Genomic DNA, 57,671 nt, shown 5'->3' with positions numbered 1-57,671 from the left:
TACAGAATTCGTGATCACCCAAATGAATGATGCAGCCTCCAAGATGATGGCAGAGCGTGCAGATGATTTTCGAAGCGTAAAGCCTGACTTCGACCCCAAAAAACTTTTGGGTCAAAACATGGACGTCTTTCATGCAGTGCCGCAAAAACAACGAACCCGATTGTCTGACCCAAGTAATCTACCAGTCAAATTGCGTATTGCAGTGGGGGAAGCATTCTTAGGACTACAGCTAGATGCTGTGAACGATAGATCTGGTAAGCACGTAGGCTATGTTCTGGAATGGAAGGACCTGACAGAACTGTTAACAATCGAGACGTTGATCAATGCAATCGACAGCCAACAGATCCGGATCTATGCACATTTGGACGGGAGGATTAAGGCCGTAAATGATCCCGCCCAAACACTGCTCGGCGCATCAGAGGCCGATTTGCTGGGAACGAACTTGAAGACACTAATTTCAGGACTGGAAAGGGACCAAGATGTCTGGGCCCAATTTTCAGCTGGCGAAAGCCTCTTCCAGAAATTCTCATTGGGCCAAGGCTTGAACAACTGCATTGTCGAGGGTAGTATTAGCCCCGTTCCGGATCACAAGGGACAGACATCTGGAATTTTACTTCTGGGAGTTGATGCAACCCAAACACACCACGACATGATGAAAGCTGAGGCGGTCCGCGCTCAATCCGAAAAAGACCAAGCAGTTGTCGTCAATGCATTGAGCGAAAGCCTAAAGCGGCTAGCTAATGGGGACTTAACCCCTGTGATTGAGACTGCGTTTTCACCAAATTATGAACAATTACGCACTGACTTTAACAACGCGATTGGTAACCTAGAAGACGCTATCACCGACGTCATCCAACATGCTGGGGAGATTAACACCGAGTGTAGCTCGATTAGCACCTCAGTTTCTGACCTTTCTAAACGAACTGAGCATCAAGCTGCGACTTTAGAAGAAACTGCAGCCGCAGTTGAGCAACTAACATCATCAGTGGATTCTGCAGCGACAGGCGCACAAGATGCAGCTCAAATCGCAAGCGCGGCCCGCGAAAACGCAGAAAGCAGCGGTGAAATCGTGCGGAATGCCGTTGCCGCGATGACTGAAATTGAAAAGTCCTCGCACGACATTTCAAGAATTATCAGTGTGATCGACGACATATCATTCCAAACGAACCTCCTTGCCCTCAACGCCGGCGTTGAAGCGGCTCGCGCGGGCGAAAAAGGCCTTGGCTTTGCAGTAGTTGCTTCCGAAGTACGTAGCCTTGCTCACCGCTCGCTAGAAGCCGCAAACGAAATCAAAGAATTGATCGATGCCTCTAGCTCTAACGTTCAACACGGTGTCAATTTGGTTGGCGACACGGGCAAAGTGCTCAACAAAATTGTTGGCTCAATTACTGAAATCTCAGACCTAGTAAGCAATATTGCCAACTCCGCAACCGAGCAGTCTGTCGGCTTGGGCGAAATCAACACCGCTATGGCTAATTTAGAAACAACGACCCAGCATAACGCTGCAATGTCCGAAGAAACAACTGCAGCGACACTTTCTTTGAGTAGTGAATCCAACGAATTGGTTGCAGTTACAACGAGATTTCAAACGGGAGCAGTGCCTATTGCCAAAAAAATCACAAAGGCAAGCGTAACACTAAACGACAATAAAAGAGCTGATCAGAATGCGACCTTTAACCTCACGCCAGACATAACCATAGGCCAAACACGGCAAGCAGACCATCCAGACTTAGTTGATTGGCAAGAGTTTTAAAAATATCCAATACATTTTCATGAGAGCATCATGTCTAAATTTCCGAAGCTAATTTCGGATCTTTTACTAATTGAATCTTGTATAATAAGGAGGCTCATTGCTAGAAAAAAGTTTGAAGAAAAGGTTAATATCGTGAATAAACGCAGGCAAGAATTTTATTGAATTGACGTTTACAGCCAAAACTACGACGCAAGTTTATCAATATCATCAAGTCAAATATCAAAAATTTCTGTGTTTTACTTAATCACAATCCATAACTCTTGACTTTAAAGAATATCACAAAACCCCTATTGCCTCACGCAGCCAAATATGGAGAGCCGCCGCATCACTCTCCCAAAAGCCAAGCGCGTGCTCACGTGCATGACAGGGGCAGAATAAATTTCACTATTTTCAGTGATCGAAACGGGCGAAAATAATGTGACTCACCGGCTTTGTTTTGCAAATCGTTTGAGCAATACTTCTCCCTAGTACAGGCGGATTTAACTCACAGGATCTGTGATAATTACGCCACGCGCAGCATAGCGATTGAACACGGTGATCCGGATGGGAATTTCCGCAGTCTGCCGATCAATGTCCAACTTCATTACCGACTGGCAGATTAATTCAAAATAGTGCGTCTTCGTTTCTACGCGGCTTCGGCGGCACTATCCGCTCCAGCGTCGCCAGATAGTATGGCAGAGATATCGTTGTGCTTTGACTACATCGTTGCGATGAAATCACTCAAGCACTTGTCGGCGTCCTAGGCCTTGCATTTTTGCCTAACGAGATCATCACATATGTATCTCGGGCAGTAATCGTATAGTGGCATTTACGGAGATCATACGCTTCGTCTGCAGAGACGGCCGGTGTCTTGATCGGAGGGGATTTGATTAAGGAGTGCGAAGCGCATTGGAGGACCACCGATATTGCTGCTGATGACTTCGGCCGAACGAATTTCCAGCGCTTCCAGGCCGGTGCCTTTGTGTATCTTATTCCAGATGCTGCGTTGATTGCCACGGCGCTTGCGTACACTCCATTAGCCTTCATCTTCCGCTGTAATTCCTGTACTATAGATGTAGAGGTTCAAGGGGCTTTGGGAACCGCGGTACGGCAACCTCGCGTTCAGTGTACGCTGATAGCGACATATAGTGCTAAAGTTTGCACTGCCCCGTTCACTTAGACCCGCCGCAATTGACTCTGGACGAACTCAATCGATTGACGTTGAGTCACGTTAAACAGTACCTTCAAAATGAGGTGGGTCTGAATGGCAGCACTACTAACTTGCTGTTGCCGACCGCGCTCCCCACTTGGCAATGGTGTTCAAATCATCTCTGGATCCAACTAGATTGATGAGGATCCGCGCCTCTTCAGGCTATAATTGTAAGGCTATCAACTCTGGGTCTTGTACTCCGTTGGCACCCAATTGCTCATACTTTTGCCTGTCACCTTGGCTTCATAGAAAGAATTCCATCTTGCGATTTGCGTAACAAAACCATCATGAGGTGAGAGCTTTACCATCCTAGGATCCGGTCAACCTCTGCTCTGACCTCATCAATTGATAAAACAAAAGCATCCCTGGCTCGAAACTGATGTGCATCACGCAGCGCGGCAACCATTCCGACCGCATTACCTCGCTGATCGAAAACAGGTCCTCCAGAAAAGCCTCTTCTAATATCTGGCATATGCGCAATGACACCATTCCCGAACGGCTCAATCACCATTGCTCCTGAAGAAACTTGTCCCGCGACTACATAACGTCGCTGAGGTTGTGCACTCTTGGCGGCAACGCCAACAGCATAAATCGAGGCCCCTCGAATTTGTCTTGCGTTTGTGTACGGCACAACGGGGAGGAAATCGTTCGGAACACGCAAAACGGCTAAGTCCATGCGTGTGCTGATGCCAACAATTTGAGCCGAACGCGAAGCTCTTTTTTGAGAGGACAGCATGAGCCAATCGCCCAGCTTGCGACCCGACACGACATGCGCGTTCGTCACGACCAAGCCGTCAGCAATCATAAATGCAGATCCTATGATCTGCCCATTGGTCAAAGTCGCGTGATACTCGACACCACGATGTGGCTCGACCGCCCATGCAGAGAACGCACAGGCCAATGATATGCAGGAAAGCAAAACAAGCTTTCGCGCAATTCTTCCCACTGTCCGCACACTTGCACGAACAAAATACCCTAAAGGCATAACCCACTCCATCAAACCGGCTTTGCAGCCAGCCCCCGCAAGAAGCATGCGGGCCGGGGGTTAAGACCTGCCTAACTGGCACGGGTCAAGCGCCTAAGGCTTTAGTTGATTTTATCGTAAGTTAAAGGGATGTCCTTCGCGACGCCGATCAAATCAAAAGCGACCGACAGCACCAAAAAACAATCGCGTTTCGCGGCGATTATCAGCGCTATCGCGCGGGGTTCCTTCGATTTGCCGTACAACCTGAGGTGTCAACGATAGCCAATCGTTGATCTCAATCTGCGCACCAAGGCCGATGGATCCAAGCGCCTCATTCTGCTGTCCGTCCCGCGCGATGGATCGATCGTACGCCTCACCGTAATCTACAAACCCAAAGACGTTTGCGGCCTGCGTCCATGTCCCGGGCACCAATGCGCGCCTCAGTTCTAACCGAACGCCATAGCCCGCGTCCCCAGAAGTGTTGCCCGGCGCGAACCCTCGCCCGATCGACGCTCCACCCAAAAAATAGCGTTCGGAATTGGGTTGTACGCCCTTTGAAATTTGCCCCCTAAACTCAGCGAACAATGACCATGGGCTCTCGGCGATTGATTGCAGTCGCGACGCGGTAAGCTGGGCAGACGTGAAATGCAGGTCCCCTGCGGCCGGTCCTGTGGCCGAAACGTTCGCACCTGCTGCCCCCAAGCCTTGCCTTACGGAAACATCTACAAAATTGATGCCGCCGCGCGTATCCGCCACATCCCATGCTGCCCCCACTTCAAACACCGTGATCCGGGCGTCTTCGGTCACGACCGCCCCCACCAAACCCGCTTGTGTCTCGTTGTCGCGAAACGTCAGCCCAGCGCGTCCGAAAAGGTTCATCGAACGCGTGCGTACAAAAGGCACCAACAATTGTGCCGAGACCTCCGTTTGGTCCGATATGCTCAGCAGGCCCGTCGTATCGCCAGCTTCGCTCAGAGCAGGCTCACCTCGGAACACGTTCGCCGCAAAGCGTAGGCGCGCTCCGTCAAAAAGCCCGCCGCCGAACGCCTGAACCGGCATCTCAACGGACACAGACCCAAACTGCAAGGACGCCCCCTGCGGCGCATAGGCGAAATTGGCATCCAGTGTTTCGTTCAAGCCCATCGCGTTAAACGCGCGCAGGCCTGCGCCGAAGTTCAGATCACCATACAATCGCGACCCGCGATTATCGGCTGAGAAGTAACCGGTCAGTGGCTGCGGCGTGACTTGCACGCTTAGGTTGGCCGCACCAAAGGTATCTGGTGAGGGTCCAAGAACCGTTTCAACCGACCCGCCGGTCACGCTTCCCACGGCATCGCGAGACAGTAAAACGCTCCGCTCCAGCGTCTCAATCGCTAAGGGGCGATCTGACTGTACGGGTTCGAAATACCGTTGCACAAGCGCCTGCTGGTTTGGCGCGCCACCAGTCAAAGAAAGATCATCAATGAACCCCTCAATGATGAGAATGCGGACAACACCACCTTGGATAGTTTGAGCAGGCAGAACCGCTTGGGAGAGTAAAAACCCCCGTTCCCGGTAGAGCGCGCTGATCTCAGCGGCAATACGATTGAGCGTGGGGATGGTGACAGTCGTGCCCAGAAGATCGCGCCATGTCTGAGACAAGGCCTCCTGATCAATCGCAGTCGCACCCTCCAGTATGATCTTGTTTAACTGAAACGATGGGCCCGCGCCGGGAGTATTTATTGGCGAAGCTGAGGGCACGGGCTCAGGAGCTTCGACCTGTCGCGACAGGTTGGACCCTGCGCCCGCAAGCGGAGGCAGGTCTGCGGGTTGCGCCGCCAGACAAAAAGGAGCGACGCAAAGGCAAATACCCGCGACGACCGAAAAAAAGCGCTTCATCATTGATCCCAGTACGTTTCAGTTATGGTTACGCCCACGCATTCCTCGTTTCGGGTGCCACCCAAATTCACGGCAACACCACAAGTGTCTCGATCCGATGTCGGCTCCTCATCTACGTCCAATCCGCCCGCCGCGGGAACGAAGCCCAAGCTCTCATCCTCAAGACCACCTGCGGCTGGAACGAACCCTTGGGTGCCGGGATCAGCGGCTGGCGCGAAGGCAAGAACTTGCCCCAGCGAATAGTTCAGCGTGAAGGGGTTGGCGTTCGCCAAGCCAATGTCGCGGATCGTCGTACGAAATGCCGCGTCACCCGGGGTCAGCGGTGCAGCACGCGAAGTGGTGGTGCGGATGGTACTCACGACGCCGTCAATCTGGCCTGCGGTCCCTGCAGTTCCAGGTGCGCCCGCCCCAATGCTGAGCGTGCCATCGACAAAGCTAATGTCGTAGTTCGGACTGCTCACTCCGGATGGCGTCACGCTGTAGGTACCCGCCGCTGAAGCCTGAGTGGCTGGTGTGCTAAACGTCAAAGCTCCACTCAAATCTGTCAAAGTCTCCCCCAAAACGAGGCCTGTGGACGTCGCTGTGAAGGTAGGGTTTGGCTGCCCTGCAGCTCGTGAAACATCATCGGCTGAGATGGTTAACGGAGCAGCCAAAACCGCGAGTGTTCCATCCTGCAACGTGACGCTATAGCCTTGGCTCGATACTTGGGGCGTCACGTTGATTACATAGGGACCACCGGACACAGACGCACTGCCCGGTGCGCCAGTGCTAGAGATCACGAGCGGCGCGTCAAATGCTGTTGCTTCACTATCGCCTGTCCGGAAGCCTGCAAATCTCACTTGCAATGTGCCGGTAAGGTCATCGCCATAAGTCTTAGCCCCAGACACGGCAGTGACTGTCAGATCAGGCTGTTCACCATAAATAATGCGATTGCCAGTAAAGCTGCGAAGCATATCCGGTGGGGCAGACGCATAAGTGCGGTTGTAGAGATCAAACGTGCCCGAGGCGGGCTCGGTCCCGGTTAGACTGTTGAACCTATCCATATATAGGAGCCAGCGGGCCGAAGTGTCGGTCGTACGAAACACATCCGTTCCGGCTGCGTTGTTAAAGCTTGGACCCGCCTCAACCACAATCGCATTGGTGCGCGCGGTACCTGTGACCGACGTACCCGCTGCCAAGTTTACCCCAGTATCCGTACGAAGTGAGACTTGCGTCGCCTCAACCCCGCCGCCCATGCTGATAACACCACCGGTGGTCGCCACATGCAAAGGCACTGTTGCGGCCTCAAAGGCGTTGGACGGCTCGGTCGTGTTGAGCGAAAAATTCGCGCCCGGATCTAGTATGAAACGTGGGCGCACGCTCGCCGTAATATCGCCAGTCAGCGTGACATCACCCGATCCACGCACAAAGCCGTCCCACGTCTGACTGGGAGAATTAATGGTTAAGTCCGCACCATTCAGACCCTGCACACTTCCCCGTGCCCCGGCATCGCCATTCTCAACGACCAAAGCATCCGTGTTGATCGAGAGGCTTCCACCAAGACCGCCAATAATGTCAGCCGTGCTTCGGCTGCCCCCATCACCTGCCAACACGGAAATCGTTGGTGCCGTCAGGGTCACATCCGAGCTATTCCGCGAACCGCCAATTTCAGAGGCTTGGGCCACGCCATCCCCCCCGGCAACACGGATTTCGGTACCCGCGACAATGTCGATATCACCCGAACGACTGTTCACTGACGTCCGAAATGGAACCGCATTTGTCCGCTCGATCAGAACACGACCCGTGGTCGCCTCCAGCATTATGTCGCCACTATTGGTCGCAATAAACTGATCCTCAACACTGCCGCCGAGGGCGATATCACCCGCCTGTGCGAGAATACTGACGTCGCCAGCACCCTTTCCACTGACACTGTCGTTGAGCCGCACATCATTGGCCGCAGTGAGGGAAATATCTCCATCCCGGACCGAGACAATCTGTCGATTAACCGTGATATCGCGGCCCGCGGTCAAGGTCACATCGCCCGCACCCGACATAGTCAGTATGCGGTCCACCACTATCGCACCCTCTGAGCGAGCTGAGATGTTACCGTCCGAGGTGGAGGCAATAGACCAGTTCAACTGAATATCGCCCTCCGCGTTCAGCGCCAGGTCACCGGCACCTTCGGTTCGCACGTCTGCGTTCACGGTAATGGTGTTATCCGCCTCCAGGCTCAGATCACCACCACCACGCCAGATCAGAGATGTGTCCAACGTGATATCGCCAGCGTCGCTACTGGTCGGCTGCGCGGTGGTGATTGTGACGTTCTCATCACGGTTTAGCGCGTCAACAATCGTACTGCCCACGATCTGGTAGTCGCCGGGTCCGGAAGGGGGCGCATTGCTGCCCGCGATAGCAGTGGCCCCGCTGCCGCTCACGATCCGTACATTGCGCGGATCAAGCAGCCAAGAGCCCCCCACGCCCGCCATCACGACCGCATTTTCACCATTGCCCAAGGCGTCTTTGGCAGAGGTTTCGATAAACCCGCCCCCCTCACGCCCGCTGGCTGTGATAGTCCCGTCAAACCATGTTGAAGCGTCGGCCCAAACGATCACCTCACCCCCAAGGGCGGCAGCACCGTCCGCTTGAACGGTCGAACCGGTGTGCAAAACGACATGCTCAGCGCGGCGCATGTCACCTGTGCCCTGCCGCTCGCCACCGACAAAAATTCGTCCACCGGACGCCGCACCGCGCGCGTCCAGAACTGCTGCGGCCTCAATACGAACACGCTCACCCGTGACCCGAATGGTGCCACCATCATCCGCGCCTGACGCCTCAAGCGTGCCAGCCACGCGCACGGTGCCGGCACCCCGTCCGATGAGGGAAATTTCACCGCCCCTGATGCTGCCGGAGGTCGCACGCACCACACCCGACGTATTGATCACATTGTCCAACAGCCCCACGGCACCGCCCGCTGTCATCAGAACTTGACCACCAGGCGCATCGATCACACCACTATGATCCACGCTGCCACCCACCGGACTGCCGGACACATCGATTTGAAAAACACCATCACCCGCGAGGTCAATCGTCGTTCGCTCACCTGACGCTAAAACCACCGTACCCAGCCGCGCCACGATCACGCCGGAGTTTGCAACATTGCGCCCAACCAAGGCCGCAAGCCCCGCATCAGCCACGGTAATTTGCCCTGCGTTGCTGACCTCCGCACCGGGCGAATTACCGCCGCCGAAACGCAGATCACCACGTTCAAAAAACACACCGGGCGCCACGATCTGGCTGGTCGCAACAAACCCGCCCACATCAATAACCGCATCACCTGTCATCATCACACCGGCCGCGTTTTGGATTACGACCGTGCCCGGCGCGGTGATGCGCCCCTCAATCACACTGGGGGAGAAAGACTGCACTCGGTTCAGGGTCGCCGCATTCTGCCCGGGCTGCACGAAATTCACGGAATGACCGGGCGCGAGGTTAAAGCTGCGCCAGTCAATAATCGCACGATCCGACCCTTGGGTAATGGTTGTGGTATTCCCAGATTGGCTAATCGCGGCGGTGCCAGCCGCGACCACCCCGGCCTGAGGGCCCTCAGCCGACACAGGCTGAATAAAGATCAAAAGTGAAAAAGCTAGAAAACTTGCAACATCAAAGGCAAGACGCCCTTGCCTTGGGTAAACTTCAAACAACTACCGATACCTCGTAACGCGCCTTAAGGCCTGTATTCGAAGTTAAATCGTATAAAAATTAACACAGAGTTGATTTTTGGGATCCGCGTATCTGCGCGGTTTGCCGCCCATCGAGCGCCAGCTAAATCATTCTATTACTATAGGAAAACAGACTAAACCGCGCGCAAACGCGCTCAGCTCGGCTTTTGATCCAGCCAATCAAGAACCGTTTCGGCCTTATGATCAAGGTGCGTTCGCAGTACGCGGGCTAGCCCTGCACCATCGCGCGCCTCTAGACACATGATCATCTGCTCATGCTCAGCAAACGCCAAGGCCCATCGTTCGTCGCTCACTGGGGCCGCGTAGCGCGCTTGGCGCACCCTGATCGCGAGCGATTGAAACTGCGCCGAGAGCGTTTCATTACGCGCACCATCCAAAATCGCCTCATGGATTTTTTGGTTGGTCTTGATGAAACCAGCCCGGTCGCGTGCAGCGTATTGCCCCTCCATTTCGGTGTGGAGCGCGCGGATCTGAGCGATGCCTGCATCGCTAAGTCGAGCACAAGCCAGCTCACCAGCCAGCCCCTCAAGCACCCCCATGACGGGATAAATATCCTCAACATCCGCTGGCGTGATGGGGGTCACCCATGCACCACGGTTCGGTTCGAGCGAAATCAACCGATCATTCGCCAACACCTTGAGGGCCTCACGCAGCGGTGTGCGTGACACACCAAACGCCTCGCACAGCTCCTTTTCGGGCACCTTAGACCCCGGCTCCAACTCTCCCCCAACGATGAGTTCTGCCACTTTCTGGGCCAATTCCTCGTGCAGGCTCATACGCTTTAAAGGGCGTGTCTGGGCATCAAAAGCGTTCAAGCTGTCGTCTCCGTTGTTCGTGGCTGCGTCAGCGCCTGGTCCAAAAGGCGTACGACGTGGATGGCCTCACGGTTGGTGCCATCCGCAATTTGGTGGCGGCAAGAGGTTCCGTCGGCGACAACAATTGTCTCAGATGCCGCGGCGCGCACTGCCGGGAAAAGTGTAAGTTCTCCCATTTTGCGTGACACCGCCTCTGTGTCAACTCCGTAGCCAAAGGCCCCTGCCATGCCGCAGCATGAGCTTTCGATCATTTCGACCTCAGTGTTTGGCAACAGATCAAGCGTGCGGCGGATCGCAGGCACCACATCGTGGGCTTTTTGGTGGCAATGGCCATGCAACATCACACGCGCCCCGACTGGATGCAGATCAAGATGAAATGTACCAGCCTCAGTCGCTTCGGCGATGTATTCCTCTAGCATTTTGGCGGCGGCCGCGATCTTGGTCGTGGTATCACCGGGGATCAGTGCGGGAATTTCGTCACGCAGCGTCAAAAGACACGACGGTTCTAGCCCGACGATCGGGCGACCAGCAGCAACATGAGGCGCAAGGGCATCGACCAATCGTTGCCCAGTGGCCCGGGCCTTATCGATCAGCCCCGTCGCGAAATACGTCCGGCCGCTATCCAGCGGCTTTGCACCGCCATCCGTGGCCACCGCCACCCGCTTGCCGCCCGCACGCAAAACACGCACCGCGGCCCTCAGGTTTTCTGGCTCGAAATAGCGGTTAAAGATGTCCGCGAAAAGGATGACATCCGGATCTGCATCCTGCGCCTCTGCATCACGAAACGGGTTCGATGACCAATGTGGCAACTGCCGTGAGGCCGCAAACCCCGTGGGCTTTTCCAGCACCTTGGCCAAACCCGGCACCTTATTGCGCATGTTCAAAAGCCACGGCACCCTAGAGGCATAGGGCGCATAGTCAGGCATGTGCGCAACCAGCTTTTCATGTAGGCTGAGCCCGTGTTTTTGCGCACACGCCGCCAGCACTTCGACCTTCATCTTGGCCATATCGACACCTGTGGGGCATTCACGTTTGCATGCCTTGCATGAGACGCAGAACTTCATCGTCTCCATCATCTCGTCCGAGGTCAGCGCGTCCTCACCCAACTGCCCCGAAATCGCGAGCCTTAGGGAATTGGCCCGGCCCCGCGTGACATCCCGCTCATTACGGGCCGCCCGGTAGGAGGGACACATCGCGCCCCCTTCCAGCTTGCGGCAGGCACCGTTGTTGTTGCACATCTCAATCGCGCCCTGAAAACCGCCGCCCGCACCCGGCCAAGCGGACCAGTCAAACGCGGTCTTGAGCGGCTTGACCGCGTAATCCGGCCCAAAGCGGAAAAGCGTGCGATCGTCCATCTTGGGCGCTTCGACGATCTTGCCGGGGTTGAAGCGTCGCTTGGGGTCAAAACGATCTTTGACCTTTAGAAAGGCATCCGTGATCTCGGACCCGAACATCTTTTCATGAAACTCTGACCGGACGATCCCATCGCCATGCTCGCCCGAGTGAGAGCCTTTGTATTCTGCGACCAGATCAAAGGCTTCCTCCGCGATTGAACGCATTTTAGCAACGTCCTCACCGGCCTTCATGTTCAGGATTGGTCGCACATGCAGACAGCCAACCGAGGCATGCGCATACCATGTCCCCGATGTATCATGACGCTCAAAAATGCCGGTCAGCCTCTCCGTATAAGCGGCAAGGTCCTTTAGCTCGACGGCGCAATCTTCCACGAAGCTGACAGGTTTCCCCTCCTGCTTCATGGACATCATGATGTTCAGACCGGATTTGCGTACCTCGGCCACTTGGCCTTGAAGCCGTTGGTCCTCTACGTCGATCACCCCGCCCCATTTGCTGCCGCTCTGCGCCCAGTCAAAGCCCAGATCAGCCATCGCCTGATGCAGATCACGCAGCTTGGCGGCATTCGCCTCGGGGCTGCCCTCATCAAACTCCACCAAAAGTACGGCCGCTGGATCCCCCTTGACCACCTTATCGATGGTCGGGCGGAACATCGGGATCTGACGTGACAGACCGATCATGGTCGCGTCGACCAGTTCAACCGACAGCGGGTTCGTTTTGACCAAGTGCTGGGTCGCATCCATTGCCTGATAAAACGTCGGAAAATGGCAAACGCCCATGACCTTTTTGCCGACCACGGGCCACAGCTTCAGCTCAATTTTGGTGAAATATGCCAGCGTTCCTTCGGAGCCGACCAACAGATGCGCCATGTTCGGCGCATGGCCGTTGCGCACCAGCGCATCAAGGTTATAGCCACCGACCCGGCGCTTTAGCTTTGGGAACCGCGCCTCAATTAGCGCCGCGTTCTCGGCACCCAAGGCCAGCATATCAGCCGCTAACAGATCGTAAGGCGTGTTGCCCTGCGCCCGGGCCAGGTCGACTTCCCCGAAGGTCGCGACTGTGCCGTCGTGCATCACCGCCTCGATAGAGATGACATTGTCCCGCATCGTCCCATAACGCAGGGATCGCCCGCCGCAGGAGTTGTTCGCAGCCATCCCCCCAATCGTCGCCCGAGATGCCGTGGACACATCCACCGGATACCATAGCCCATGGGGTTTAAGCGCACGGTTCAGCTCATCCAACACAACGCCCGGCTCAACCACCGCGCGGCGGTTTTCCACGTCGATTTCAAGGATGCCGTTAAAGTGGCGTGCGTTATCAACGATCAGCCCAGAGTTGACCGTTTGCCCACATTGGGATGTCCCGCCCCCGCGTCCTGTCACGGGCACACCAGCCGTGCGCGCGGCATACAAGGCCGCCTCGACGTCTTCGCGCGTGCGCGGCGCAACCACCCCAACAGGCATCATTTGATAGATAGATGCATCGGTCGAATACCGCCCCCGAGAGAACCGATCAAAGAGGATATCCCCCTGAAAATTCTGACGCAGCGACTGCTCTAACATCTTATGTCCTCCAGCGCCCATGTGGCGACGCGTTGTTATCCGAATGGGCGACTTCACGAAATATATTGACTCGTTCATAATCGCCCGTAATACATAATGCAAAATTAAATATGCATAGGGCACGTGACGTCAACCATTCAGGGAAACGGATTGCCCCCAAAACGATGGAGGAGACGCTTATGGCCCGAAAGGCTGGACGTCATTTTTTGCAAATCCCAGGCCCTTCGGCCGTGCCAGATCGTATCCTGCACGCCATCGCGCGGCAGACGATTGACCACCGCGGACCAGACTTCGCAGCCGTCGGCCAAACCGCGCTTGAAGGGATGAAAACCATCTTCAAGACCGAAGCAGGCCACGTCTTTATCTATCCCGCGTCCGGTACCGGTGCGTGGGAAGCGGCCTTGGTCAACACGGTCAAAGAAGGCGACCGCGTCTTGATGTATGAGACCGGTCACTTTGCTACCCTGTGGAACAAAATGGCCAGCAAGCTGGGTGTTGAGGCCGAGTTCATTGAAGGCGATTGGCGCGGTGGTGCAGACCCCGACGCTATTGAAACGCGCCTGCGGGCCGATACAAACCACGAAATCAAAGCCGTCTGCGTTGTTCACAACGAGACCTCAACCGGCTCTGTTTCGCCCATCGCGCAGGTGCGTGCGGCCATCGACGCGGCCAAGCACCCCGCCCTATTGATGGTAGACAGCATCTCGGGACTGGCCTCGGTTGATTTCCGCTTTGACGAATGGGGTGTCGATGTCTGCGTGTCCGGCTCGCAAAAGGGTCTGATGCTGCCCCCCGGTATCAGTTTTAACGCCGTCAGTGACAAAGCTATGGCCGTGGCCCGCACTGGTGGGATGCGCCGCTCCTACTGGGATTGGAATGATATGGTCGGGCCAAACGCGACCGGCTACTTCCCCTACACCCCCGGCACCAACATGCTTTACGGCCTCAACGAGGCAATCGCGATGCTGCACGAAGAGGGTTTGGACGCAGTCTTTGCCCGCCATGCCCGCCACGGTGCCGCGACCCGCGCCGCCGTGCGGGGCTGGGGCCTAGAGGTGCTGTGTGCCCAACAGGGCCAAGAAAGTGGGGTGCTAACGGCCGTCTTGATGCCCGAAGGGCACAGCGCGGACGGCTTCCGTAAAACCGTATTGGAGCAATCGGATATCTCGCTAGGCAATGGCCTGTCCAAGGTCGCTGACAAAGTGTTCCGCATCGGTCACCTTGGCGATTTCAACGATGCCATGCTGTTGGCCACACTTACGGGCGTTGAGCGCGGGCTAACCCGCGCCGGCGTTCCACACCAAAAGGGCGGTTTGGATGCTGCCATCGAGGTGCTCGACACTGTCGACGCCTCGGCACTCAAAGCGGCAGAATAAGACCGTATCATCCAGAAAACGGAGCAGCGCGCCACATGCGCGCCCTGCTCCACCAAAAAAGACGAAAAACTGGGAGGACTACCATGACCAAAAACACACTCACCCTTGCGGCGCTTGCTGCGGGCATCGCGTTCGCCGCACCTGCGGTCGCAAGCGACGATTACCCCTCACGTTCCGTTGAAGTCATCCACCACTACGGCCCCGGCGGCGGCACCGACCGCTTTGTGCGCGCCGTCGCAGAACCCTTCGCCGAGATCACAGGCCAGCAAATGGTACCGGTTTCGATCAAGGGCGGCGGCGGCATTCCCGCCATCGCACAGTGGCAGCGTCGCCCCGATGATGGCTACACACTAATGGCGATCAGCCCTGCGCAGGTCATCAGCCACGTGCAAGGCCGCATCGACATGGCCGACTTCCTGCCACTGGCCCGTGTACAATTCGACCAAGCCCTGATCTGGGTGCCGGCCGATAGCCCCTTCCAGACAGTCCAAGACATGCTGGACGCAGCCAAGGCTAACCCCGGCTCTGTATCCGTGGCCCTTTCCGGCGCGGGCGGTTTTGATGAGGTCGCGGTCAGCCTGTTCGGCCTTGAGGCTGATGTGAACTTTACCACTGTACCGTTCTCGTCGTCCGAGATGGTGTCCAACACCGTTGGCGGCCAAGTCGACGCGATGTTCGAAGAGTTCGGCCCCGCGCGCGGTCTGTGGGAATCCGGTGATCTGCGTCCGCTGGTCCTTTTCTCCGAAACCCGCCTGCCCGAACTGCCCGACGTGCCCACAGCGGTTGAGATGGGCTACGACGTCACGCTGGGCCGCTGGCGCGCGTTTGCCATGCAAGGCGGCGACGACATGGACCAAGCGAAACACCTGTACGGCGTGATCGAACAAGCGGTTGAGGCCGACAGCTACAAAGCGTTTGAAGCGCAGTCCGCCCTTCAATACCGCTCTGAGTTGATCGGTCTGGATGATTTCAAAGCGTTCATCGACACCGAGATCGAGACCTACACAAGTGTGATGAAGCAACTCGGCTACATCGACTAAGCGACCCTTTCGGCGCCGCCCCCATCCGGGCGGCGCTTTTCTCATTTCCGCTCAGTGACGGAGGACACCATGTCCAAGCACGCGCTTGATTTCGCGTTTGCCATGCTCTTGTGCGTGGCCTGCATTTTCCTTTGGTTCGTGGCGGACGGGTTCCGCGGCTCTCCGCGCTATGCCCAGATTGATACCGATTTCTGGCCCAAGATCGTGACCGGCGTTGCTGCTGTCCTGACGGGCATTATTGCCGCGCAAAACGCATACGCATGGTGGCAAGAACGCCGGCTGTCACAGGTTGGGGAAACTATCACCATGGACTGGGCTCGCATCGGCCGGATGGCCGCGATGGGTGGCTTGGTCTTGCTCTACTTCTTTACGTTCGACCGCGTCGGCTTTTTGCTGGCGACAGTGGCGTTCCTCTGGGTCGCGGCGTTTTCGCTGCACGGGGGGCGCATCATGACCAAGATCATCTTTGCGCCGGTATTCACGATCGCGCTCACGGCATTGTTCACCAAGGTTCTGGGCCTGCCCGTGCCGCGCGGTGACGGTGTGTTTTATCAATTCAGCCTGATGTTCTACTAGGGAGCCGCCGCAATGGAAGCCTATCTCGAGGCCTTTGCCTTTATCTTCGGCAGCCCAGTCAACATCGCCTTCATCGTATTCAGCGTACTGTGGGGCATCGCCTTTGGCTCAGTGCCGGGGCTGACGGGCATTGTCGGGGTCGCACTTTTGATCCCATTCACCTACGCCTTTTCGCCGGAACAAAGCCTGCTGCTTTTGGGCGGCGTCTACGTGGGTGCTACGTTTGGTGGCTCGATCTCAGCCATTTTGTTCAACACGCCCGGCTCGCCCGAAGCCGCCTGCACGGCGCTGGACGGCTATCCGATGGCGCGCAACGGTCAGGGTGGCAAAGCCCTGGGCATTGCATTGGCATCCTCCGCGATCGGCGGGATCTTTGGCACATTGGTGTTGATGCTGCTCGCCCCACCCATGGCTCAACTGGCTTTGGCATTCGGCCCGGCGGAATACTTTGCGTTGGCCATTCTGGGTATCTCGGCGATTGCGTCTATCGGCTCCGGCTCGGTCCTGAAGGGGCTTGTCGCGGGCCTGATCGGGCTTGGCGTTGCAACCGTGGGCCTCGACCCGATCACCGGGTTTGAACGCTATACCTTTGACAACCTGATGCTGTTGACAGGGATCAGCTTTGTTCCCGTCATCATCGGCACATTCGCACTCGCAGAAGTATTGAGCCGCGTGAGCGAGGGCAGCACTCCGACCAACGTTATCACCAACGTCTCGACCAAGTTGCCCACCCGTGAGGAAATGGGCGAGGTGAAGGGCACGCTGGCGCGTTCCTCCGTTATCGGTTCCATCATCGGGGCCCTGCCCGGCGTGGGCGCAACCACGGCGGCCTTCATCAGCTATTCTGAGGCCGTGCGATGGTCCAAGCGCCCTGAGAAGTTCGGCACAGGCGTGCCCGAGGGGATCGCAGCACCAGAAGCGGCCAACAACTCAGCCGTAGGGGGCTCAATGATCCCGCTGCTGGCTTTGGGCATCCCCGGCAGTGCGACCACGGCTGTGATGCTCGGCGGTCTGACGATCCACGGAATCGTACCCGGCCCACTGTTGATGGAAAACAACACGCTTTTGGTCTATACGGTGTTCATCTCAATGATGCTGGCCAATATTCTAATGTTAATCTTTGGCATCCGTGCAGCGCGGTATTTCGCCCTCATCCTTACGATCCCCTACGCCTATGTCGGCCCCGCGATCGTGGTGATGTGTATCACTGGTGTCTACGGGCTGAATGCCAACATGTTCGACATCGCTGTGATGCTCAGCTTTGGCCTAATCGGGGTCTTACTGCGGGTCATGAGCTACCCCGTGGCGTCCTTTATCATTGGCCTTGTGCTTGGTCCCATCGCCGAGACCAGCTTGCGCCAAGGCCTGATGATCACGCAGTTCGACTACAGCGAGTTCCTGATGCGCCCGATCGCCGCGACACTGCTGACGCTATCGGCAGCCTCGCTGGTGTACGGATTGTATGGGCAGTGGAAACGTAGCCGCGGATCATCTGGCGGATCATCGCCCGAGGCAGCTGAGTAAGCGGAAACTTACCAATACCTAGCATTCAAAGCGGCGCCCTCTAACAGGGGCGCCGTTTTTCTTAGCACCTATTCTGCCACGCGGCTGAGCGGCCTATGCGGATCGGTCAAAGCCTGCCAAGCATCATATTGCGCCAAGAACACCTGACCATTCAACGCACCCAACAAGTGGGATCGTTTAAGCCGGTCCATCACCGGGCCTTTTACCTCCGACAGGTGCAGCCCAACTCCCATATCCGCAAGACGCTGGTTAATTTCCTCAAGGCTCTCAAGGGCAGAGAAATCGACATCATTCACCGCAGAACACATCAGCACGACGTTCTTGATCAATGGCCCTTCCGTCACGCGCTTTTGGATCAAATCCTCAAGAAACCGAGCGTTCACGAAATAAAGGCTCTCATCCACGCGCAGGGTCACAAGGCTGGGGTCGGTGATAACGCTATGGCGGTGGATGTTGCGAAAATGCTGGGTCCCGGGGACCAGCCCGACTTCGGCCACATGGGGCCGCGAGGTTTGATAGATATGCAAAAGAGCTGACATGATGACCCCGGCGGCCACTCCAATCTCTACTCCCAAGCCCAGCGTTAACAGAATCGTGGCAGCCACAGCCGTGAAATCCGCCCTCGAATACCCCCACGTCTTTTTCAAAATCGACAGATCGACCAGACCTAGAACCGCCACGATAATCGTGGCAGCGAGCGTCGCGTTGGGCAAGAAATACACCAACGGCGTTAGGGCGACGGCGGCGATGGTCAGGCCGATCGCGGTGAATGCCCCCGCAGCCGGGGTCTCAGCCCCTGCGTCAAAGTTCACGACCGAACGCGCAAAGCCCCCCGTCACGGGATAGCCCCCGGTAAAGGCCGCGCCGATGTTGGCCGCGCCCAAGCCTATCAATTCTTGATCCGGGTCGATCCGTTGCCGTTTCTTGGCCGCAAGGGTCTGTGCGACCGACACGCTTTCCACGAAACCAATAACCGAGATCAGAATAGCCGGCATGATCAACGCCCCCACAAGGTCCGGGGCAAAGCTGGGCAGAGTGAGCGGCGGCAGGCTTTGCGGCACCGCGCCAACGATCCGCACACCCTGATCCGACAGCCCGAGGCCCCAGACCGCGCAGGTCGTCGCGACCACCGCCCCGACCGGACCAGCCTTGGTCAGAATATCGGCCAACACCCCCGGCGTTCCCATCCGCTTGAGCGTGGATTTCAGATGTTTGCGGACCCAGAATAAAAACGCGGTCGCACTGACGCCGATCAAAACCGTGGGCAGATGAATATCAGGCAGATGGGAAACCAACGCGCCCAAAATTTCCGGCAGAGTGTGACCGTGGGCCTCAATCCCCAAAATGTGCTTCAGCTGGCTCGCAGCGATCAAGATACCGGATGCCGTGATGAACCCTGATATCACTGGATGGCTGAGAAAATTCGCGAGAAAGCCCAATCGCAGCAAACCCATCGCCAACAAAATCGCCCCCGAAAGGCCCGCCAACGTCAGAGCGGCAACCGCGTATCCCGCCGTGCCCTGTTCTGCCACTTGGCCAATCGCTGAGGCTGTCAACAACGACACCACCGCCACAGGCCCGACCGCCAGCGAACGGCTGGTGCCAAACACGGCATAAAGCATAATCGGTACGATTGAGGCATAGATCCCGGCCTCAGGCGGCAAGCCCGCCAGCATCGCATAGGCCAACGACTGCGGGATCAACATGATCGTCACGATGACGGCCGCGATAAGGTCATTGGATAGGGAATGGCGGTTGTAGCTTCGCCCCCAATCAAGGATCGGAAGGTACTGGCGTAGGTGGGGCATCGTTTGTCTCATTATAATCAAGGCGGTGGCAACGAGGGGACATCGCTGCCACCGCGGAAAACCCGACGGGGAGGCGCCGGGCAAAGCCCACGGGATGCATGTTCGCGCAATGCCCCCCATGGGCGCCGTAGCGGGCCTACTCCGCTGCGACGTTCACTTTCTCTGGCTTGGCAAGCCACTCTTTGCCGCGCAGCATCGCCTTCCAGTAAATCGGCGGCAGCATCGTTTCCTTCAGAAACCACGCCGCGCGGCTGGGCTTGGTGCCATCGAGCAGAAACGACGGAAAGCTCGGCTTTAAAACGCCCCCATAGCCAAACTCCGCGAGCACAATCTTGCCACGCTCAACCGTCAGCGGGCACGATCCATAACCATCGTATTGCGCGGTCGCGGAGTGCCCCGCGATGTCAGCCATGATATTGTCCGCGACGGTTGGGGCCTGTTTTCGGGCGGCGGCGGCGGTCTTGGCGTTGGGTGCGTTCATCACATCGCCCAGCGACCAAATGTTCTCAAATTCCTTGTGGCGCAGCGTGGCCTGATCCACGTCCACCCAACCAGCTGCATCGGCCAAGGGCGACACACGGATAAAATCCGGCGCGGTTTGTGGCGGACACACATGGATCATGTCGAATTCAACCGTGACAGACGTCGCGTCCTCATTCGGTTTTGCCACATCAAACGTGGCCGTCTTGGCCGCACCATCCACTGCCTGCAGCGTATGAAAGAAATTCAAAGTCGCATCGTATTTTTCAACGTATTTTTCTAAGGCCGGAACGTAGTCCTTGACCCCAAACAACACGCCACCAGCGTTCATAAACTGGATATCGATGCCGTCCAGCACGCCGCGCCGGTGCCACGCATCACCCGACAGGTACATCGCCTTTTGCGGCGCGCCGGCGCATTTGATCGGCATCGCCGGTTGGGTAAAGATGGCCCGGCCAGAGGTCATCTGGCGGACCAATTCCCACGTGTACGGAGCCAGATCATAGCGGTAGTTTGAGGTCACGCCATTGCGCCCCAGCGTTTCTTCGAGCCCCTCAACACCCGCCCAGTCCAGTTTCAAACCGGGACACACCACAAGGCGGTCGTATTTCACCACGCGGCACCCATCGAGGATGACGGCGTTTGCCTGAGGCTCAAATGCAGCAACCGCCGATTTGATCCAATGCACGCCCTTGGGGATGAGGCTGCCCATGGTTTTCGCGGTTTGCTCAGGCGTAAAAATACCGCCCCCCACCATGGTCCAACCGGGTTGATAATAGTGCACATCCGCAGGGTCGATCACAGCGACGCTCAAATCCCGATCACGAGCCTTGAGGCTCGCCGCCACTGAAATGCCCGCAGCACCGGCCCCGACGATGACCACCTCAAAATGAGCATCGCCCGTGTCTGTGGGTGTCTTACCCCCGTTGGCGATCCGGCGCGCCACACCATTCATGTCATAGCCCGCGGCTTTGGTCGCAGCCAAGATATCGGGCATCGGGCGTTTGTCCGCCTCATGAAAGGACCACAGCGTGGCCGACCGTGTGCCCGTCCGACAATAGGCCAAAACGGGCCGCGGCAACTCTGCCAAGGCAGAGGCAAAGGCCGCCACATCGTCGTCCGTCACCATGCCCGCAGTAACAGGAACATACGCGACCCGAAGCCCGGCCGCGTTGGCCGCTGCCTCGATTTCATCGAAATTGGGCTGATCTGCGCCTTCGCCATCAGGCCGATTGCATATGATCGCGCGAAAGCCCGCCTCAGTCACCTTGGCCACGTCCGCTGCCGTAATCTGGGGGCTAACAGAGACCTGAGGCGAGAGTGTTTTGATATCCATAAATACGTCCTCCCGTTGCGCCTAGAGACCGTTGACCGGCACTTTGAGCATCGGATTGCCGTCTTTGTCGGTGGGCACTTCGCCTGCGCGCATGTTGACCTGTAGCGACGGGATAATCAGCCGCGGCATACCGAGCTGCGCGTCCCGCTCGGTGCGAAATTTCACGAAGTCTTCCTTCGTTTTGCCGCCACCCACATGGATATTATGGGCTTTTTCATCGGCTACCGTGGTCTCCCACTGGATATCGCGACCATTAGGACCGTAATCGTGGCACATGAACAACCGCATCTCATCCGGCAGCGCGAGGACCTTCATGATGCTGTCGTACAATGTCTCTGCGGAGCCGCCCGGAAAGTCGCACCGGGCAGAGCCGCCATCGGGCATAAACAACGTGTCGCCAACAAAGGCCGCATCGCCCATCACATGCACCATACAGGCGGGTGTGTGGCCGGGCGTGTACATCGCAAAACACTCCATCTCACCAATGCGGTAGCGGTCACCATCCTCAAACAAAGCATCAAATTGGCTACCGTCACGCTGGAACTCAGTCCCCTCGTTAAAGACCTTGCCAAAGACGTCTTGCACCACAGTGATCTTGGAACCGACACCGATTTTGCCACCCAAACGCTCTTGGATATAGGGCGCAGCACTCAGATGGTCGGCGTGGACATGGGTTTCAATGATCCACTCAAGGGTCAGGCCGCGGGCTTTGACCTGACGGATCAATTCGTCGGCATGCTCAAAGGTGATCCGGCCCGCCGCGTAGTCGATGTCCATGACGCTATCGACAATGGCACAGCTGTTCGAGGCTGGGTCCTTTACAATGTAACTGATCGTGTTTGTGGCCTCGTCGAAGAAAGCCTGCACATCCGGTTTCAGGGACGTGTTAACGGGGTAGTCGGTCATAATGTATCCTCCCTTGTACGATCACGCGGCCTGCGCGTTTCGTGTCGCAATGGATTGAAGAAGTCTGGCGATAACGATGCCCGCGATCAAAGCTGCAACGAAGATCAAAACCTCGCTTCGGCCTGTTCCAAGCGCCGGAAGCGCGCCGCCTGGGCAGAAGCCTGCGATGCCCCAACCCACACCAAAAACAGCCGAGCCGCCCAGCAATTTTGCATCAAGCTGTCGTGCCGTAGGCAGTGAGAATTTCGCCGCGAATAATGGGGCCTTGCGGCCCAAGGTCAGCCGATACCCTATAAACGTTGTGATCAGCGCGCCGCCCATAACGAACATCAAGGACGGATCCCAAGTGCCCGCCACATCGAAGAAGTTCAAAACTTTGGCAGGATTGGCCATGCCAGAAATCGAGATACCGATCCCGAAAACGAGACCGATGAAATAAGTGAGTACGAACCGCATGATTTATCCTCCGATCACGTGGCGCACGACGTAGACGGTGACACCCGTAGTCGCCATGAACGTCAGCGTCGCCGCAAGCGACCGAGGCGATAGCCGGGCCATCCCGCACACGCCATGACCCGACGTGCAGCCAGACCCAAACGTACCGCCAATGCCCACGATCAAGCCGCCCACGATCAACATTGTGTTGGACACAGGCACCGTGACTGTCGGCATCGCACCGGTCAGCGCAAGGATCACCAAAGGCCCCGAAACCATGCCCGCCAGCAATACGGCCCGCCACATAAAATCCGAGCGTGAAGTCGGCTGAACCAATCCCGCCAAAACGCCCGTGGCGCCGAAAATCCGCCCCTGCACCAGCATCAAAAGCGTGGCAGCAAGCCCAATCAAGATGCCGCCGCCAAGCGACATCCAAGGTGTGAATTCTGTTTCAAACATTTAGCAATCCCGGCAGGTTTTGAGGCCGATGATGCTATAGAGAGGGCAATTGCCCACCAGCGCGGTCAGCGTGAACACAGCCGCCACACCGATGCCAAGGTAGAACAAAATGCCACTGCCAAGTGCACCGGACACCAAGGCCAAGAACAGCAGGACCAACGCGACAGCGACACGTGCGCCACGGTCCAATTTTCCCATATTCGTCGTCATGTCGATCTCCTTTTCAGAATCAGATCATCATGACATTGGCACGGGCTGCCCAATTGTGACGGTGACATTTGTCACTGTGGGGTTGGATTATTGTCGGAGGCTCATTGTGCGTGGGCCTTGCGCACCATCCGCTGCAAATCGGCCATAGCAACCAACCTGACCTCACCGCGGGATTGTTCCACCCAGCCGCGCCGCTGGAATTCCGCAAGCGTGCGGGAAATGACCTCCCGCGCGGTGCCCAATTCCGTGCCCAGCGCCTGATGGGTCGCCCGGACGATACCGCGATCATCAGCCAGCTCTAGCAGCCGCGCCGCAAGCCGCACATCCATGCGTTGGAACACGATATCATCCACCAAGGCGAACAAATCCGTGATCCGCTTGGAATAGGCCTTAAAGACAAATTCCCGAAAAATCGGGGAGCGCACGAGCATATCATCAAACGTCGCGCGGGGGATTGCGACGGCGCGCATGTCAGTCTCGGCTATGCCTTCGGCGGAGTATTCCTCAAAGGCCAGCACGCAGGCCGTCGTCAGAATGCAACTGTCCCCTTCGCTGACTCGGTAAAGCGTGACGTCCCGGCCAGTTTCGGATTTTTGCGTGACGCAGATCGTGCCTTCTAGTAGCAAGAGCAAGCGGTCCGCCGCCTCACCTGGGCGAAAAATAGTGGTGCCTCGGGGCAGTGAAATCACCTCGGACCCGCCCACCAAGTCAGCTTGCAGCTCTGCCGGCAGGCTCATCAATCCGGGGAACCGGTCAATCCAACTTTCGGCCACTACGCGCATCCTTACTGCCTGCGTTTACCCTTGTGGCGCAGATAGCCCGGCGTCCATCAACGCCTTGATCTGAGCCTCTGACGTGCCCGCGACCACACGGCCCAATTCATCCTCACCGCGCAGAACAATCAGCGTTGAGCGCCGCGGAATACCGCGAAACACGGTCACGTCATCAGCCTTATAGGTGTCCCAATCCACCTTCACAAACGTCATTGCCGCGTCATAGCTGGGATCGGCCGCGCGCAGGGCGTTGATCACCCGTTCCTGCCGCTTGCAGGTGCCGCACCAAGTGGCCGAATAATCCACGAAAACGGTTTTGCCCTCGGCCAAGGCCGCCTCTATCACACCCGGTGTGTAGTCGACAAAATTTGCGGCCTGCGCGTTCATTGGGATCAAAGCCAGCGATAGGCTGGCAGCCAGAAAAAACCGACGGTGCATAGCGGTATCCTTTTACTAAATGGAAACAGAAAGATCTTGGAGCCAGATCGGCATCACATTCAAAAGCCACCCTTCGATCAGGTGATGAATCTCAAAAAACAACAGTGCCCCGATGGCGAGAAACGTGGCTCCGATTATCGGCTTGGAGCGCTCAGCCAATCCACGCAGCGCCTGCGCACGGGGGCGGATGGCCTCTTGTGCGCCAAAACCCAACCCAAGAATGAGGGTCGAAACCCCCATGGCAAAGGCCGTCATGATCAGGGTGACATAGCCAAGGCTTTCGCCCTGAGACGCCAGCGCAATCGCACCCCCAAGCGTCGGCCCAATACACGGCGACCACACCGTACCCAGCAACAAACCACCCACGAACTGGCCACGCAGTGACCCCGCATTCAGGGTATTCATGCGCGTATCCGCCCCAGCCGCGACACCTGCTGTCGCCATCTCAAACCGTTGGGCGAACATTGGCACCACAAGGATGAGACCAAAGGCCATCATCATAACCGCGCCTATTTGGGCCAGTCGGTCTTGGGTCAGCCCGACACTTGCCCCAAAGGCCGTAACCAACACGCCGAATACAACAAACGAAACGCTCATCCCCGCGGCCAACGCCAGTGGCCCCGCGCGGTGCGCATTCAACGCACTAACCAACACAATTGGCAAAACCGGCAGCACGCAGGGGTTAATCAGCGTCAAAAGACCCGCGAAATAGGCAAACACAAATTCCATGGCCGGGCTTGTTTCCTTGGGGTTTAGGGTTCGAAGACGTCAGTCGCCCTACTGGTCCCACACCAACAGGCCCGCTGTCACTTAACCGCTCGTCACATTTGCGTGTTGGCGCGCTGAGTTCCGCATTTTCTTGCTTTGATCCTAAAATACATTCATATTCACATTCAAGAATTTATCGGAGGAAGATCGTGACACTCTCACGCCGCACATTTTTGCAAGGCGCCGCCGCCCTGCCTGTTCTGGGCGCGATGCCCCGCTTGGCCACCGCGAACATGGCACTTGGGTCTGCCACATTGACCACGGTCAGTGATGGCTCCCTGATGCTGCCGGGCAGCTTTATCTTTGACCCGATGCCCAAGGATGAATTGGCCCCGATCTTGGCACAATACGGCCAAGACAGCGAACGACTGACGCCGGAATGTAACCTCGCGCTTTATCGCGATGGGACGAACACGGTGCTATTTGACGTAGGCTCCGGCCCCGATTTTATGCCCACTGCGGGCACAATCGTCGACAGCCTTGATGCCATCGGCCTCGCCCCCGAAGACATCACGCATGTGTTGTTCACCCACGCGCACCCCGATCACATCTGGGGCCTGCTGGACGACTTTGATGAGCCGCTTTTCTATGAGGCCAGCTATATGATGGGCCGTGCGGAATGGGATTATTGGTGGAACCCGGAAACCGTGAACACCATCGGCGATGCGCGTGCGGCCTTTGCCGTCGGTGCTAAGCGACGGATGGAGGCGATTGAGGACGCCGTCATGCTGTTTGACGACGGCGACGAAGTTTTGCCCGGTATCGCGGCGCTCTCAACACCCGGCCACACCCCCGGTCACATGGCCTTTGAGGTCCGTCAGGGCACCGAGGCTGCACTGATTGTGGGGGACGCAATCGGCAACCACCACGTAGCTTTTGCCAAACCGGGCTGGGAAAGCGGCTCTGATCAGGATGGCATCACGGCTGCGGCCACGCGCCAAATGCTGCTGGACCGCCTGAGCCAGGAGCAGATGGCTTTGGTTGGCTTTCACCTGCCAGACGGCGGTATGGGCCGTGCCGAAAAAGACGGAAGCGCCTACCGCTTTGTGTCCGCATGAGCCTGCGTATCCTGATCGCGGCCCTCTGCCTCGCATCCCCCGTTTGGGCCAGCGAAGACATCGCCGATCAATACCCCGGCTCGGCCCTATACTCCAAACCAGTTGAGGTGATCCCACACGTGTGGTCCGCCATCGGCGCAACCGCGCCGCCGACGTATGAAAACAGCGGCCACAACAACAACCTCAGCTTTGTCGTTACCGGCGACGGGGTTGTCGTCGTGAACGGTGGTGCGGCTTATGTTTTGGCCAAGGCCCTGCATGAGGAAATCAAGGTCATCACCGACCAACCGGTCAAATTGGTCATTGATGAGAACGCTCAAGGTCACGCGATGTTGGGCAATTCATATTGGGCTGAACAGGGCGTTCCGATCCTTGCCCACGTCGATGCCGCCCATGAAATTGCGGAAAACGGTCACCGCATTCTAGAGGGTATGAAGCGGTACAACCGTGACAAGGCCGAGGGCACATTTGTCGCCCCTCCGACCCTCACGTTCGAAGACGAATACATCGTTGAGATGGGCGATTTTCGCATCGAAGTCCTGCACCTTGGCCCCGCACACAGCCCCGGTGATACACAGGTTTGGTTGCCGAACCAAAGCCTCGTAATCGCGGGGGATATGGCGTTCCATGAACGGATGCTACCGATATTTGAGGACACGATTGTCTACGATTGGATCGAAACGTGGGACACCTATTTTGAGCCCTTAGGCGCGACTTACGTGATCCCCGGCCACGGCCACCCCACCAACATGGACCAAGTCCGCCGCTACACCCGTGACTACCTTGTGCACCTGCGCGCGGTCGTGGGCGCACACCTAGAGGACGGCGGCGATTTGGCCGGTGCCTACTACGTGGATCAAAGCGCTTATCGCAACCTCGACACATTCGAGGAACTGGCCACGAAAAACGCAGGCTTTGTGTATGAGCAGATGGAGTTCGAATAGACCCCACCCCCGCCTGAACCGCGTTTGACCTAGGTCAACGATCTGCGCTCACAGAGGCGATAGGCCATCGGAAGGATCAAAAAGGCACCGCATGGAAACCTTAATCGACACCTTCGGAGAGCCGACTTTGATGTTGGTGCTTGGCCTTGTGGTCGGGGCCGTCTTTGGACTGGCGGCCTATCGGTCCCGATTTTGCCTGCGGGCGGCCACTGCGGAATTGGCCGAGGGGCGCTTCGGAGCAAAACTGATGATCTGGCTTGCGGCCTTTACCACTGCGGTCGTCAGCGTCCAAAGTGCTGTTTGGATCGGCGCGCTAGATGTCTCAAACGCGCGCCAACTGGCCAGCGTAGGCTCCATGTCAGGCGCAATTATCGGCGGGCTGATGTTTGGGGTTGGGATGATCCTCGCGCGGGGCTGCGCCAGCCGTTTGTTGGTGTTGTCGGCCTCCGGCAACCTGCGGGCCATCATCACGGGGCTGGTGCTGACGTTAACGGCCCAAGCTTCCCTGAGTGGATTTCTTTCACCCCTGCGCGAACAAATCGCCGGGCTTTGGGTCGTCAACGGCGGTGCGGCCCGCGCGCTTTTTGCACCAGATAGCCCACTTTTGCCTGTAGCCATTACACTATGCGCCACGTGCCTTGTGGCCGTGTTGGTCTTTGGGCCGCGCCGTGGTGCACCAAAGGCGGACCTTGTGGGCGCTATGATTGTCGGCATTGCGGTATATGCAGGCTGGCAAGGCAGCTACGCCATTGCCAACGCATCCTTTGAATTGGTTGCAGTGCAATCCGTAACCTTTACCGGCCCGTCCACCGACACACTGATGACCCTTGTCACAGCGCCCAGCATGCCGGCCAGCTTTGGCGTGGGCCTCGTGCCGGGGGTATTTTTCGGTGCGATGGTCGCGGCTATTTTTATGGGCGAGGCCCGCATCCAGCGGTTTGAGCCGAACGTGCCCATGGAACGCTATCTGTTTGGCGGCATTCTGATGGGATTTGGCAGCATGTTGGCCGGGGGCTGCGCCGTTGGTGCTGGAATGTCCGGGGGCGCGATCTTTGCCATGACAGCTTGGGTCGCCGTGTTTTGTATGTGGATCGGCGCGATGACCACCCATGTGCTGCTAGGCGCAATGGGTGACCCTAAGCTGGTCTAGTCCAACTACTGTGCCGCGATCGGCTGCCGCGCCAGTTGGCACTGGGTCCAAAGCGTCTCAAGTGCTGTGACCAATTTCGCGACATCCTGCGCGGTATGAACCGGTGATGGCGTGATCCGCAGCCGTTCGGTGCCCTTGGGAACCGTTGGGTAGTTGATCGGCTGAATGTAGATCCCATGATCCCGCAACAGCGTATCAGAGATGAACTTACACTTCACCGGATCCCCGACCATCACCGGGATGATGTGGCTGGGATTTTCGATGTGAGGCAGGCCGATGGCATCCAACTGCGCCCTTACTTCGGCCACACGCGCTTGGTGCGCGGTACGCTCCTTGCAGCTGGCCTTAAGGTGCCGGACCGACGCCGCAGCACCCGCAGCCACCGCAGGCGGCAACGCGGTCGTAAAGATAAACCCACTCGCAAAGGAGCGCACAAAATCACACAGCTCAGCCGAGGCAGCGATGTAGCCGCCGACAACGCCAAACGCCTTGCCCAAAGTGCCCTCAATCACCGTCAACCGGTCCATCAGGCCCAGCTGCTCTGCCAAACCTCCGCCGCGCGGACCATATAGGCCTACGGCATGGACCTCATCGAGGTAGGTCATGGCACCGTACCGATCCGCGAGATCACAAATCGCCTCTATCGGGGCGACGTCGCCATCCATTGAATACACGCTCTCAAACGCGATCAATTTGGGCTGTTCGAGCGGAAGGGCCGCCAATTTCGCCTCAAGGTCCTCTAGGTCGTTATGTTTCCAGATGACCTTTTGCGCGCGTGAATGGCGGATACCTTCGATCATAGAGGCATGGTTCAACGCATCCGACAGAACGACACAGTCCGGGATTTCGGAGGCCAACGTGCCCAACGCGGCCCAGTTGGACACATAGCCACTGGTGAACAGGAGCGCCGCCTCTTTGCCATGCAAATCTGCCAACTCGGCTTCTAGTAGGACGTGATCATGGGTTGTGCCCGAAATATTGCGCGTCCCGCCAGCACCTGCGCCGGTGCGATCCAGCGCCTCGTGCATGGCGGCTAGCACATCGGGATGCTGCCCCATGCCGAGGTAGTCGTTTGAACACCAAATCGTCACGTCACCCTCGCCCGAGTGGCATTTCGCCCGGGGGTAAGCGCCGCGATGACGCTCTAATTCCGCAAATTCTCGGTAATTGCCCTCGTCACGCAAAGTATCGAGACGGCTGCGGAAGTAGTCTTGGTATTTCATCAGTTGCCCACGGCCTCCGCCACGATTTGTTGCATCAGGTCTTCGACGGCCTGCATCGAGCCTTCTGGATAATCCTTATGACCGACGGTGACACCATCGTCCGTTTCCATGACGAATATCCCGTAGGGACAATAGGTGATGTTCATCGGGTCGGCCTCCATCACTTGGCGCGAGACAACTGCCGAGCAGAACAAAAAGATGTCCGCTTGGGAGAAAATCATTGTATCGCTGCCCACGTCCGCGCCGGTGCGGTTCAGCATTTCGCCCACATGGCTCACGTAATCGATCACCAGCCCTTGGCCGACAATCGCACTTTCCACTGCAAACGTGGCGTCATCAAAACTGCCATCGAATGCATAGGTAAATGCTTCATCCGCGACAGCAGGGGTGCAGAGCATGGCGCCGAATGTGGCAGCCAGAATTGAATGTTTCATCAGTCTATCTCCTTCCGGTTGCCAAAGTCTTACAAGTCTATGCGCCCCGGACTTTGCGCGAAATCAATTCCGGGACGCATTTGTTTTAAATTGGGACTAGCCCATCATGTCGGTGGTGATGCCGGTGTACCAACCCTCAGACTCGAGGTAGGTCGCCTGACGCACATCCGCGCTTTCGCCGGTCTGTGAGATGAACCCATCGACCTTGGCGATTTTCTCTGGCGTGGCCTCATATGTGGCGCCCACTTTCACACCATCGCCCGTCGCGATCAGCGACCAGCAGGTGTTTGAGAACTTGGCAGGGAACACACGGCTGCCGGTCAGCGCGCCGCGGACGGCATTCGCACAGACCTTCGCCTGAGAGTTCGCGGAGAAGCCCGATTTGGGCATGTCACCTTGACTGGACGCATCGCCCAACACGTAGATGTCCGCGTCCGCCTTGGTGGACATGTCCGCTGCATTGACCGGGGCCCAGTTGCCTTCGGTCACGCCTGCCATATCCGCAATGCGGCCTGCCTTCATGGCTGGGATCACATTACAGACATCCACATTGGTCACTTCGCCGTCGATGGTCAGCGTCATCGCGCCGGGATCGACCGAGACATTGCCGCCACCGAAGTCATCGCCGATCCAATCGACCATACCCGAGTAGTGGTTGGCCCAGCCCTCTTGGAACAGCGCCATTTTTGAGAACTTGGCTTTGGGGTCCGCCACGATGATTTTGGCTGTTGGATTGTTCTGCTTGAGGAAGTGCGCGACCATCGACACCCGCTCATACGGCCCAGGGGGGCAGCGGAAGGGGTTCGGCGGGGCGACCATTGCGAAAGTTCCGCCTTGTGGCATGCTTTCGAGTTGCGCGCGCAGCAGTTCAGACTGCGAACCGGCCTTATAGGCGTGCGGCATCGCGTTTTGCGCGCTCAGGTCCCAACCTTCGACAGCGCCGTCCACAAAATCGATACCTGGCGAGAGGATCAGCTTGTCGTAGGGTAGCGAACCGCCACCCGCGAGCGATACCGTCTTGGCGTCACGGTCCACACCGACAGCCCAGTCGTGCACCACATTCACGCCACCAGCGGCCATGCCACCATAGCCATGACCCAGCTCTTCCATCTCCTTGAACCCGCCCAGATAGAGGTTCGAGAAGAAGCACGTGTAGTACCGGCGCGTCGGCTCAATCAACGTGACGTTAATGGCGCCTTTGCTGTCTTTTGCGATGTAGCGCGCAGCGGTTGCACCGCCCGCGCCGCCGCCCACAACAACGACGTTCGGCGTGCCGGCAGCCCGCACCATTGGGGCCGCAAGCGTCGCGGCTGCGACCGCGGAGGTCGTGATGAAAGTTCTTCTGTTGATCGACATGGTGTCTCCCTTCCCTGTCTATTCTTCGATATTTGCGAAGTAAGCAGCCAGTGCGGCGATCTCCTCATCACCAAGACGCCCGGCCACCATTTGCATGACAGGATGAGCGCGCTGCTTGTTCTTGTAGGCGTGCATGGCGAGCACAAAGTCCTCCTCCCGCCACAACACGATTGAGGGGATCCCGTCATCCCCACCCGTTGCCTGATGGCACGTGGTACATTCACCGCTCAGGTATTCACCATATTCCGCATCCCCCACCAACGCGAGGATCGCGGGATCGAGGTCATGGTCAGGCACTGTGGCGGTGGGATCGGCCTCGGGAATGTTGGCCGGATCGTCAGAATAAACACGTAAGAACGCGATCACGTTCGCGCGGTCTTGTGGGTCCTTGAGGCCACGAAAGCTCATCCGTGTGCCGCTGGCCAAGGCCCGTGGGTTCTCAAGGAACACATCAAGCGTATCGGCATGCCACTCAAGCCCGCTGGTCCCGGCACGGGTCAGGGCCTTGGAATAGCGGAAATCCTCGTACCCTGCCGCGGGGCGTCCGAAGATACCGTTCAAGTGCGGGCCGATGCGATGCTCGGCCCCCTGCCCCACCTGATGGCAGCGCTTGCACTGATTGTAGATTTTCTCACCGGCGGCGGCATCCCCAATGGGGTCGGCCGCCACAGTGATGGGTGACATCACCGCAGCGACCGACAGGGAGAAAAGGAAACCCCGAACCATCAATCAGTTCTCGTAGGACTTGATGTAGGCGATGACCGCATCCAGATCTTCGGCCTTTTTCAAGCCCGAGAACGCCATCTTGGTGCCGTTCATGTAGGCCTTGGGTTGGGCAAGGAATGCAGCCAATTCGGCCTCATCCCAAACGCGACCCTCTTCCTGAGCCGACTGGAACACGCGCGAATAGCCAAAGCCATCGACCGATCCCATCTCACGCCCAAACAGGCCGTTCAAATGCGGGCCGGTGCGGTTTTTGGCACCATCGCCGATTTGGTGGCAGGACTTACATTTGCGATAAACGCGCGCGCCTGCGGCGACCAACTCAGCCCCTGCATCCGCGGGTGCGGCGGCTGGTTCTGCGGCGGCAACCTCAACCGGCTTTGCGGCGGCTTGCGGGATAAACGCAGCACCACTGGCCGAGAACGAGGGCAAGCCTTCGATCGTGGCTGGGTTCATCATCGATTCCGTACCACCTTCGGCCGGGGTATCGACCAAGAATACAGAGCGCATAGTCACTTCGGCCTTAGGCTTGCAGTTGTCCATGCAGGGTTCTGTCCGCCACTGGCTATACTCCAGCTCAGCCCGGTCATCGACCACGAAACCGTCTTTGTTGTGCATCTCAAACTCAGCAAAGTTTTCGTGCGACAGTTCAAAATCATCATCCACCAGATCATTCGAATAGAGAATGTAGGCGACAATCGCATAGGTCTCATCGGCCGTGAGCGTGCCTGCTTCGCCGAACGGCATGGAGCGGTGGATATAATCCCACGCGGTCGACAGATGTGGCCAATAAGAACCCACGGTCTTTACCGGATCATCATCGTCTAGCGTGTCAAAACCACCTGCAAGAACAGGCCAGTTGTCGGCACCTTCTGCGAAATCCCCGTGACAGGATGCGCATTTTTCGGCAAACACTTCTTCACCCCAATACGCGTCACCACGCCCTTCGGGCAAACCGCGACCATCGGGCAGGACATCAACATCCCACGCTGCAATTTCTTCGGGGTGCGCCGCGCGGCCCAAACCGTACCCGCCGTCGGCCACAGGGGCCGGAGCGGTCAGATCAACGCCCATTGCAGCCGTGGCCGCAGCGGCCGCCTGAACGGCCTCAAACTCAGCCTGGAGTTCGGCGGCGCGTTGCGCCTCGGCCCGGGCTTTTTGCGTTGCCGCAGAGGCGTTGGCCTCAACCTGTGCAACGCGCCCCTCCAGCGAGGAGATCTTGTCATTGCCGTAGTCGCGGTTCGCAATCGTAATCGCAAGTGCCGCCGCAAGCGCGGTGCCCCCCGCTGCAGGCAAGAAAATTTGACTAAGAGACTTCGACATTCTCGGCGACCCCTTCTGCGTTCACGTACCAGGTCTGGATACAGTTGTTGTGATAGACGGCGTTCTCGCCACGCTGCTCACGCAGCTGATCTTTGGTCGGTTGCACGTAGCCGGTTTCATCCATGGCACGCGCCTGCAACAGCATCGGCGCACCGTCCCAGTCGACATCGAGGTAGAAACGGGTCAGCGCCTTGGTGTCGCCCTGTTTGCCCAAACGCGCGGTTTCCCACGTGATGCCGCCATTGCGAGACACATCCACACGGGTGATCTGGCCGTGGCCGGACCACGCAAGCCCCGAGATAACCAAAGGTCCTGCGCCATGTTTGATCGGCATTTGCGGGCTGGGCGAGGTGATAACGGATTTCGCGTCCATCACCCATGTCCATTTGCGTGCTGTGCCGTCCTCATAGACGTCGGTGTACTTGGAGGTTTCTTCGCGGCTTTCGACTGCGCGATCCACGACCTCAATCCGGCGGATCCATTTGACCCACATATTGCCTTCCCAACCCGGCACGACGAGGCGCACGGGATAGCCGTGCTCCATCCGCAGGGCCTCACCGTTGGCCTTGAATGCGACCAGAACGTCATCCAGCGCTTTTTCCATCGGGATGGAGCGACCATTGGACGACGCATCCGCGCCCTCCACATAGACCCATTTGTCGAGCGACATGTCCGCGCCTGCCTCAGCCAGCAGGGTCCGGAGCGGAACACCGGTGTATTCCATGTTGTGGATCATACCGTGGGTGAACTGCACACCGTTCAGCTGTGCGCCCGCCCATTCCATGCCGGTGTTGGCGGCACATTCGCAGAAATACACGTGGTTTTCGCGAGGGAAGCGTTCGATGTCTTCATAGGAAAACACCAGCGGCTTATCCACGAGCCCGTTGATCATCAGGCGGAAGTCATCCTTGGCCAGCTCAATCGCGCCAGAGTGGTGACGTTCGAACGCACAGCCCTGCGGGGTGATCGTGCCTTCTAGCGCATGGATCGGCGTGAAGTTGATCGACGAAATCGGCGAAGCCGTCAGCCATTCCACATTGCGGCGCACCACATCCTGCTCAAAGCGGATGGGCAGGCCGTAGGGCGTTTCGTCAACGCCCGCACCAAGGTAGGATTCCCAATCCTGAAGCTCTGTGATCAGCGGATCGGGGCCCGCGGCATTTGCGGCACCCGCAACCGAACCAGCGGCCACTGCGGCGCCCCCCCGAAGGAAGGCGCGGCGGGAGGGTTTGAACAAATCACTCATGGATCAAATTCTCCGGTCTACTTATACGCCGACAACGTCGACGCTGTTGTTTTCTGACACCGTGACGGTGCCAATTTTACGGATGTGGTTTTCCACCACGTCCCAAATCTGTGGGCCCTCGGTGCCTTCGTTCACACTGGCCCAACCCGCGACCACATAGGCGCGCGCAGGGTCAATCGGCTCACCCGTGCTGAGCAGGGTCATGTTTGAAATCCGCTCGCCTTGGGGCTTGGACACATCAATCCGGTAACCAAGGCCACCAGTGCGAACCATGTCGCCGCCCTGCTGGTAGAAAGGATCGGGGTTAAAGATGTTGTCCGCGACATCCTCGAGCACGACCTTGAGGAACTCACCTGTCATCTCGGAACGGTAGGCTTCACCATAGCTCATGGAGGTGACGTTAAAGATATCCTCACGGGTGATGTCCTGACCCGGGATCAACGATGGCCCCCAACGGACGCCGGGGCTGAGCGCGATCTCGGCCTCACGCTCTGACAGCAGTGCGTCGCAGATCAGATCATCCCACGTGCCGTTAAAGTTACCGCGGCGGTACAGCAGGCTGTCGGTCTGCCCGATCACTTCGGACAGTTCAGCCGCGTAAGGAGCGCGCTGCGCATCGATCAGGGACGACATTTCCGCGTCGGGTGTAATCACGTCCGAGAAGATCGGGATCAGCTTCGTGCGGTACCCCATCATACGGCCATCACGAATATCAAGATCCACGCGGCTGACGAATTTACCATTCGAGCCGGAAGCCACGATAATCGTGTCGCCGACTGTAACGGCCTCTGGCAACGCATCGTGGGTGTGACCCGACAGGATCACGTCAATGCCCGGCACGACGCTGGCCATCTTTTTGTCCACGTCAAAGCCGTTATGGCTCAGGACGACAACACATTCAGCGCCTGCGGCACGGACCTCTTCAACCATCGAGGCCATGTTTTCATCGCGGATACCGAATGAGAATTCGGGAAACATCCAGCGCGGGTTTGCGATGGGCATATAGGGGAACGCCTGCCCGATGACCGCGATCTTGGTGCCGCCACGCTCAAACATCTTATAGGGCGGGAACAGGTCGGTGGGTTCGTCCCACTCAGCGTCAAAAATGTTCTGACCGAGGGCCGCAAAGGGCAGCCCCTCAACCAGTTCTGTCACACGGTCGCTGCCGAGCGTAAATTCCCAGTGGAAGGTCATCGCATCAGGCTGCAACGCGTTCATAACGTTGACCATGTCCTGACCTTGGGTCTTGTGACACGTGTAAGAGCCGTGCCACGTATCGCCGCCATCCAGCAGGATCGCATCGGGGCGGTCCGCGCGGATTGCGTTAACCACGGTGGCCACACGGTCCATTCCGCCAACCTTGCCGTACCCCTGAGCCAGCGCCGAGAAATCGCCGGAGCTGAGCGCGTAGTGGCTCGGGCTGCCGTCCTCGATACCGTAGAGCTTGCGGAAATCTGCACCCGTGACATGGGGCACAGCGCCCTTGTTGCCGCCCACGCCGATATTCACCGAAGGTTCACGGAAATAGATCGGCTTGAGCTGGGCGTGGATGTCGGTGATGTGGATCAAAGAGACATTGCCAAAGGTGTCGAACTGCAAAAGCTGATCCTGCGTCAGCCGTTGCTGTGCCGCCAGTCGTGCCCAGTTCCCGAAACCAGAACCGCCGACCAGAGCCGAGGCAGCCATACCCACCTGAAGAAAATCGCGCCGCGAAATCATGTGTCTCTCACTCCAAATTACATATGCGCATAAGTGAATGTTATGCGGCGAGAAAAGGCCCCGGGATGAACCGGAGCCTTTTGCTTAGTTTCGTTAGTTGCGGACCGAAGGGCCCTCGACGCTGAGGCCATTGCCGCGCGAGGCGACATACAACTCAAGGGCGACGAAATCAGCCGAACCGGGCTTGAACGTTTCGGCGCGTGTGTCACGGACACAGCCCTTGAAACGTGCATGCACGGAATTGAGCTTGGTGTTTTTCAGACGGTACGTTGGGAAACCGTTGATCTGACCTTGGCTCAGGTGGTCGGCACGGATCATCATGCCATAGCTGTCTTCGTGGCAGTTGGCGCACGAAAGCTCCAGCTGACCGGTGCGGGTGTAATACAGTTCTTTGCCCTGCTCCCACATGGATTGCGCAGGACCGTCAATCGCGACGTTCACAGGCATCCCACGGGATACGGACGAAATCAGCGCGGTCATGTTGGTCATGTCCCCGCCTGTATACTTCCACTTATCGGCACCCATCTGGTTTTCACGGCAGTCGTTGATCTGCATTTCCAGAGTGCGCACTTCACCAGCGGCCTCATTCCACTTGGGGTAAACCGCACGCACACCGCGCAGCGATTCTACATCCTCGTGGCACGACGCGCAGGAGTTACCCTTGGTGCCGTCAGCCGTGTTCCAGACTTCGGCTGCCGCCTCGACGAAAATCATCGCCGGGTTTTCGAAGTCGTCCATTTGCAGGGCCTGCGTCTCATCGGCGCGGAAACGCCAGCCGGAATACACCGTGCTGAGGTTTTCGGTATGCGCCGGAGCCGCAGCTTCGGTGATCATTTCGATCTCTTCGTTGACGACCAGCTGGTCGGTGTCCGGCTCTGCGTTGGCCCCTGCGGCCACACAAGCGGCTGCAGCAAAGGCAATGGCACGGGTCAGTGTCTGGGGTCTGTTCACCTTGAGTCCTCCCTCACGCGGTGTTGGTCGTTCAGCCGATCTTGATGGACTTCGTTTCCTCGTAGACCGAACCGTCATCGTCGTACCACGTGAATTTGAATTCGCCGGCCTCGGGCACGACAGCATCAAACTGGAAGTACGGATTGGTTGAGATCGCAGGCTCAAGCGCCACGTCCACCACGTTTTCGCCGTTAAATTCGGTCGTGAAACGGTTGATGATCGAGCGCGGGATGGGGTTGCCATCGCTGTCTTTACGCTGGCCGCTTTCCATTTTGTGGCTGATCAACGTCTTGATGGTGATCGTTTCGCCAGCTGCCGCTGTTTTGGGAACTTTGACCCGGGGTTTTACACCAGATGCCATTGGTTATCTCCTTGTAATCTAATGTTAGCCGCCGCAGCCGCCGATGGTCACTTTGACGTTGGCCTTGGCCATCTGGAACGAGCCGTCTTCCATCTTGGCGACGGCGACAACGTTCTGTGTCGTGGCAAGGCGGATACGTGTGGCAGCACTGCGCGAGGCGCTGAGCGGACCAAACTTAAAGGTCGCAACGCCGGGTGTTGGGTTGCCGTCAGCAAACAGCGTGATCGCGACTGCGCCGGGGGCGTCAACAGCGACAGGCACCGTATTACCGTTTTCCGCGATTTCAGGTGCGGTGATTGTGATCGCGCCTTCGCCAGCTTCCGCGCCGCCTGTCAACGCAGCAATCGCGTCGTCGGTCAGGCTTGCGTAGGCGGATGCGCCGGTGATGCTCGCGATAGCGAACGTGCTGGCGCCGATTGCGAGCAGCTTACGCCGTGTCAGTTCCATGTTTGGCTCCATCTTGTAGAGTTAATCGTATTTGAGGGTCATCAGGTAAGCGACGACATCCTCGATCTCTTGTGCGGTCAGGAGAGGCTTAACCTCGCCCTCGGGATGTGCTTTGCCGGTGTAGGCATCGCCCAAGCGGGTAAACCCGGAGGTTTTGTAGAACGACGGCATCATGCTGCCCTCGAACATGATCTTTGCGTTGGCAACGATCCCACGCAGCTCTGCTTCGCTCCAGCGGTCGGCGACGCCATCCAGCATCGGGCCGATTTCGCCGTGGAACGGCAGGTGGTTCAGCGCGGTAACTTCATGACATGCGATGCAGTTGCCCGCACCTTTGTTCATGATGACTGCCCCGTTTTCGGCATTGCCCGGCGTGCCCGTCAGTGAGGTGGCAACAGCACCGTCCACGTAGGCCACATCCTGAGGCTTAACGATCTCTGCCGTTACTCCGGTAGCGGTCAATGCGATGGCCGCTGCGGCCAGAAATGCAATTTTCATGCGTCCTCCCTAGGTCGATTCATTGCCCTTATAGGTTGCACACTACGGGATACAATGGACGCAACGCAATATTAAATTCAATAACTTGAATTTTTCTATTTGTTTCGCTCACGCAGAAACTATCGCAACATTCTTTTCGCGATCGCAGAAAGTCATTCATTTTGCTCAGCAAATTTTCTGGCATGATACTTCTGAAAAGGCTCATCTCCGGCGTAGCCTTGCTCGACAACCCAAGTCAAAAGGTTGAGCGTTGTCCACCGTCCAAAGGCCCCTGGCATGTGAACAACCGCGGCTTGTGGTGCGGACATAGGGTCTTCAACTTTTTGGGGAAAGAAATAGAGGCTCGGCGTGAACAACGCGCCCCACCGTTTGACCATGTCTTTTTCGGGCAATGTTGTGCCGTCAAAATCCGTCACCTCGACGTCGCCGAACATGTTGATCTGCACCACAAAGAAATGCTCGTCGATATAATCGGCCACCTCGGGCACCACAAAGACCTCTTCGTGCATCTTCTTGCAATAGATGCAGCCGCGCTGCTCAATCAGGATCATTAGGCGTTTGCCCTCGGCCGTGGCCTCGGCGAGGTCTTCGTTCAGATCCTTAAACGTATCTCGCATCCAAGGGGCTTTGTGCAGGCCATCATCGCCAATGTTAGCCGCGAAAGTCGCCGTGGCGAACAGGCACGTCCAAATCAGTGTCATCAAGAATTTCATCGGGTTTCTCCCACTCAATGGTTTCACAATCCGTCAGCCGAGCGTGCCGAACCACGGGATATGGTCCAGCATCCAGTTGGCGATAATGTTGATCGAGTTCGTCGCGATCAGAACGCCGAACAGGATCAAAAAGGCCCCCATCAGCTTTTCCATCAGGCCAAGATGCCGCCGAAACCGGGCCATCCACGCCATGAACGGTCCGATAAACAGGGCGGCGGCAATGAATGGCAGGGTCATGCCCAACCCGTAGGTGAACAAAAGCCACGCCCCCTGCCCTGCGGTGTCCTGTCCCGCCGCTGTGAACAGGATCGCGGCCAGCACCGGCCCGACGCAAGGCGTCCAGCCAAAGGCAAACGCCAGCCCGATCACGTAGGCCCCAATGAGGCTGACGTTCGATGTGGTGCCTGCGTCCGCGCGGAACTGCCGGTACAGCACGCCGATGCGCACAACACCTAGGAAATGCAGCCCCATCGCGATGATGATAGCCGCCGCGACCCACCGCAAAACGTCAAAGTATTCACGGACCATCCCACCAAAAACCGTCGCAGTCGCGCCCAACCCCACAAAGACCGTGATCACCCCCAACGCAAAGCAACACGCCGCAATCACCGCGCGAATCCGCGCTGCGCGCGACACTTCTGCCTGCGCCGAAATCTGGTTCATCCCGACGCCCGCAAGATAGCTGAGGTAAAACGGGACAATCGGCAAAATACAGGGTGACAAGAAAGACAGCAGGCCTGCAATTAGCGCGCCGAAAAGGGTAACATCGAACATGCCGCAGGGGTCCTTGCCTTGTGATATTCAAACATTAGATTATGATAGGTGATAGATTTTCGTCAATAAGAGCCGCGCACCCCATGCTCAAACCATTGGCCATTTTACTTTTTACTCTGCTGCCCCAAACCGTTGTGGCGGACGTCCGGCTGTTCATGGCTGAGGAACGGGGCTGTTATTGGTGTGCGCAGTGGAATGAGGAAATCTCGCACATCTACCCCAAAACGCCCGAGGGCCGGACCGCGCCGCTGGTGCGATATGACCTTCATGGCGACACGCCGGATGTGGCATTCGTGCGCCGCGTCAGCTTTACGCCGACCTTCATTTTGGTCCAAGACGGCGTTGAGGTGGGTCGGATCGAAGGCTATCCGGGTGAAGATTTTTTCTGGGGATTGCTCGGCAAAATGTTTGATCGTGCAAATATCCCTTTTGACGAGGCGGGCTGATCGACTATGACACCCAATATGACAAGCCAAGCCGACACCTCTGCGAGCCAAGCCTCGCGCCTACCCGTCTTTGACGCCAACACCTGCCCGGACGATATGGAACGGATGATGGACAACGCCCAGCGCGCGTCCAACTTCCTGAAAGCGATCAGTCATGAGGGCCGCTTGATGATCCTGTGCCATTTGGCATCAGGGGAAAAGTCGGTAACGGAGCTAGAGGAATTGCTGTCCGCGCGCCAAGCGGCCGTGTCCCAACAGCTGTCGCGCCTGCGCCTTGAAGGGCTTGTGACCCCGCGCCGTGACGGCAAGGCGATCTACTACAGGTTGACAGATGACCGCCCCAAACAGATCATGGAAGTTGTATACGACCTATTCTGCCGGGAGGATTGAGCCAACAAGCCCCTAGCAAACAGGTTAGGGGAGGGCTCTCGTGCTAGACGTACTCGGAGAAGCGAACACTGTTGCACTCATCGGATTGATGGGTGGCATAGCGCTTGGAATGGCCGCGCGGTTTGGGCGGTTTTGCACATTGGGTGCTATCGAAGACTACCTCTATGGCGGTGACGACCTCCGCCTGCGGATGTGGGCCATCGCGATCGGCGTGGCGATCTTGGGCACGCATATCGCCCTGAGCCTTGGCTGGTTCGGCACTGACGGCGTCACCTATCTAGACCGCAAGTGGAACCCCATGGGTACAATCATCGGCGGGTTGATGTTTGGCTACGGCATGGCCCTGAGCGGCAATTGCGGCTACGGCGCGCTGGCGCGTTTGGGGGGCGGCGATCTGCGCGGGTTTGTCATCGTACTAGTGATGGGGTTGTCCGCTTATTTCGTGATGTCCGGCCCGCTCGCCTCCACACGTGTTTGGCTGTTTCCAATTGAGGACAACGCGCTTCAACCACAGGGCTTTACGCAGCTATTCGATGGTTTTGGCATTTCGCCCCTGACAACGGGGCTTTTGTTTGGCGGCGGTCTTCTGCTATTCGCCCTCTCCAAATCTGAGATGCGGCACAGTCCTTCCAAGGTCTTTTGGGGGGCTGTCGTTGGCCTTGCGATTGTGTCCGGCTGGCTCGGCACATACTGGGTCGCGACCACAGGGTTTGAGGTTGAACCTATCGAGACACATGCCTTTGCCGCCCCCTTGGGTGACACGATTTACTACAGCATGACCGCCTCGGGCAACGCGCTGTCGTTTAGCGTCGGATCAGTGCTGGGTGTGGTGATCGGCGCGGCTTTTGGCTCTTACTCCAAGGGGCACTTCCGGTGGGAGGCCTGTGATGACCCACGCGAATTGCGCCGCCAGATGACGGGTGCTGCGCTAATGGGGCCCGGGGCGATCCTTGCGGTGGGGTGCAGCGTGGGCCAAGGAATTTCGGCGTTCTCGGTCCTTGCCTATAGCGCGCCAGTCACTTTTGCCGCCATCTTTCTAGGAGCGGCCTTGGGCTTGCGCCAATTGATCACGGGCTTTGCCGCGATTGACTGAGCAGGGTTTGTCGGCTTGCGATCCCGCATAGGCTTGGGCACAGTACCGGTTCATGAGCGGCCTCGCCGCGCGACCCAAAGGCCCGTCACCCCGTGCGTTTTCTTCACACCGCTGATCTACATCTGGCCAAACCTTTTGGCCGATTTGATGAGGACACACGCGCCGCTTTGCGTCAGGCTCGGCTGACGGCTCTGCGCGCGATTGGACAGGCCGCGCGGGACCACAAGGCTGATGTCATCGTCATCGCCGGGGACACGTTTGACGCAGAAACACCACCCGCCAAAACCATCAACCGCGCGCTTCGCACCATCGCCGACGTGCCAGAGGTGACGTGGGTTTTGATGCCCGGAAACCACGACAGCCTTGCCGCGGTTGAGCTGTGGGAGCGAATTGCCCGCGACGCACCTGACAACTTGCGCCTCGCCCTCGCACCGGAGGTGATTGAGATTGGGGATGATGCTGCGGTCCTACCCTGCCCCCCTACTGTGCGTGCGCCCGGCATGGACCTGACGGCATGGACCGCGCAATGCGAAACACCGGGGCGCGTCCGCATCGGCCTTGCCCATGGGGGCGTCGTCGATTTCGGGTCTGAGGCTGCGACGCCCGCGATCATCCCCCCGAACCGAGCCGAAACGGCTGGGCTAGATTACCTCGCCCTCGGCGATTGGCACGGACAAATGCAGCTGACCCCGCGCACATGGTACGCGGGCACGCCCGAGCCAGATAGTTTCAAGGGCCACCCATCGGCCGGGGCGCTGTTGGTCGATATCGCGGCCCCCAAAGCCGAGCCGGTGGTCACACCTATCCATCTGGGCACGTTCCAGTGGCACGACTTGAACTTGCAGTGCCTTGAGGGGGTCGATCCGCTCGACGAACTGGCCCAGACGTTGCCTCAGAAAGACCGTGACACAGCGCTTGTGAAACTCACGCTCAGCGGTCGATTGGGGCTGTCGGATCATGCTGCACTCTTGTCCGCCTGTGAGGGGTTGCGCGAAGACTTTCACCACTTTGAGGTGCATGCAGATACCCTCGGCATCGCGCAATCCGTGACCGATTTGGACCTGATCGCAGAGGCTGGTGCCCTGCGCACAGCGGCAGACAACTTGATGGCCGCCACGGATCTAACAGGTCGCAGCGTTGAGGATGCGCAAGTGGCGCAAATCGCCCTGACCCACCTCTTTCACCTCGCGCAAGAGGACCGAGAGGTATGAAGCTGCGCAGCCTCAAACTGCACAATGTGCGCCGCTTTGCAGGGCAAACCGCGCAGATCGGCCCGTTTGGGGATGGCCTGACGACGATCACAGCCGAAAACGAGCAGGGCAAATCGACGTTTTTTGACGCTCTGCACGTCCTGCTGTTCTCAGCCCACAGCTCGCAGTCGCAGGAGGTGAAATCGCTACAGCCGCACTCCGGCGGGCCGGTTCAGATCGCGGCTGAGATTGAGCTGGATGGCCATAACTATCGGATCGAGAAAACCTACCTGCAACAGCGCAGCGCGCAAGTGATCGACGCGAGCACGGGCGCAATCGTGCAACAAGCGGGTGATGCGGAAGCTTGGATCGAGGCGCATATCCTGCGCGCGCACAAAGGACCGACGGGTCTGTTGTGGGTGCGCCAAGGTATGAGCCATGTGGACCCAACCGGCCGCGACAAAGATGCGGACAACCTCGCCGCGCGGCGCGATCTGATGTCGAGCGTGCAAGGCCAGATTGACACCGTAACCGGCGGGCGGCGCATGGACCGGATCGTTGGCCGCGCCCGCGCAGAACTGGATACGCTGGCCACCAAGACCCTCCGCCCCAAGGCAAACGGCCCCTGGAAAGAGGCTGAGGATACCGCTGAAGCGCTTGAGCTAAGCCGTGATCAGTTGCAGCAACAGGTGCGCAAGCTGTCTGCCGCGCTCAGCCAGAAACGCAGTGCCAAGGCACGGTTGAGTGCCCTGAATGACCCCGAACTTGCCCAGACCAGAGCCGCGAAAATCAAAGCGGCGGCTGAGGCGCTCGGGACCGCGCAAGGGCATCTTGCGAAGCTTAACGAAGCTTCCGCAACGCTGGATTTGATCACCCGAGAGGAGGCTTTGGTCGCCCAATCCCTCAGGGATATGGACGCGGTGCGTGATCGCCGGGCGACCCTTATGCGGGACCTAAAGGCCCAAGAGGACGCTCATGCAAAGGCCACGCAGGCGGAGGCGTCAGCAGCCCAAGCGCTCAGTGCGCAAAAAGAAAAGCTCGCCACGGCTCAGGCGGACCGCCACGACATTGAAGCCGCACGTCAGGCCGCACAAAAAGCGCAAGCGACCACACAGAAATGGGACCGCCTGCGCGCCCTTGCCCGCACCCGAGACGCGCTGATCACACCGCGCGCCGCGTTGCAGGACGCGCAAACCGCGCTCAGCACCACGCCCGAGGTTACCCCAGCCGATATCGAAGCATTGGACGCCTTACGGATCAGCCTGACCGTCGCGGAGGAACGCCATAACGCGGCAGCCGCCAAGGTGGTCTTGTACCCCGAAGGCCACGCCAAGGCCACGCGCGATGGCGCCCTCATTGCCCCAGAAGCCGATGTGCCGATCGACGCGGACATGACGATAGCGCTTGAGGGGTACGGCGCGGTGCGGCTTGTGCCCGGCTCGGCCGCCGACAGGGGCAAGCGCGACGCATTGCGCGCAGAGATGGCCTCACAGCTGACAGCCCTTGGCGTCGCCGACGTGCCAGCCGCTCGCGCAGCCCTGTCCGCGCGCCAAGAGGCCAAGGCAGGTGCCGCAACGGCCCGGGCACAGATCGCGGCCTTGGCGCCGGATGGCACGGACGCGCTGGAAGCAACTTGGCGCACGCTTTGCGCGGAGCTAGACCATGCACCAGATGCGCCCATGCCTGCCCCAACCCAAGAGGCACACACCACTCAAACCCTAGATGAGACAGCGCATCGGCTGGACGCAGAGATTGAGGCCGCCCGTGCGCCCCTCGACGCATTGCAACAGGCCGTAACCCAAGCGATCACCGCACGTGCAAAGGCCACCGGCGCGTTAGAGCAGCTTGCCACTGAACAACAGACGTTAGCCCCCGCCCCTGATGAAGACAGCCAACGGACCGACCTAGAGGCAAAGCGCACCTCGCTGGCCAAGCAACGCGCCAAGGCCGACGCGGAGGTCGCGACGCTGCAAGCTATCACCCCGGATGTAGCCGCCCTAGAAGCCGCGCACCAACGCCTGATCGGGGCACAAACCGCCGATGAAAAAGAACGCCGCGCGCTTGAATTGCAACTCGCGGGACTAACGGCTGAGATCGGTGTGCAAGCAGATGCCGGCGTAGAGGAAAAGCTGGCCGAGACCGAGGGGCAGTTGGTTCAGGCCCGCACACGTGCGGCCCGCTATGCCCAAGAGGCGCAGGCCTGGGCATTGTTGATCCAAGAGCTAGAGGATGCCCGACAAGCCGCGCAGGAGACCTATTTCGCCCCCATCCGGGCTGAATTGACACCACTTTTGGCGCAATTGCACGCCGGGGCCGCGTTCGATCTGGACCCTGATAAAATGCTTGTCCGTTCGATCACACGCGACGGTGTGACCGACACCCTCGATGTGCTTTCGGGTGGCGCCTATGAGCAAATTGCGATCCTGACGCGTCTGGCCTTTGCCCGTCTGTTTGCCAAACAAGGCCAACACGTGCCGATCATATTGGACGACGCGCTGGTGCACACAGACGATGCGCGGATCGAGGCGATGTTTACGATGCTAGCCCAGACCGCGCAGAACCAGCAGATCATCGTCCTAAGCTGTCGGACGCGCGCCTTCTCAGACCTGGGCGGCACCCGCGCGGCCATCCGCGTGGGCGTTGATTAGTGGCTCATCAAGACCGGAATGTTGGCCCGCGCGGCGATGTCATGAGTGACCCCGCCGATCAGCCCCTCGCGCAGGGGCGAATGTTCATACGCCCCCATCACCAACAGTCCAGCGCCCGTTTTTTCACAATGTGAAACAAGCGTGTCCGCGATGGGCCGCCGCTCCCGCGGGAGTTCGGTTAGCGTGACTTTGACGTCATGCCGATCCAACACCATGGCCACGTCGATCCCCGGCAAACTGTCCGCAAGGGGCGAGCGCCCGACAGAGACGATCTCAACCTCGGCTTCGGTTTTCAGGATTTGCATTGCATCCGCCAAGGCCCGCGCCGCCGCGCGCCCACCATCCCACGCAATCACGGCACGCCCGTTAAACACACTTCCCGTGTGGTTCGCAGGAAAGGTCATCACAGGGCGCCCGCTGTCAAAGGCCACGCGATCGGGATGAATTTCGATGTGCGCCAAGTTATGCTCATCGTTGGTCTCGTGCATGCCGAGCACGGTTAGATCGAACAGCCGCGCATACCGCGCCACCGTGCGCTGCACTGAGCCGCCGCTATCGATCCAATGCAGCTTATCTGCAGGCACGTCACGGCACGCCTCAAAGAACTTTTGCTGAATTTCGGCCGTCGGGCTATCGGCGGCCTCTAGGATGGCGGCCTGCACTGCCGCAGGCATCCAGTTTTGCTTGATCTGACGCGACAGCATCGGGTTGCCATGCGCAAACAGACCATTGAGATGCGCATCAAAGTATTTCTGCACGGTAACCGCCCCGGCAAGGGCGGCGTCTGAGCCGGGCAGGCCGTTGTAGGCCACAAGGATATTTTTGATGCTCATGCCCCGTACAACCCCGCTGTGCGGCCGCGCAATTTGGTAAGCGCGAGGACCGTATCGATGATCGGCGTGGGCGTGTCTGTCACGCGGCCAAGCTCCTGCACGGACCCCAAGAGGGCGTCAATTTCCATAGGCCGTCCCTGTTCCAAATCCTGCAACATGGATGTGCGGTGCGCGCCGACGGCGGCTCCTCCGTCGATCCGACGGTCCACGTCGATGGGGAATTTGACGCCCAGATTTTCGGCGATGGCTTGTGCCTCTAGCATCATGTTGCGCGCAACGGGGCGGGTACCTTCGTCGGTGCACAGCACGTCAAGTGTTGCGTGCGTGAGGGCCGAGATCGGGTTGAACGACAGGTTCCCCCACAGCTTCACCCATATCTCATCGCGCAGCCGTGGGCGAACGGGCGCCTTCAGGCCCGCCGCGGACAACGCCTTGGACAGCGCCATGGCACGCTCGGATTTTGATCCGTCAGGCTCCCCCAATGAGAACCTGTTACCTTCGATATGTTTGATGGTGCCGGGTTCTTGGACCTCAGCCGCTGGGTATACCACGCAGCCCAAAACACGGTCTGGACCAAAACCGTCCCATTGCGCATTGCCGGGATCAACACTGGCCAGCCGCGTGCCTTCGAGCGCGCCGCCAATTTTGTGAAAATACCACCACGGCACGCCGTTTACGCCCGACACGATGGTCGTATTTGGCCCAATCAGCGGCTGCATGTTGGGCACGACTGCGGGCACCGAATGGGCCTTGAGCGTGACAATCACATAGTCCTGAGGACCAAGATCAGCGGGATTATCGCTGGCCGTGACGCCCACGGTCTGCGGTGCGCCGTCTTCCTCAATCAGAGTTAAGCCCTTGGCTTGCATGGCGGCCAGATGCGGGCCGCGTGCCACCAGCGACACGTCCGCCCCGGCTTGCGCCAATTTCACGCCCATATAGCCGCCGATCGCGCCGGCGCCGAATACACAGATTTTCATAGGCTCAGGCTTTCTCTACCAAACCCAGCTTTTCGGCGAGGCCGATCCGCTGCATTTTACCAGTCGCGCCTTTAGGGATCTCATCCATGATGATCACCTTACGCGGCACCTTGAAGTCGGCCATGCGCTCAGCCGCGAAATCGCGGATATCGCGCTCCGTCGCGGTGCTGCCATCCTTTAGGACAACGGCGGCCGCGACTTCTTCGCCAAGCTTGGAATGCGGCAAGGCAAAGGTCACGACCTGCGCGATATCGGCATGATCCAGCAGAACACCGTCCACCTCCAGCGGGCTGATCTTTTCGCCGCCACGGTTGATGATTTCCTTCAACCGCCCTGTCAGGTGCAGGTAGCCGTCCTCATCAAAGGCGCCCTGATCACCGGTGCGGAACCACCGCGCGCCGTCCGCCTCAAAGAAGCTTTTGGCGTTAGCGTCCGGGTTGCTTTCGTAGCCGGGGGTGACGTTCGGGCCCGAGATCACGACCTCTCCGGTGCCCTCGATCAAGTGGTTCTCAAGCTCATGCGCGATGCGGACCTTGGGGCCTGCTTCTACCCCCACGGCACCGGGCTTTTGGGCGCGCGGGGGCAACGGGTTGGAGGCCATCTGGTGCGCAGCTTCGGTCATGCCGTAGCCTTCGATCACGGGCGCGCCAAAGGTTTTTTCCAGTTCCAGCATCACCTGCGCGGGCAAGGACGCCGACGAGGACCGCAAGAACCGGAGGCGCGCGGCATCAATCACGTCGCGATTGCGGCTGGCACGGGTCAGGATCGCCTGATGCATTGTGGGCACGGCGGTGTACCATGTTGGGTTCGCCTCCTCCATCATTGCGAAGAAATTCAACGCGTTGAAGCCCGGCGTGCAAAAGATCGACGCCCCCGACGCAAGTGACGCGGACACCGCGGCAATCAATCCGTGGATGTGAAACAGCGGCATGACGTTCATGCAGCAATCCTCTGGCGTGAGGTCTAGACTGTCCCGGATATGCTGAGCAGAGGCCGCAACATTAGACTGCAACAGAGGCACGATTTTGGGCCGCGATGTGGTGCCGGACGTATGCAGGATCAGGGCCACGTCGTCAGCTGCCGGTGCGCGCGATGCGCTGCCAGACAGATCGGACGAGAGCGTGAAGTACCCCGCCGCAGCCCCCTCAGGCACGCTGAGGCGGATAATCGCCATGCCCAACCGCTGAGCCGCCGCAAAGGCCGGACCGTCGTAGCCGTCTTCGACGAGCAGGGCTTTGGCGTTCAAATCCTCAAGGTAGAAGACGTATTCATCTTCGCGGTAGGCAGGGTTTAGCGGGGCAGTCGTGGCGGCCTGCGCCACAGTGGCAAAAGCTGTCGCCATTTCGGGCCCATTGGGCAGCACGATGGCCACGCGGTCGCTGGCATCAATCCCCATGCCATGCAGTGCCGTCGCGACCTCATCCCCCAAGGTCCGCAGCGCGCCATAGCTGAGCCACGTACGCCCCGGCGCCCCAATCGCAGGCGCATCCCCGGCATGATCCGCGATCAACGCTTTCAAGCTCGTTTCCATCAATCCATCCCTCGTCTTGTAAATCTTGATTGGTTTTATTCTGCAGGCGACAGGTCGCGCCGCAACAGGCGTTTTACGTGTTTCAGCATCGGCAGCACAAAGAAGAGTGCGGCAATCGCCATGAATGTGCCCGATATTGGCCGCTCAACAAAGGCCATCATATTACCCTGCTCCGCGATCAATGTCTGGCGGAAGCTACGTTCCATCAAGGGGCCCAGCACGAGCGCCAGCACCAGTGGCGCCATAGGATAATCTGCTTTGCGCAGAACGTAGCCTGCGACACCGAAGCCCACAATCAGCCAGACATCATGTAGCTTTTGGCTGGGCGCAAAGCCCCCGACCAGACACAGCACAAACACCAGTGAACACAGCACAGTGAACGGCATCCGAAGCGCCCAGACGAACAGCGGGATCAGTGCCAGATTAACCAGCACCGCAAATAGGTTGGCCGTATAAAGCGACGAAATCAGGCCCCACACAAAATCGGGCTGTTCAATGAACAACATCGGGCCGGGAACCAGCCCCCACATGACCATGCCGCCCAGCAACAACGCTGTCGTGGGTGACCCGGGAATGCCAAGTGTCAGCATAGGCAAGAGCGACCCTGTTGAAGCTGCGTTGTTCGCCGTTTCGGGGGCTGCAACGCCCTCAATCGCGCCCTTGCCGAAGGTCTCCGGCTTTTTGGAGAGCAGCTTTGCGATGCCATAGGACATCAGAGCCGCAGGCGTCGCACCCGCTGCGGGTAACATGCCCACAAAGAAGCCAAGAAAGGAGCCAAAGCTCATGGTTTTCCAAAGTTTGTTGATCTCTTTCAAGCCGTACCACAACTCGCGGAAGGTGATCTTGGCAGGTGTGACTTGCGGCGCACTTTTCTGGGTTTCGATCGTGTAGAGGATTTCACCCACGCCGTAGATCCCGATGGCGAGCACCAGAAAACTGATCCCCGAATAGAACCCTGGCTGGTCAAAGAAAATCAGACGCGGATCGCCAGAAATAAGGTCCAGCCCGACGGCCGACAGCACAAGGCCGAGACAGATCATGATGATCGTCTTAAGGACGTCATCACCGCCAAGCCCCACAAAGGTGGTGAACGCCAACAGCACAAGCGCAAATTCCTCAGCCGGACCGAACGCGAGGGCCACATCCGCAAGGGGCACGGCAAACAGCGTGAACAGCACGACCGAAATCGTACCACCGACGAAAGAGGCAGCAGCCGCAGCAATCAGGGCCAGCCCCGCCTTGCCCTGCTGCGCCATTGGTCGGCCATCAAAGGTCGTCGCGACTGCCGTTGACGCGCCGGGGATACCCAACAGGATCGAGCTGATCGCGCCCCCGTACATCGCGCCATAATAGATCGCGCAGAGCAGAATAATCGCAGACGACGGCGGCACGATAAAGGTGATGGGCAGCACAATGGCCACCCCGTTGACCGAGCCCAACCCCGGCATTGCGCCGATGAACAGGCCCGCCGTGACCCCGATCATTACGATCAGGATGTTGATGGGCATCAATGATGTGGCGAAGCCTTCGCCAAGGTATCCAAGCAGTTCCATAGCCGAGGTCCCCTAGAAGAAGCGCGCGTAAAGCGGGAAGAACCACGGCTCTGTCCAGCCTTTGGGCAGCAGGATTTTGAGCGTGACTTCGAAGAAAAAGAATAAAAAGACGGGTGTGCAGATGGTGAGTGCGCCGGTCAGAACCCAACTATGTTTGCCGTATATCTTGAGGTACCAAAGCAGGAACATCGGGATCGCAATATAGGCACCCGCGAACGGCAAGGCCGCCACAGTCGCCGTCAGTGCAAGCGTCACCACCACAACAGACCGCAGCGTATCTGGGTCGAAAAACGGTGTGTCATCCTTGGCGAAGGGTGCACTGTCCTTGAATGAACGCAGGACAATACCCCCTGCACACAAGAACATGATCCCCGAGAGCCAGAACGGAAAGGCGCCGCCCCCCGGTCCGCCTGTCATCCCATTCCACCCAATGGGGAGCGCACTGGCGTGCCACATAAAATATACCGAAAGGACCATAATCCCCGCGGCAAGAACGCGATCTGCAGTCAGCATGATAGTCTCAACTTTCCCACCCAAACAGGCGCGCAGTTTCCCCCGCGCGCCTGCAAATATTTATGTCCGGATTGGGCTCAGGAGCCTTGCTCGCTCATCTCCAACAGAGAGGCGTGCTTTTCACGTTCCACGAGGAAGTATTCCCCCAATGCATCGCCCGTCAGGAAATCTGGCGCGAGGGATTTCTCAGATGTGTAGGTCTGCCACTCTTCCGAGGCGTTCAGCTTTTCGAACATTTCGGTGTAGTAGGCGACAGCCTCTGGTGCCATGCCCGCTGGCGCCACAAAGGACCGCTGCATGTCATAGACCAGTTCATGGCCCAACTCGGTCATGGTTGGTGTGTCGGGAAAAGCCGCCAACCGTGTGGGCGTGAACGTCGCGATGGGGCGCGACTTACCAGCGGTGAAAAAGCCCAACTGCTCGGACGGGTTGTTAACAGTGCTATCGATGTGGCCGCCTACAAGGTTCTTAGCCACGTCACCGCCCCCTTTGAAGGGCACATACGTAATCTCAAGACCGAACTCGTTTTCCAGCATGGATGTAACCAAGCTGTCTTCTTGCCCAGTGCCGGTGCCACCCATCTTCCACTGGCCGCCCGAGGCACGGACCGCAGCAACATAATCGTCGAGCGTGTAGATATCGCTGTCGGCATTTACCCACAAAACGAACGTATCCAGAGCCATTCGCGCAATTGGGGTAAACTCTTCGATGTTCACGCCGATGTCTGTGCGCAGCGGCGTGGTGTAAAGGCTGTTGAGCGTTGCCATAATCACATGATTGTCGCCCTCTTTGTCCTTGAGGTACCGCAGCGCCTCAGCGCCCGAACCACCGCCCTTGTTCACCGGCAGGATCGGCATTGAGGCGAGGTTTTCTTTTTGGATGATGGACTGGAACAGCCGCGCCAAGCGATCAGCCCCGCCGCCCTGGCCCGCCATGATCACCATCTCAACAGGTTTCGACGGCTTCCAATCAGAAGCAAATGCAGGGGCAGTGGCGACCAGTGCTGCGGATGCTGCAAGTGCCAACGACAAGCGTCTTGTAAGTTTCAAAGTCATACGGAGGACCTCCCAATCCATGTGATTTCTGCTGCACGCTGAACGTGCCGTGTAGGGTGCAGGATGATCCAAGAAATATCTTCGTGAAAGAATGTTCCAAAATTAATCGTGTTTTGTTGTTAATTATTTCGACAACAAATTTATTATCTGTTATGTTGTAAATATGGTTAAGACACTTATCGGCCCCCAAATACGGCATATTCGCAAGATAAATACGGACACTCAGGCAGAGATGGCCCGCAAATTGGGCGTGTCTGCTGCCTACATCAACCTTTTGGAAAATAATCAACGGAGTGTGTCTGTTAACGTGTTAATGGCGCTTAGCGAAGCCTATGGCATCGACGCCCATCACCTGGTCAAAGACAGCTCCGCCACGCAACTTGCAGATCTACGCGCCTGCCTTCGGGACCCGATGTTCGCAAACCAAGCTCCCGACATCTCTGAGTTGCGTGCCGCATTGGACCATGCCCCCACGGTGGTGAAGCTTTTCTTGCAATTGCACGCAAATCACGAGGCGCTCCAGCACTCGATGCGCAAACTGACCCAAGATGACGCCTCTGGCAGCGTCCAAGCCGTCCGGGCAGAGACCGCAATTTACACCTTTTTCCGCAGTCACGGGAATCACTTCCCCCCGCTTGAGGCCGCAGCAGAGGCTGCGCGTGACGCCATCGGGGGCGCGAACGATGACCTCTATGCCAACCTCAAGCGCCACCTGAAACAGGCCTATGGGCTACAAGTCACCCTCGCCCCAGTGGAAGAGATGGAACAAGCCTTGCGCGTGTTTGATATTGCCGAAAGCCGGGTCCTGATTTCAGAGGCGCTGGACCCGGTGAACCGCACCTTCCAGCTTGCGCATGTCCTTGCCCTCGTGAGCGTAAGCGCGCTGTTGGAGACACTGATTACTGACGCGAACATACCGACCGAAACCGGACAAGAGCGGTGCCGCGTGGAACTGGCCAACTACTTTGCCGCGGCCCTTTTGATGCCCTACGACGCGATCTATCGCACCGCCGAGGACACCCGTTACGACCTCGATCGGATCGCGACCCGGTTCGCTGTCTCATTCGAGCAAGTCGCCCAGCGCCTGACAACATTGCAACGCAAAGGCGCGGAAGGCGTGCCGTTCTTTTTCCTGCGCATCGACCCTGCGGGCAATGTAACCAAGCGGTTTAACGCAACACCCTTTACCCTTGCGGATCAAGGCGGCGCTTGCCCGGTGTGGAACCTGCACAGCGCGTTTGCCGCCCCTGATACGATCCTGCCCCAACGGGTTGAACTGCCCGATACGGGGCAGTTTTTCACCATTTCGCGCACAACGCCACGCCCCGTGACCCAGCATCAGGACACGCCAAGACGACTGGTCGTCACGCTTGGATGCGAGCAGACCCATGCCCACCGCATTCGCTACGCCGACCCGCATGATCGTGCCGAGGCCCCCATCGCCCAAATCGGGATCAACTGCCACATCTGCCCGCGTCTTGATTGTGCCCAACGCGCGTATGAACCGTTGCATGTGGCCTTACCACTTGACGTAAACCGGCGCGGCACCACACGATATCAAAGTTAGCGGAGGACACGTTCTGGGCAGGTTTTCGACACTCGCAGCCCTTTTGGGCCTGCTGTTAGGGGCGACCCCCGGCTCGGCCCAAGAAGGGTTGCCTCGCCTACCCCTGACATACGCACCTGCCTTTGACGCCATTGGCAGATTGGGACCTGACCCCAAGTTTCAGACATCACAAGGATGCACCGCGACGTTAATTGCCCCTGATTTATTGTTAACAGCAGCGCATTGCCTTGCCGCCGGTCCGAGCAACGCGGCTTTCGCACCCGGCTGGCGGGTCGGACGCCGCAACCCCTCCATCGCGATTGCACGCACTGTGCGACACCCTGACTACGGGGGCATCGGGTCTTTGCCGTTTGAAAATGATATCGCTCTCGCCGTTTTGTCGGTACCGGTGACGGGCGTGCCACCGCTGGCATTGGCAGATTTATCTGGGGCGGCAATCTACAACGAACCCGTCGCCTTGCTTGGCTATCATGCAGGCGCACAGGGCGGGTTGAGCGGCGCGTTTGATTGCCCCGTTGGGCCTGGGCGCGGGCGGCTCATGGGCGTGGAATGTCCGGTCAGGGGCGGCAACTCCGGCTCGCCCCTCCTTATCAAATCTGACGGAGAGTGGCGGATCGTTGGTGTGGCCGCTGCCCGAGCCGGTGATCGGGCAGCGATGGCCGTGGCCCTTGACGATTGGCTACATGCATCCGTCGCAGCACATCTTAAGGGGGACTAATCGCCCCGCGTCACGTCGTGACGGTAAAGCCAGTCAAACCGCGATAGCATCCGCTGCGGCGCAACCGCGTTGATCATCCGCAGCCCTGCATGCGCAACGGTCTTTTTCACACCAGCCAAATGGTAGTTCCGGGCATTCGCATTCGCCGCTTCAATCGCGCGGGTCGCGCGGGGTTTGCGCTTTGCCTGATAGGCCGCAAAGGCTTGGTCGCGGCTATCGTGCACAGCCAGCGCATCCGCTAAAACCCACGCGTCCTCTAGGGCCATAACCGCCCCTTGAGCCAAGAAAGGCAGCGTCGGATGGGCCGCGTCACCCAACAACACCACCGCTCCGCGAGACCACCGATCCGCGACAGGATGCCGAAACAATCCCCAAATATTCACGGCCTCAACCTGCGCCAACATATCTGTGACCGCTGGGCAGAAGCCCGCAAACGCCGCGCGCAGGTTCGCGGGATCATCGGTGTGGTTCCAGCCCTCCTCCGCCCAAGAGGCGCGTTCCTCCACCGCCACTATATTTGTGAGCGCGCCGCCCCGCAGGGGATAGGTCACAAGGTGCCGGCCCGCCCCCATAAACACACGCGCCTCAGCAGGTTCCCCCCTGCCCGGGATCAACGCACGCCACGCGACCTGTTGTGTGAAAAAGGGCGCAATATCGCCCAGAACGGCTGTGCGTGTCTTGGCGTGCAACCCATCCGCGCCGATCAAGATGTCTTGGCGCGACGCGGTCCCGTCAACCATGCGCAAGACGGCCTGCGTACCATCCGCGTCCACGCTCTGGACACGTTCACCTAGCTGGATCTGGACACCTGCATCCCGTGCTGCGGCGGCCAATGCCGTGATAAGGTCAGCGCGATGGACCAGTTCGAAACCTTCAGGCAAGGTCATCCGCAACACTTGCCCCCCCGACGCGCCATCGCACAACGAAACGGCGGAGCTGGCCCCACCAACGGGACCAATACCCAAGGCGCGCAATACCGCGACGCCATTGGGACTGATTTGAATGCCCGCGCCGACTTCGGTGATTTCATCCGCCTGCTCGAGCACACGGACGTTTGCACCGCGTTGCGCCAGCGCCGTAGCCACGGCGAGCCCCCCGATGCCCGCGCCCAAAACTGTCACCTCTACCCCGATGATCACTGCATGCTCCCAAAGAAAAACCGCGCTCCCAATATGGGGCGCGGCTTGCTGTTTGGTCCAGTCCGAAGCGTCGACTTAATCGTCGCGATGAACTTTTTCCCGACGTTCATGACGCTCTTGCGCCTCAAGGCTCATGGTTGCAATCGGACGCGCATCCAACCGCTTGAGGCTGATCGGTTCGCCGGTCGCCTCGCAGTAACCATATTCACCTTCATCGATCCGACGCAGCGCACTGTCGATCTTGGAGATCAGCTTGCGCTGGCGATCCCGCGTGCGCAATTCCAGCGCGCGGTCGGTTTCCTCAGACGCCCGGTCCGCAACATCTGGGATGTTACGTGTGCCGCCTTGGAGGCCCTCAATCGTGCTGGCGGTTTCGTCAATGAGATCGGATTTCCACGCAAGCAGCTTGCGCCGGAAGTATTCCGTCTGACGATCATTCATGAAAGGTTCGTCCTCGGCGGGACGATAGTCTTCCGGGAGAAAAGTTTCGGCTTTCATATCACTTCCTCTATTTCCACCGGAAGAGACTTTGTTAATATCTAAAGTCATCCGGTCACCCTGCGACCCGAATACATCCCAACGCCCCCTGAGTCACGAATTGATTTACCATAGTTACTAATTTATGGCGTAGAGTTAATCTTTGTAGTCGAAACAAACAACTAGAGCGGGCTTTATGCAGTTTACAGGCACCAAAACATACGTAGCTCCCGAAGATTTGACCGTCGCGGTGAACGCAGCTATCACACTGGAACGGCCTTTGTTGGTTAAGGGTGAGCCGGGAACGGGCAAAACTGAGCTGGCGCGGCAGGTTGCCGAAAGCCTCGGCCTGCCGATGCTTGAGTGGCATATTAAGTCTACGACGCGCGCCCAACAGGGCCTGTATGAGTATGATGCAGTGAGCCGGTTGCGGGACAGTCAACTCGGCGATGACCGAGTTAATGACGTCGCAAACTACATCAAACGCGGCAAGCTGTGGGAGGCGTTTGACGCCCCTGAACGTGTTGTGCTGCTGATTGACGAAATCGACAAAGCCGATATCGAGTTTCCCAACGACCTCCTTCAAGAGCTCGATAAGATGGAATTTTTCGTCTATGAGACGGGCGAAACGGTCAAAGCGCGGCAACGGCCCATCGTCATCATCACCTCGAACAATGAAAAAGAACTGCCCGATGCGTTCCTGCGGCGCTGCTTTTTCCACTACATCCGGTTTCCCGACATGGAAACGATGAAGCAGATTGTTGAGGTCCATCACCCCGGGATCAAGGAAGCGTTGCTGACCACCGCGTTGACGCAATTCTATACTGTGCGCGAACAACAAGGGCTAAAGAAAAAGCCTTCGACCTCCGAGGTGTTGGACTGGCTCAAACTGCTGCTGGCGGAAGATTTGGATCCGGCAGACCTGAAAATGGACCCCAAATCCGCCCTACCCAAGCTGCACGGTGCGCTTTTGAAAAATGAACAGGATGTTCATTTGTTTGAACGTTTGGCTTTCATGGCGCGGCGCGGGTAAACGCGCCACTGCGCCCCGGAAAAATGGTTAAAGCGTCAGCCGGCCGTTAACGACTTCATGCCTGAGGTGATCCCCTCAAGGGTCATCGGAACCATCCGGTCCTCGAACACGTTGCGGATCATGTCGATAGACTGCGTGTAGGACCAGTGATGCTCTGGCACGGGGTTGATCCAAAGGTGTTGGGGCCACTGCTCACGCGCGCGGTTTAGCCAGACCTGCCCTG

The 57,671-nt window shown here is 58.3% G+C and carries 52 protein-coding genes and 1 pseudogene (2 of these 53 running past the window's edge); 16 read left to right on the top strand and 37 right to left on the bottom strand.

Annotated features, from left to right (window positions below; translation table 11 throughout):
• Positions 1-1,753, top strand: the 3' portion of a protein-coding gene (locus PM04_RS17470) for a methyl-accepting chemotaxis protein (RefSeq protein ID WP_052068504.1). It extends 1,190 nt beyond the left edge of the window; only the last 1,753 of its 2,943 coding nucleotides appear in the window; its start codon lies beyond the left edge, outside the window; the stop codon is at positions 1,751-1,753.
• A gap of 479 nt (positions 1,754-2,232) precedes the next feature.
• On the opposite strand, the pseudogene PM04_RS17745 reads toward PM04_RS17470, so the two are convergent.
• The 6 genes and pseudogenes from PM04_RS17745 to PM04_RS14630 form a co-directional block, all read right to left on the bottom strand.
• A pseudogene (locus tag PM04_RS17745) lies at positions 2,233-3,163 on the bottom strand (IS5 family transposase).
• A gap of 80 nt (positions 3,164-3,243) precedes the next feature.
• Positions 3,244-3,927, bottom strand: a complete 684-nt coding sequence (locus PM04_RS17740) for a serine protease (protein ID WP_161785714.1) — start codon at positions 3,925-3,927, stop codon at positions 3,244-3,246.
• Positions 3,928-4,080: 153 nt separating this feature from the next.
• The gene (locus PM04_RS14645) at positions 4,081-5,784 is read right to left on the bottom strand and encodes a ShlB/FhaC/HecB family hemolysin secretion/activation protein (RefSeq protein WP_038008207.1); all 1,704 of its coding nucleotides are present in this window, start codon (positions 5,782-5,784) and stop codon (positions 4,081-4,083) included.
• The gene (locus tag PM04_RS14640) at positions 5,784-9,464 is read right to left on the bottom strand and encodes an MBG domain-containing protein (protein ID WP_038008205.1); all 3,681 of its coding nucleotides are present in this window, start codon (positions 9,462-9,464) and stop codon (positions 5,784-5,786) included. Before PM04_RS14640 ends, PM04_RS14645 begins: the two co-directional genes overlap by 1 nt.
• Before the next feature lie 173 nt (positions 9,465-9,637).
• Positions 9,638-10,318, bottom strand: coding sequence for a GntR family transcriptional regulator (locus PM04_RS14635; protein WP_234702886.1), 681 nt, complete (start codon positions 10,316-10,318; stop codon positions 9,638-9,640).
• Positions 10,315-13,233, bottom strand: coding sequence for an FAD-binding and (Fe-S)-binding domain-containing protein (locus tag PM04_RS14630; RefSeq protein ID WP_200880350.1), 2,919 nt, complete (start codon positions 13,231-13,233; stop codon positions 10,315-10,317). The genes PM04_RS14635 and PM04_RS14630 overlap by 4 nt, the downstream gene beginning before the upstream one ends.
• Positions 13,234-13,412: 179 nt before the next feature.
• Between PM04_RS14630 and PM04_RS14625 the strand changes: the two genes are divergently transcribed.
• From PM04_RS14625 to PM04_RS14610, 4 genes are all read left to right on the top strand, one after another.
• Positions 13,413-14,609: an alanine--glyoxylate aminotransferase family protein gene (locus PM04_RS14625; protein WP_038008200.1), complete on the top strand. Its 1,197-nt coding sequence runs from the start codon at positions 13,413-13,415 to the stop codon at positions 14,607-14,609.
• An 83-nt stretch (positions 14,610-14,692) separates the two neighbouring features.
• Positions 14,693-15,649 carry a tripartite tricarboxylate transporter substrate binding protein gene (locus PM04_RS14620; RefSeq protein WP_038008199.1) on the top strand — a complete coding sequence of 319 codons (957 nt, stop codon included), beginning with the start codon at positions 14,693-14,695 and terminating at the stop codon, positions 15,647-15,649.
• Between the two features lie 69 nt (positions 15,650-15,718).
• Positions 15,719-16,225: a tripartite tricarboxylate transporter TctB family protein gene (locus PM04_RS14615; protein WP_052068503.1), complete on the top strand. Its 507-nt coding sequence runs from the start codon at positions 15,719-15,721 to the stop codon at positions 16,223-16,225.
• A 12-nt stretch (positions 16,226-16,237) separates the two neighbouring features.
• Positions 16,238-17,749, top strand: a complete 1,512-nt coding sequence (locus PM04_RS14610) for a tripartite tricarboxylate transporter permease (protein ID WP_038008198.1) — start codon at positions 16,238-16,240, stop codon at positions 17,747-17,749.
• Positions 17,750-17,817: 68 nt separating this feature from the next.
• On the opposite strand, the gene PM04_RS14605 is transcribed toward PM04_RS14610, so the two are convergent.
• The 9 genes from PM04_RS14605 to PM04_RS14565 form a co-directional block, all read right to left on the bottom strand.
• A complete protein-coding gene (locus tag PM04_RS14605; protein ID WP_038008197.1) occupies positions 17,818-19,557 on the bottom strand; it encodes a SulP family inorganic anion transporter in 1,740 nt (579 codons plus the stop codon).
• 136 nt (positions 19,558-19,693) lie between these two features.
• Positions 19,694-21,373 (bottom strand): bifunctional protein tyrosine phosphatase family protein/NAD(P)/FAD-dependent oxidoreductase, encoded by a 1,680-nt coding sequence (locus PM04_RS14600; RefSeq protein WP_038008196.1) that lies wholly within the window; start codon positions 21,371-21,373, stop codon positions 19,694-19,696.
• Positions 21,374-21,394: 21 nt separating this feature from the next.
• On the bottom strand, positions 21,395-22,279 hold the full coding sequence (locus tag PM04_RS14595; RefSeq protein WP_038008194.1) for an MBL fold metallo-hydrolase: 885 nt from the start codon (positions 22,277-22,279) through the stop codon (positions 21,395-21,397).
• 21 nt (positions 22,280-22,300) lie between these two features.
• Positions 22,301-22,735: a DUF6691 family protein gene (locus PM04_RS14590; protein WP_038008191.1), complete on the bottom strand. Its 435-nt coding sequence runs from the start codon at positions 22,733-22,735 to the stop codon at positions 22,301-22,303.
• 3 nt (positions 22,736-22,738) lie between these two features.
• The gene (locus PM04_RS14585; RefSeq protein ID WP_038008189.1) at positions 22,739-23,173 is read right to left on the bottom strand and encodes a YeeE/YedE family protein; all 435 of its coding nucleotides are present in this window, start codon (positions 23,171-23,173) and stop codon (positions 22,739-22,741) included.
• A complete protein-coding gene (locus PM04_RS14580) occupies positions 23,174-23,383 on the bottom strand; it encodes a DUF2892 domain-containing protein (protein ID WP_038008188.1) in 210 nt (69 codons plus the stop codon).
• A gap of 101 nt (positions 23,384-23,484) precedes the next feature.
• Positions 23,485-24,165, bottom strand: coding sequence for a Crp/Fnr family transcriptional regulator (locus PM04_RS14575; protein ID WP_038008187.1), 681 nt, complete (start codon positions 24,163-24,165; stop codon positions 23,485-23,487).
• A 15-nt stretch (positions 24,166-24,180) separates the two neighbouring features.
• Positions 24,181-24,594 (bottom strand): thioredoxin family protein, encoded by a 414-nt coding sequence (locus tag PM04_RS14570; RefSeq protein ID WP_038008186.1) that lies wholly within the window; start codon positions 24,592-24,594, stop codon positions 24,181-24,183.
• Between the two features lie 15 nt (positions 24,595-24,609).
• The gene (locus tag PM04_RS14565; protein WP_038008185.1) at positions 24,610-25,323 is read right to left on the bottom strand and encodes a cytochrome c biogenesis CcdA family protein; all 714 of its coding nucleotides are present in this window, start codon (positions 25,321-25,323) and stop codon (positions 24,610-24,612) included.
• A gap of 188 nt (positions 25,324-25,511) precedes the next feature.
• Here PM04_RS14565 and PM04_RS14560 point away from each other — a divergent pair, with 188 nt between their 5' ends.
• From PM04_RS14560 to PM04_RS14550, 3 genes are all read left to right on the top strand, one after another.
• On the top strand, positions 25,512-26,420 hold the full coding sequence (locus tag PM04_RS14560) for an MBL fold metallo-hydrolase (RefSeq protein WP_038008184.1): 909 nt from the start codon (positions 25,512-25,514) through the stop codon (positions 26,418-26,420).
• On the top strand, positions 26,417-27,364 hold the full coding sequence (locus tag PM04_RS14555; RefSeq protein ID WP_038008181.1) for an MBL fold metallo-hydrolase: 948 nt from the start codon (positions 26,417-26,419) through the stop codon (positions 27,362-27,364). Before PM04_RS14560 ends, PM04_RS14555 begins: the two co-directional genes overlap by 4 nt.
• Positions 27,365-27,455: 91 nt before the next feature.
• Positions 27,456-28,514: a YeeE/YedE family protein gene (locus tag PM04_RS14550; RefSeq protein WP_038008180.1), complete on the top strand. Its 1,059-nt coding sequence runs from the start codon at positions 27,456-27,458 to the stop codon at positions 28,512-28,514.
• Between the two features lie 5 nt (positions 28,515-28,519).
• Here the strand turns inward: PM04_RS14550 and hemA are convergent, their stop codons facing one another.
• The 13 genes from hemA to PM04_RS14485 all read right to left on the bottom strand — a co-directional run bounded on the left by hemA (position 28,520) and on the right by PM04_RS14485 (position 40,282).
• Entirely contained in the window at positions 28,520-29,737 is a 1,218-nt protein-coding gene (hemA, locus tag PM04_RS14545) for a 5-aminolevulinate synthase (RefSeq protein WP_038008179.1), read from the bottom strand.
• Positions 29,737-30,171, bottom strand: coding sequence for a DUF302 domain-containing protein (locus PM04_RS14540; protein ID WP_038008178.1), 435 nt, complete (start codon positions 30,169-30,171; stop codon positions 29,737-29,739). The genes hemA and PM04_RS14540 overlap by 1 nt, the downstream gene beginning before the upstream one ends.
• 96 nt (positions 30,172-30,267) lie before the next feature.
• Positions 30,268-31,527, bottom strand: a complete 1,260-nt coding sequence (locus PM04_RS14535; RefSeq protein WP_038008177.1) for an NAD(P)/FAD-dependent oxidoreductase — start codon at positions 31,525-31,527, stop codon at positions 30,268-30,270.
• An 18-nt stretch (positions 31,528-31,545) separates the two neighbouring features.
• Positions 31,546-32,253 carry a c-type cytochrome gene (locus PM04_RS14530; protein WP_038008176.1) on the bottom strand — a complete coding sequence of 236 codons (708 nt, stop codon included), beginning with the start codon at positions 32,251-32,253 and terminating at the stop codon, positions 31,546-31,548.
• 3 nt (positions 32,254-32,256) lie between these two features.
• On the bottom strand, positions 32,257-33,573 hold the full coding sequence (locus PM04_RS14525) for a c-type cytochrome (RefSeq protein ID WP_081946136.1): 1,317 nt from the start codon (positions 33,571-33,573) through the stop codon (positions 32,257-32,259).
• Complete coding sequence (gene soxC / locus PM04_RS14520) at positions 33,557-34,819, bottom strand: sulfite dehydrogenase (RefSeq protein ID WP_038008175.1); 1,263 nt, start codon at positions 34,817-34,819, stop codon at positions 33,557-33,559. Before soxC ends, PM04_RS14525 begins: the two co-directional genes overlap by 17 nt.
• Positions 34,820-34,840: 21 nt before the next feature.
• Positions 34,841-36,538, bottom strand: a complete 1,698-nt coding sequence (gene soxB / locus PM04_RS14515; RefSeq protein WP_038008174.1) for a thiosulfohydrolase SoxB — start codon at positions 36,536-36,538, stop codon at positions 34,841-34,843.
• 93 nt (positions 36,539-36,631) lie between these two features.
• Complete coding sequence (gene soxA / locus PM04_RS14510) at positions 36,632-37,471, bottom strand: sulfur oxidation c-type cytochrome SoxA (protein ID WP_038008300.1); 840 nt, start codon at positions 37,469-37,471, stop codon at positions 36,632-36,634.
• A gap of 49 nt (positions 37,472-37,520) precedes the next feature.
• The gene (gene soxZ, locus PM04_RS14505; protein ID WP_038008173.1) at positions 37,521-37,850 is read right to left on the bottom strand and encodes a thiosulfate oxidation carrier complex protein SoxZ; all 330 of its coding nucleotides are present in this window, start codon (positions 37,848-37,850) and stop codon (positions 37,521-37,523) included.
• A 24-nt stretch (positions 37,851-37,874) separates the two neighbouring features.
• Positions 37,875-38,297, bottom strand: a complete 423-nt coding sequence (gene soxY, locus PM04_RS14500; RefSeq protein ID WP_038008172.1) for a thiosulfate oxidation carrier protein SoxY — start codon at positions 38,295-38,297, stop codon at positions 37,875-37,877.
• 21 nt (positions 38,298-38,318) lie between these two features.
• Positions 38,319-38,795 (bottom strand): sulfur oxidation c-type cytochrome SoxX, encoded by a 477-nt coding sequence (soxX, locus tag PM04_RS14495; RefSeq protein WP_038008171.1) that lies wholly within the window; start codon positions 38,793-38,795, stop codon positions 38,319-38,321.
• Between the two features lie 152 nt (positions 38,796-38,947).
• The gene (locus tag PM04_RS14490) at positions 38,948-39,508 is read right to left on the bottom strand and encodes a thioredoxin family protein (RefSeq protein ID WP_038008169.1); all 561 of its coding nucleotides are present in this window, start codon (positions 39,506-39,508) and stop codon (positions 38,948-38,950) included.
• Positions 39,509-39,541: 33 nt separating this feature from the next.
• The gene (locus PM04_RS14485; protein WP_038008167.1) at positions 39,542-40,282 is read right to left on the bottom strand and encodes a cytochrome c biogenesis CcdA family protein; all 741 of its coding nucleotides are present in this window, start codon (positions 40,280-40,282) and stop codon (positions 39,542-39,544) included.
• An 83-nt stretch (positions 40,283-40,365) separates the two neighbouring features.
• On the opposite strand from PM04_RS14485, the gene PM04_RS14480 reads away from it, so the two are divergent.
• The 5 genes from PM04_RS14480 (at position 40,366) to PM04_RS14460 (ending at position 46,049) form a co-directional block, all read left to right on the top strand.
• Positions 40,366-40,728, top strand: coding sequence for a hypothetical protein (locus PM04_RS14480; protein WP_052068502.1), 363 nt, complete (start codon positions 40,366-40,368; stop codon positions 40,726-40,728).
• A gap of 18 nt (positions 40,729-40,746) precedes the next feature.
• Entirely contained in the window at positions 40,747-41,118 is a 372-nt protein-coding gene (locus PM04_RS14475; RefSeq protein WP_038008165.1) for a helix-turn-helix transcriptional regulator, read from the top strand.
• Positions 41,119-41,158: 40 nt separating this feature from the next.
• A complete protein-coding gene (locus PM04_RS14470; protein ID WP_038008163.1) occupies positions 41,159-42,211 on the top strand; it encodes a YeeE/YedE family protein in 1,053 nt (350 codons plus the stop codon).
• 92 nt (positions 42,212-42,303) lie between these two features.
• Positions 42,304-43,422 (top strand): DNA repair exonuclease, encoded by a 1,119-nt coding sequence (locus PM04_RS14465; protein WP_038008161.1) that lies wholly within the window; start codon positions 42,304-42,306, stop codon positions 43,420-43,422.
• Entirely contained in the window at positions 43,419-46,049 is a 2,631-nt protein-coding gene (locus PM04_RS14460) for an AAA family ATPase (RefSeq protein ID WP_038008159.1), read from the top strand. The genes PM04_RS14465 and PM04_RS14460 overlap by 4 nt, the downstream gene beginning before the upstream one ends.
• Here PM04_RS14460 and PM04_RS14455 read toward each other — a convergent pair.
• From PM04_RS14455 to PM04_RS14430, 6 genes are all read right to left on the bottom strand, one after another.
• The gene (locus PM04_RS14455; RefSeq protein ID WP_038008157.1) at positions 46,046-46,882 is read right to left on the bottom strand and encodes a universal stress protein; all 837 of its coding nucleotides are present in this window, start codon (positions 46,880-46,882) and stop codon (positions 46,046-46,048) included. The two genes, PM04_RS14460 and PM04_RS14455, sit on opposite strands and share 4 nt — an antisense overlap.
• The gene (locus PM04_RS14450; RefSeq protein ID WP_038008155.1) at positions 46,879-47,862 is read right to left on the bottom strand and encodes a 2-dehydropantoate 2-reductase; all 984 of its coding nucleotides are present in this window, start codon (positions 47,860-47,862) and stop codon (positions 46,879-46,881) included. The genes PM04_RS14455 and PM04_RS14450 overlap by 4 nt, the downstream gene beginning before the upstream one ends.
• A gap of 4 nt (positions 47,863-47,866) precedes the next feature.
• A complete protein-coding gene (locus tag PM04_RS14445) occupies positions 47,867-49,393 on the bottom strand; it encodes an acyl--CoA ligase (RefSeq protein ID WP_038008153.1) in 1,527 nt (508 codons plus the stop codon).
• Between the two features lie 35 nt (positions 49,394-49,428).
• Positions 49,429-50,946 carry a tripartite tricarboxylate transporter permease gene (locus tag PM04_RS14440; RefSeq protein WP_038008151.1) on the bottom strand — a complete coding sequence of 506 codons (1,518 nt, stop codon included), beginning with the start codon at positions 50,944-50,946 and terminating at the stop codon, positions 49,429-49,431.
• A 12-nt stretch (positions 50,947-50,958) separates the two neighbouring features.
• A complete protein-coding gene (locus PM04_RS14435; RefSeq protein ID WP_038008146.1) occupies positions 50,959-51,459 on the bottom strand; it encodes a tripartite tricarboxylate transporter TctB family protein in 501 nt (166 codons plus the stop codon).
• A gap of 77 nt (positions 51,460-51,536) precedes the next feature.
• Positions 51,537-52,514 (bottom strand): tripartite tricarboxylate transporter substrate binding protein, encoded by a 978-nt coding sequence (locus PM04_RS14430; RefSeq protein WP_038008142.1) that lies wholly within the window; start codon positions 52,512-52,514, stop codon positions 51,537-51,539.
• Positions 52,515-52,677: 163 nt separating this feature from the next.
• Here PM04_RS14430 and PM04_RS14425 point away from each other — a divergent pair, with 163 nt between their 5' ends.
• The gene (locus PM04_RS14425; RefSeq protein ID WP_038008141.1) at positions 52,678-54,081 is read left to right on the top strand and encodes a short-chain fatty acyl-CoA regulator family protein; all 1,404 of its coding nucleotides are present in this window, start codon (positions 52,678-52,680) and stop codon (positions 54,079-54,081) included.
• 43 nt (positions 54,082-54,124) lie between these two features.
• A complete protein-coding gene (locus tag PM04_RS14420; RefSeq protein WP_161785713.1) occupies positions 54,125-54,799 on the top strand; it encodes a serine protease in 675 nt (224 codons plus the stop codon).
• Here PM04_RS14420 and PM04_RS14415 read toward each other — a convergent pair.
• A complete protein-coding gene (locus PM04_RS14415) occupies positions 54,796-55,938 on the bottom strand; it encodes an FAD-dependent monooxygenase (protein ID WP_038008139.1) in 1,143 nt (380 codons plus the stop codon). The two genes, PM04_RS14420 and PM04_RS14415, sit on opposite strands and share 4 nt — an antisense overlap.
• A gap of 75 nt (positions 55,939-56,013) precedes the next feature.
• Positions 56,014-56,436, bottom strand: coding sequence for an RNA polymerase-binding protein DksA (dksA, locus tag PM04_RS14410; RefSeq protein ID WP_038008138.1), 423 nt, complete (start codon positions 56,434-56,436; stop codon positions 56,014-56,016).
• Between the two features lie 175 nt (positions 56,437-56,611).
• On the opposite strand from dksA, the gene PM04_RS14405 reads away from it, so the two are divergent.
• Positions 56,612-57,448: a MoxR family ATPase gene (locus tag PM04_RS14405; protein WP_038008137.1), complete on the top strand. Its 837-nt coding sequence runs from the start codon at positions 56,612-56,614 to the stop codon at positions 57,446-57,448.
• A gap of 35 nt (positions 57,449-57,483) precedes the next feature.
• On the opposite strand, the gene PM04_RS14400 is transcribed toward PM04_RS14405, so the two are convergent.
• Positions 57,484-57,671, bottom strand: partial view of a VWA domain-containing protein gene (locus tag PM04_RS14400; RefSeq protein WP_038008136.1) — the final stretch only. It continues 1,000 nt past the right edge of the window; only the last 188 of its 1,188 coding nucleotides appear in the window; the start codon falls outside the window, past its right edge; the stop codon is at positions 57,484-57,486.

The sequence above is a fragment of the Thalassobacter sp. 16PALIMAR09 genome (assembly GCF_000765485.1).
Classification (GTDB): Bacteria; Pseudomonadota; Alphaproteobacteria; order Rhodobacterales; family Rhodobacteraceae; genus Thalassobacter; species Thalassobacter stenotrophicus.
The sequence above is the reverse complement of the archived record's forward strand: the minus strand, read 5'-3'. Positions and strand labels throughout refer to the sequence as shown.

Bases quoted from the DNA above. Each gene is read 5' to 3' on its own strand.
- PM04_RS14435 (WP_038008146.1), bottom strand. From the start codon at position 51,459: ATGCTGACTGCAGATCGCGTTCTTGCCGCGGGGATTATGGTCCTTTCG.
- soxY (WP_038008172.1), bottom strand. From the start codon at position 38,297: ATGGAACTGACACGGCGTAAGCTGCTCGCAATCGGCGCCAGCACGTTC.
- PM04_RS14555 (WP_038008181.1), top strand. From the start codon at position 26,417: ATGAGCCTGCGTATCCTGATCGCGGCCCTCTGCCTCGCATCCCCCGTT.
- PM04_RS14440 (WP_038008151.1), bottom strand. From the start codon at position 50,946: ATGGAACTGCTTGGATACCTTGGCGAAGGCTTCGCCACATCATTGATG.
- PM04_RS14575 (WP_038008187.1), bottom strand. From the start codon at position 24,165: ATGCGCGTAGTGGCCGAAAGTTGGATTGACCGGTTCCCCGGATTGATG.
- hemA (WP_038008179.1), bottom strand. From the start codon at position 29,737: ATGAAATACCAAGACTACTTCCGCAGCCGTCTCGATACTTTGCGTGAC.
- dksA (WP_038008138.1), bottom strand. From the start codon at position 56,436: ATGAAAGCCGAAACTTTTCTCCCGGAAGACTATCGTCCCGCCGAGGAC.
- PM04_RS14590 (WP_038008191.1), bottom strand. From the start codon at position 22,735: ATGCGGTTCGTACTCACTTATTTCATCGGTCTCGTTTTCGGGATCGGT.
- PM04_RS17740 (WP_161785714.1), bottom strand. From the start codon at position 3,927: ATGCCTTTAGGGTATTTTGTTCGTGCAAGTGTGCGGACAGTGGGAAGA.
- PM04_RS14645 (WP_038008207.1), bottom strand. From the start codon at position 5,784: ATGAAGCGCTTTTTTTCGGTCGTCGCGGGTATTTGCCTTTGCGTCGCT.
- PM04_RS14585 (WP_038008189.1), bottom strand. From the start codon at position 23,173: ATGTTTGAAACAGAATTCACACCTTGGATGTCGCTTGGCGGCGGCATC.
- PM04_RS14480 (WP_052068502.1), top strand. From the start codon at position 40,366: ATGCTCAAACCATTGGCCATTTTACTTTTTACTCTGCTGCCCCAAACC.
- PM04_RS14540 (WP_038008178.1), bottom strand. From the start codon at position 30,171: ATGAAACATTCAATTCTGGCTGCCACATTCGGCGCCATGCTCTGCACC.
- PM04_RS14475 (WP_038008165.1), top strand. From the start codon at position 40,747: ATGACAAGCCAAGCCGACACCTCTGCGAGCCAAGCCTCGCGCCTACCC.
- PM04_RS14530 (WP_038008176.1), bottom strand. From the start codon at position 32,253: ATGGTTCGGGGTTTCCTTTTCTCCCTGTCGGTCGCTGCGGTGATGTCA.
- PM04_RS14450 (WP_038008155.1), bottom strand. From the start codon at position 47,862: ATGAAAATCTGTGTATTCGGCGCCGGCGCGATCGGCGGCTATATGGGC.
- PM04_RS14595 (WP_038008194.1), bottom strand. From the start codon at position 22,279: ATGACCGACTACCCCGTTAACACGTCCCTGAAACCGGATGTGCAGGCT.
- PM04_RS14570 (WP_038008186.1), bottom strand. From the start codon at position 24,594: ATGCACCGTCGGTTTTTTCTGGCTGCCAGCCTATCGCTGGCTTTGATC.
- PM04_RS14460 (WP_038008159.1), top strand. From the start codon at position 43,419: ATGAAGCTGCGCAGCCTCAAACTGCACAATGTGCGCCGCTTTGCAGGG.
- PM04_RS14445 (WP_038008153.1), bottom strand. From the start codon at position 49,393: ATGGAAACGAGCTTGAAAGCGTTGATCGCGGATCATGCCGGGGATGCG.
- PM04_RS14535 (WP_038008177.1), bottom strand. From the start codon at position 31,527: ATGTCGATCAACAGAAGAACTTTCATCACGACCTCCGCGGTCGCAGCC.
- soxC (WP_038008175.1), bottom strand. From the start codon at position 34,819: ATGAGTGATTTGTTCAAACCCTCCCGCCGCGCCTTCCTTCGGGGGGGC.
- PM04_RS14620 (WP_038008199.1), top strand. From the start codon at position 14,693: ATGACCAAAAACACACTCACCCTTGCGGCGCTTGCTGCGGGCATCGCG.
- PM04_RS14565 (WP_038008185.1), bottom strand. From the start codon at position 25,323: ATGGAATTTGTGTTTGCCTATTTCGCGGGTCTTTTGACGCTGATTAAC.
- PM04_RS14490 (WP_038008169.1), bottom strand. From the start codon at position 39,508: ATGAAATTCTTGATGACACTGATTTGGACGTGCCTGTTCGCCACGGCG.
- PM04_RS14610 (WP_038008198.1), top strand. From the start codon at position 16,238: ATGGAAGCCTATCTCGAGGCCTTTGCCTTTATCTTCGGCAGCCCAGTC.
- PM04_RS14615 (WP_052068503.1), top strand. From the start codon at position 15,719: ATGTCCAAGCACGCGCTTGATTTCGCGTTTGCCATGCTCTTGTGCGTG.
- PM04_RS14625 (WP_038008200.1), top strand. From the start codon at position 13,413: ATGGCCCGAAAGGCTGGACGTCATTTTTTGCAAATCCCAGGCCCTTCG.
- soxX (WP_038008171.1), bottom strand. From the start codon at position 38,795: ATGAAAATTGCATTTCTGGCCGCAGCGGCCATCGCATTGACCGCTACC.
- PM04_RS14455 (WP_038008157.1), bottom strand. From the start codon at position 46,882: ATGAGCATCAAAAATATCCTTGTGGCCTACAACGGCCTGCCCGGCTCA.
- PM04_RS14630 (WP_200880350.1), bottom strand. From the start codon at position 13,233: ATGTTAGAGCAGTCGCTGCGTCAGAATTTTCAGGGGGATATCCTCTTT.
- soxZ (WP_038008173.1), bottom strand. From the start codon at position 37,850: ATGGCATCTGGTGTAAAACCCCGGGTCAAAGTTCCCAAAACAGCGGCA.
- PM04_RS14405 (WP_038008137.1), top strand. From the start codon at position 56,612: ATGCAGTTTACAGGCACCAAAACATACGTAGCTCCCGAAGATTTGACC.
- PM04_RS14580 (WP_038008188.1), bottom strand. From the start codon at position 23,383: ATGACGACGAATATGGGAAAATTGGACCGTGGCGCACGTGTCGCTGTC.
- soxB (WP_038008174.1), bottom strand. From the start codon at position 36,538: ATGATTTCGCGGCGCGATTTTCTTCAGGTGGGTATGGCTGCCTCGGCT.
- PM04_RS14550 (WP_038008180.1), top strand. From the start codon at position 27,456: ATGGAAACCTTAATCGACACCTTCGGAGAGCCGACTTTGATGTTGGTG.
- PM04_RS14525 (WP_081946136.1), bottom strand. From the start codon at position 33,573: ATGTCGAAGTCTCTTAGTCAAATTTTCTTGCCTGCAGCGGGGGGCACC.
- PM04_RS14485 (WP_038008167.1), bottom strand. From the start codon at position 40,282: ATGTTCGATGTTACCCTTTTCGGCGCGCTAATTGCAGGCCTGCTGTCT.
- PM04_RS14425 (WP_038008141.1), top strand. From the start codon at position 52,678: ATGGTTAAGACACTTATCGGCCCCCAAATACGGCATATTCGCAAGATA.
- PM04_RS14600 (WP_038008196.1), bottom strand. From the start codon at position 21,373: ATGGATATCAAAACACTCTCGCCTCAGGTCTCTGTTAGCCCCCAGATT.
- PM04_RS14605 (WP_038008197.1), bottom strand. From the start codon at position 19,557: ATGCCCCACCTACGCCAGTACCTTCCGATCCTTGATTGGGGGCGAAGC.
- PM04_RS14430 (WP_038008142.1), bottom strand. From the start codon at position 52,514: ATGACTTTGAAACTTACAAGACGCTTGTCGTTGGCACTTGCAGCATCC.